Genomic DNA, 55,189 nt, shown 5'->3' with positions numbered 1-55,189 from the left:
AACCTTGGCCGCATCCTCGAAGGTCGTATAGCTTTGCAGATCGACGGTGAGCCCGGGGCAGCCGCTGCTGACGATGATTTCGAGGCGCTCGCAGATCTCGTCCCTCAGCTTCGTCTCGTCCGCCGCGGGGTTGTTCGTCGGCCTGATCTGCCCGGTGCGGTACTGGCGGGCGACGTCGTTGGTCGCGTTCACCAGCACCTGCTGGCCGCCGAAGGAGAGGCAGACCTCGATAATGGCGAGCACCAGCAGGAAGAACGGCAGCGCCAGCATGGCGAATTCGATCGCCGTGGCGCCGCTGGAATTGCCGGCGAAACGCCGCAACGGCGAAAACGCCGGTTTCTTTCTACGACCGCTCGCCTCGGGAGACGTGCTCATGATCCGCCCCATGCCCCACATGTTCGGCGGCAACCTAGACGAAACTTGTTGATCCGCCGTTTTGGCGATCGTTAAAATCGCGATGCCTGCATTCACGTCCCGCTAACGGGGCATGCCTGGCGCGAATTTATGGCCCCGCCGAGATTTCGGCTTCCGAGGTGTACTCGGCAGCCGATTTGTAGGAGCCCTCGCAGAACGGCGCGCAGGAAAGCGTCTGGATGTCGGCACGCCTGTACACGCGCACGGAGTTTGCGGTCTGGCGCGTGACGACGATCTGCTCGTCGACGATCGGGCTGCCGGCCTCGTCGAGAACGACCAGGTTGGTGACGCCGAATCCCTTGCCGGTCAGCACGATGGTGGTGGCGTCCTGGACGGCGGCATCGGCGATCCGCGGGTTGCCGACCACGATCGTGTCGGCGGCCCGCGCCAGCTTGACGATCTTGGCCTGGTTCATCACCACTTCGATTCCGCCCTCGGCATGAGCCGCGGCGGTCGCGGTCAGCACCAGCGCCGCGAGCGCGCCGAGCAGACGGGAACAGGTCTTCGTTACGGCCATCTCGGCTCTCCGGTGGACGGGCACTTTCACGAAGATGAACGATATTGGTGAATCGCCGGTTAAGCCGGCCATGCCGCCCGGACGAGCCCGATGGGCGGTGGCAGCCGCAGAAGCGCGATGCGCAGCCGGAGCCCTTGAAGTTCTTGCCTGATCCGCAGGTAATTTCGACTTTTATTAAAGTTTTCTGTTTTTGGAATGATTAACCACAGGATCGCGGAGACGACGGCAAGGTTTCGGTAAGGGTGTTCGTTAAGCGCATCGAAAGGGCTGCTGCGTAGATTGCCGGTCATCCGATCAACCCCGAGAACAGTTGACGGAAGTGCTGTAACACGTGGAGTTAAGGGTCTCTGTCATGTCGAAGCTGTTTGCACGTTTTGTGAAGGACGAATCCGGCGCGACCGCCATCGAATACGGTCTGATCGCCGCTCTCATCGCGCTAGCCATCATCACCGGTGCGGGCTTGCTCGGTACCAACGTCAACCTCAAGCTCGAAGAAATCGCCAATAAGCTGAAGCCTGCGGCAGCGCCGGCTCCGTGATGCCGAAAGAGGCAGACAGGCGATTGATCTGACTGCAAGCCGACCAACGGAAGGGCCGCTCCCTGCGAGCGGCCTCTTTCATGATTTTTCATGAGTCGTGATCGTCCAATTTATCGGATCGACTTTATTGCCGCTTAACGCGGCAAAACTATCTTGAAATCGGCTGAAATCGGAATGCACGTATGCTGGAAGCTCTGATCTTCGTCGTGTTCCCGTTCTGTATGGTCTTCGCGGCGGTTTCCGACCTGCTTTCCATGACGATTGCCAACCGTGTGTCACTTGTGCTCGTCGCGACCTTCGCCGTCGTCGCGCCGCTGACCGGCATGGACTGGACGACCTATGGCTGGCATTTCTCCGCCGGCCTGACGGTGCTGATTGCCGGGTTCGGTCTTTTCGCCATGGGCGCCATGGGGGGAGGGGACGCCAAGCTGATGGCGGCGACGGCTCTCTACATGGGCATGGGCTTTCCCCTGGCGCAGTATCTGGCGATCTCGGCCGTGGTCGGCGGCGTGCTGACGCTCGGCATACTGAGCTTCCGCGGGTCGGCGCTGTCGGTCTACACCGGCAACAACATGTTCCTGCGCAATATCGCCGACAGCAAGGCCGGCGTGCCTTATGGCATTGCCCTCGGCATCGGCGGCCTGCTCACCTATCCGCACGCGCCGCTGATGGCCTGGGCGGTGACAAGGCTGACCGGCTGAAGGAGCGGGATCGTCAGGCTTGACCCGTCGGTCGCTTGCGCGGACTTTGCCGCACGGTCGAAGCGCAACGGAAAATTAATCACAATTGTTGGTAGAGCGTTAACCGTAATTTGACGATTGGCGCTGCAACCTGCGTCTCGGCTGAATGGGGTGCCGAGCGCGGGGTTTTGGAATATGGCTGCATCGCGGCTTATCATTCTGGGCGTCGCCGCCGTGGCGGCGGGCGGAGCAGGTTGGGTTGCCAAGAACATGACGGCGCCCTTGCCGGCCGTCATCGTCGAATCCGAGACGCCGTCGATCTCCACGACCCAGGTGCTTGTGGTTTCCGGCGACGTACCGATGGGCGCCGGTATCGGCGACCAACTCTCCTGGCAGGACTGGCCCAGCGCCGGCATCAACGAGAATTTCATAACCCGCAATGCCGAGCCCGATGCCATGGAGAAGTTGCGGACGGGCATAGCCCGTGTGCCGATCTATGGCGGCGAGCCGCTGCGCCGCTCCAAGCTGGTCGGCGAAGGCCAGAGCTTCATGTCCTCGGTGCTGCCGTCCGGCCGCCGCGCCATAGCGACGCAGATTTCCGCCGACACCTCCGCCGGCGGCTTCATCCTGCCCAACGACTTTGTCGACGTCATCATGACCCGGCGGTCCGACAAGGCCACCGCCACCGGCTTCGTCACCGAGACCATCCTGAAGAACATCAAGGTTCTGGCCATCGACCAGACCATCCAGGAGGACGAGGACGGCAAGAAGGTGAAGGTCGGCGAAACCGCGACGCTCGAGCTGACGCCGCAGCAGGCGGAGATCATCACCGTCGCCCAGCAGATGGCCGATCGCCTGACGCTGGCCCTGCGTTCCGTCGCCGACGCGCAGGAGGTGCCGGATGGCGAGGCCGACTACCTGGTCTCGGGCAACGGCAAGCGCAGCACCGTGCGGTTGATCAAATCCGGCGAAGTCTCCGAAGTGGGAGCGAGGAAATGAGAGCGGACGCCGTGTCTCGGCCGATGACGGGGCGCCGCGCCTCGCAGCGGGTTCTCAGGAATGCGACAGCGCTTGCCGTGGCGCTTGCGGTGCTGGCGGGTACGGTCATGCCGCCCATGGCGGCGCAGGCGGGATCCGGCCGCGTCGAGGTCGGCCCGTCGCGCAGCAGCAGCGAGCCGATCAAGCTCGGCCTCAACAAGTCGATCGTCATCGACCTGCCGACCGATGCCTACGACATCCTGGTCGCCAATCCGGCGGTCGCCGACGCGGTGACCCGCACGGCGCGCCGCATCTACCTGTTCGGCAAGGCGGTCGGCCAGACCAACATCTTCGTCTTCGGGCCCAACGGCGAGCAGATCGCCAATCTCGACCTGCAGATCGAACGCGATGTCGCGGGGCTGGAAGGCTACATCAAGCGCTTCCTGCCGACGTCCGACGTCACCGTCGAGCTGCTCAACGACAACGTCGTGCTCACCGGCACGGTCGAGACGCCCCTGGACGCCAAGCGCGCGGCGGAGCTCGCGACCATCTTCGTCAGCGGCGGTGAGGCGACGACCGGCCAGTATTCGCAGACGGCCTCGGGCGGGTCGAGCGACAGCGGCGTCGACATCAACAACCCGGATTCTGAACGCCGGGTGAGCCGGATCGTCAACCTGCTGAAGATCATCGGCGAGGACCAGGTCACGCTCAAGGTTACCGTGGCCGAGGTCAGCCGCACGGTCATGAAGCAGCTCGGCGTCAACCTGATCGCCGGCGGCGACAGCAACGGCATCAGCTGGGGCGCCATCGCCGAGAACTCCTTCGGCCTCGGCGCGCCACTCTCTGCCTCCGGCTTCGCGCTCGGGACATCGGCGATCGACGCCTATGTCAATGCGATGGAGCAGGCCGGCGTGATGAAGACGCTGGCCGAGCCGACGCTGACGGCGGTCTCGGGCGAGAAGGCGACTTTCAGGGTCGGCGGCGAGTTCAACCTGGTCACGGGCCGCTCAAGCAACGTGTCTGACGACAACGAGACCGGCCAGGTGACCTACGAGATCGAGAAGCTGGAATACGGCATCGGCCTCGAATTCCTGCCGGTGGTGCTCTCGCCGGGCCGGATCAGCCTGAAGGTGCGCACCTCGGTATCCGAGCCGACCACCGAAGGATCGGTCACCGCCCCCGGTGGCCCGCCCGCCAAGAATCCGGGATTGTTCGGAGGCATCTTCGAGCCGCGCACGAATCTGCCGGGCACCAATCTCATTTCCATCCGCAAGCGGCTTGCCGACACCACCGTCGAGCTGCCGTCCGGCGGCTCGATGATGATCGCCGGCCTGGTGCGCGACGATGTCCGGCAGGCCGTGCAGGGCGTGCCCGGGCTTTCCAAGATACCCGTGCTGGGCACGCTGTTCCGCAGCCGCGACTTCGTGCGCAACGAGACGGAGCTGGTGATCCTGATCACGCCCTATCTGAGCAAGCCGGTGGCGCGTGCCGCGCTCGCCAAGCCGGACGACAATTTCAACCCCGCCAGCGACGGCGCGGGCATGTTCCTCGGCCGCATCAACCGCGTCTACGGGACCATGAAGACGGACAAGCCCGACGGCCGCTACCACGGCATGGTCGGCTACATCTACAAGTGATCGGGGGACGAGCCATGATCGAGAAGACCTCCAGGACGGCTCCCCTCGCGGCGCCGCGACCCGTCCCGATCCGCATCATGCGCAGGCCGGCTACCGTGCTTGCCGCCACGCTCGCCGCTGCCCTGCTGGCCGGTTGCGCCGCCAGGACCGACAGCGTGACGGTGGGCTCCGTGCCCGACGACTACCGGACCAACCACCCGATCGTGATCGCCGAGAAGGAGCAGGTGATCGACCTGCCGGTCGGCGCCAGCGACCGCGGCATGACCAATACGCAGCGGGTGGCGCTCGGCGGCTTCCTCGACAATTACGACCGCAGCGCCGCGCCGCCGCTGACCATCCTGGTTCCGGTGGGCTCGGCCAACCAGGTCGCCGCTTCCGAGGCCGGAAGCGCTTTTGCGCATTACGCTAAGAAGCAGGGCGTGCCGGCCAGCCGGATCATGATCTCGTCCTACCAGGCCGGTGCGGCCGAAGTCTCGGCGCCGGTGCGGGTGAGCTACACGGCGATCACGGCGCAGACCAACAAATGCGGCCGCTGGCCCGCGGATCTCGGCGAGACCAGCGAGAACAAGCACTACGCCAATTTCGGCTGTTCCTACCAGAACAACCTTGCCGCGCAACTCGAGAATCCCGCCGACCTGCTCGGGCCGCGCAAGACGACGGAGGTCGATGCCGAGCGGCGCAGCGTCGTCATCGACGACTACCGCAACGCACCGGTGTGGGCCGACGAGCCGACGCGCGAGATCGAATACTGAGGACGGGGCGATCCATGGGCACTCTGGCTTACGACTCAGAGCTCGATCCGGGCAGCGCGATGGAGCGCGACATTTCCGAGCTGCATGCGCTGCGTCCGGTACCGCGCATCTCGATTCAGGCATTCTGCGAGACGGACGGCATCGCCGTGCCGGTCGAGCGGGCGAGCCTGGACCGGCGGATGGCCAAGGCGCATGTCAAGATCCACATGGGCGGCATACCCACCGCCGTCGACTTCTATCAGAGTGCGCCGACGCCCAACCTGATCATCGTCGAGTCGCGCAGCGAGCCCCGTCCGCTGCTGGAAAGCCTCGGCCAGCTCGCCGAATGCTGCGACCCAAGCACCAAGGTGGTGGTGATCGGCCATTACAACGACGTGTCGCTGTACCGCGACCTGATCAAGTCGGGCATCTCGGAGTATATGGTCGCGCCGATTTCGCTCGCCGATATCCTCGGCGTGATCTCCGGAATCTTCGTCGATCCCTCGGCCGAACCGATCGGCCGGTCGATCGCCTTCATCGGTGCGAAGGGCGGTGTCGGCTCCTCCACCATAGCCCACAATGTCGGATGGGCGATGTCGAACCTGTTCAGTTCCGAGGTTGTCGTCGCCGACCTCGATCTGGCCTTCGGCACCGCCAACATCAATTTCGACCAGGACCCGGCTCAAGGCATGGCCGAGGCCGTGTTCTCGCCGGAGCGCATCGACGAGGTCTATCTGGATCGACTGCTCGCCCAGTGCGCCGAACGGCTGTCGCTGCTGGCTGCGCCGTCGACGCTGGATCGGGTCTACGACTTCGAGGCGGATGCCTTCAAGCAGATCATCGAGACGGCGCAGCGCAGCGCGCCGCTGCTCGTGCTCGACGTGCCGCATGTCTGGACCGGCTGGAGCAAGCAGACGCTGATGCAGGCCGACGACGTGGTGATCACCGCCACGCCTGAGCTCGCCAACCTGCGCAACACCAAGAACCTGGTCGACATGCTGAAGAAGACGCGGCCGAACGACGCCCCGCCGAAGCTGATCATCAACCAGGCCGGGGTGCCGAAGCGCTCGGAGATATCGATCAACGATTTCGCCGATCCGCTCGGCGTGGTGCCGGTGGGCGTCATACCCTTCGATCCGCAGCTCTTCGGCAATGCGGCCAACAACGGCCGCATGCTCGGGGAAATGGACGCCAAGCACCCGATCGTCCAGTCTATCCGCGAGATCGCGCATGTGCTGACAGGCCGCAGCGAGATCAAGCCGCGGGCGAAGCCGGGGCTTTCCGGCATCATCGGCAAGCTCAAGCTGAAGAAGAAGTGATCCTCCGCAGCGTAACGGCAGAAAAGTCATGTTCGGTAGAAGAGGCAACGACGACGGGACGAGGACGACGCCCGAGTTCCGCGCTCCCCCTCCGATGCCGATGGCACCGGCGGCCGGCGCGACGGCGACGCTGACGCCGCGTCAGCCCGATGCAGGCCCGGCGGTGCTCGCACCCAGGCGTCCGGAGGTGTCGACGCCTCCCGCTGAACCGCGGCGGGCGCAGCGCGAACGGAGCGAGACCTACTACGACACCAAAAGCCAGGTCTTCTCCGCGCTGATCGATACGATCGACCTGTCGCAGCTTGCCAAGCTCGACCCCGACAGCGCCCGCGAAGAGATCCGCGACATCGTCAACGACATTATCGCGATCAAGAATTTCGTGATGTCGATCTCCGAGCAGGAGGAATTGCTCGAGGACATCTGCAACGATGTGCTTGGCTTCGGCCCCCTGGAGCCGCTGCTCGCCCGCGACGATATCGCCGACATCATGGTGAACGGCGCCAAGAACGTCTACATCGAGGTCAACGGCAAGGTCGAGCAGACCGGCGTCCGCTTCCGCGACAACCAGCAGCTTCTCAACATCTGCCAGCGCATCGTCAGCCAGGTCGGCCGCCGCGTCGACGAATCTTCGCCGATCTGCGATGCCCGCCTGCCCGACGGCTCGCGCGTCAACGTGATCGCGCCGCCGCTGTCGATCGACGGCACTGCGCTGACCATCCGCAAGTTCAAGAAGGACAAGCTCACGCTCGACCAGATCACGAAATTCGGCGCGATCTCTCCCCACGGCGCCGAGATTCTCAAGATCATCGGCCGGGTTCGCTGCAACATCCTCATCTCCGGCGGCACCGGCTCCGGCAAGACGACGCTGCTCAACTGCCTCACCAATTATATCGACCGTGACGAACGCGTCATCACCTGCGAGGACTCCGCCGAGCTGCAGCTTCAGCAGCCGCATGTGGTGCGTCTCGAAACCCGGCCGCCAAATCTCGAGGGCGAGGGCGAGGTCACCATGCGCGACCTGGTCCGCAACTGCCTGCGCATGCGCCCCGAGCGCATCATCGTCGGCGAGGTGCGCGGGCCGGAAGTGTTCGATCTGCTGCAGGCCATGAACACCGGCCATGACGGCTCGATGGGCACCATTCACTCCAATAGCCCGCGCGAATGCCTCAACCGCATGGAATCGATGATCGCCATGGGCGGCTATTCGCTGCCGCAGAGGACCGTGCGCGAGATCATCGTCGGCTCGATCGACGTCATCATCCAGGCGGCGCGCCTGCGCGACGGCTCTCGCCGCATCACCCACATCACCGAGGTGGTCGGCATGGAGGGTGACGTCATCATCACCCAAGATCTGGTGGTCTATAATCTCAAGGGCGAGGATGCCCAGGGACGGCTGATCGGCGAGCATATGTCGACGGGCATCGGACGCCCGCATTTCTGGGAGCGCGCCCGCTATTTCGGCGAGGAGCATCGCCTCGCCACCGCGCTCGAGGCGATGGAAAAGCGGGCGGAATGATGTTCGGTCTGGACTCCACCCTGCTGGTCTTCATCGCGCTCGCCGGCGTCAGCGCCGGGGCCGTCGCCTATGCCTTCCTGTTCAACCGGATCGCCGACGAGAAGCAGGCCGACCGGCGGCTCGACACGATCAAGCGTGCTGAAACCGACCGCTCGGTCGTCAAGGCGTCTCGCGACCGCGCCGCCGAAGCGGCCCGCCGCCGCAAGTCGGTGCAGGATTCGCTCAAGGAGCTCGACGAAAAGCAGAAGGTGCGGGACAACAACATCCGCCGGCCGCCGCTGCGCATCCAGTTGCGGCAGGCCGGCCTCACCGTCTCCATCGAACGTTTCTATCTCTACTCGGCGCTGTGTGGGCTGGCGCTGACGGCGGCCGGCTTCATCGCCGGGCTGCCGCTTTTGCTGCTGCCCGGCCTGCTCATCGTCGGCGCGCTCGGCCTGCCGCGCTGGTTCGTGTCGTTCAAACGGGCGCGCCGCGTCAAGGCCTTCCTCGCCGAGTTCCCGAATGCGCTCGACGTGATCGTGCGCGCGGTCAAGTCAGGGTTGCCGCTCAACGACGGCATCCGGCTGATCGCCAACGAGGCGGCCGAACCGGTCAGAAGCGAATTCCGCCGCATCGTCGAAGCCCAGCAGCTCGGCATGTCCATTCCCGACGCCGTCATGCGGATGCCCGAAAGCATGCCCTGCCCGGAAGCCGGCTTCTTCGGCATCGTGATCCAGATCCAGAATCAGGCCGGCGGCAATCTCTCCGAGGCGCTCGGCAACCTTTCGCGCGTGCTGCGTGACCGCAAGAAGATGAAGGCCAAGGTTCAGGCGCTGTCGATGGAGGCCAAGGCCTCTGCCGCCATCATCGGGGCGCTGCCCTTCATCGTCGCCGGCCTCGTCTACCTGTCCAGCCCGACCTACATCATGCCGCTGTTCGCCACGTCGACCGGCAATCTCATTCTCGGCGTCTCGGCTGTGTGGATGCTGATCGGCATCCTGGTGATGCGGCAGATGATCAATTTCGAGGTCTAGCTGGATGTCCGAACAGACCGTCCGACTCCTGACAGATCCTTCGCTGCTGATCGCACTTCTGGTCGGCATCGCCGTGTTTGCGACGATCTTCACCGTGATGCCGGCCCTCGGCGGCAATCCCCTCCGGGCGCGGATGAAGAGCGTCGCGCTGGAACGGGACGAGTTGCGCGCCAGGCAGCGGGCCCGCCTGGCGGCCGAGGCCGACCGCCGCCGCAAGGGCCTGCGCGAGCAGCAGTCGATCGGCATACGCAATTTCGTCGAAAGGCTCGACCTCAAGCGTGCGCTGGTCGACGAGGCCACGCTGAACAAGCTCAAGGTCGCCGGCTTCCGCGGCCAGAATCCACTCAACCGGTTCCTGTTCTTCCGCTTCGTCCTGCCTTTCGTCTTCTTTGCTGTCGCCCTGTTCTACCTGTTCTTCCTCGGCGCGATGCCGGAGCAGCCGTTCTTCGTAAAAGTGTTCGTGGCAATTGCCGCCGCCTATGCGGGCTTCTATGCGCCTGTGCTTTACGTCACCAACAAGGCGACAAAGCGCAAGCAGTCCATCCAGCGCGCCTGGCCCGATGCCCTGGACCTGATGCTGATCTGCGTGGAGTCGGGCATGTCGGTCGAGGTCGCCATGCGCCGTGTCGCCGACGAGATCGGCACGCAATCGGGTGAACTCGCCGAGGAGCTGATCCTGACCAATGCGGAGCTCTCCTATCTTCCGGAGCGCCGCCAGGCGTTCGAGAACCTGTCGGGCCGCACCGGTCTCGAATCGGTCAAGTCGGTGATGCAGGCGCTCATCCAGGCGGAACGCTATGGCACGCCCGTCGGGCATGCGTTGCGCGTGCTGGCCAGCGAGAGCCGCGACATGCGCATGAACGAAGCGGAGAAGAAGGCAGCCGCGCTGCCGCCCAAGCTCACCGTGCCGATGATCCTGTTCTTTCTGCCCGTGCTGTTCGCCGTCATTCTCGGCCCCGCCGGCATCCAGGTGAGCGAGCGCGGTATCTGGGGCGAAAGTTCGTCCTCCTCGAGCAGGTGACGCCGGCCGCGCGCAGGTTAGCGCTACCGTTCAGCGCCGCCATCGCGTAGAGGGGAGGAATGTGGTCCTGGGTTCTGCCTCTGGCCCTGGTCGGGCTCTGCATAAACCTGCTGTCGCTGGCGAGCGTGATCGTGCGGCTCATGCGCCTGCAGAAGCCGCGCTCCGAGCGCCGTGCAGCCGTCAGCGTCATCCTGCCGATCACCGGCCCGATGCCTGGGCTCGAGACGCTCATCGGCACGCTCAACGCACAGACCCTGCTTCCCGCCCGCCTGATCGTCTCGGTGGAATCGCATGACGATCCTGCCTACGAACGGGTCCGCCAGGCGGCGCCGATGGCGCGCTTTCCCGTTGAGATCGTGGTGGCGGGCGAAGCCCGCGACCAGGCGCAGAAATGCCGCAACCAGCAGGCCGCTCTCGCGCTGATCGACGAGCGCGACCAGGCCATCGTCATGATGGACGGCGACATCGTTCCGCAACGCTGGTGGCTGAGCGCGCTGGTTTCTCCGCTGATGGACGGCAATTTCGATCTGGTGACCGGCCATCGCTGGCAGCAGGTGCGAAAACATCGCCTGGGCGCGCATCTGGTGGCGGCGATCGACCGCGCCGTCACCCTGCTGCCGCGCACCGGCTGGAACTCGACCAGCGTCGTCTGGGGCGGCAGCATCGGCATCTCGCCGGCGGCTGCCGAGCGCATGCAGCTTTCCGTCAGTCTCGATTCGACCCTTTCCGACGATCTTTCACTCGCCGAGCATGCCTCGGCTGCCGGGCTGCGGGTTCTTACGCGCGGCGCACTGCTGATTCCCTCCCCCACGGATCTTGGCCTCGTTGCAGCCTGGCGCTTCGCCGTGCGCCAGTATCGGATCGGCCACATCTACCGCCCTTGGCTCTGGCGCATGGCTCTGGCGACGGTCGCTGTTCGCCTCGCCGCCTGGATCGCGGTGCTCTGGCAGGTCCGCGCGACGGGCGACTACCTGTGGGCGGCGATTGGCCTTGCCGCGCTGGCGGTGCTGAAGCAGGCGCTGGTCGGCGACGTCGCCAGACGGCTCGACATGCCCGACTCCGTCCCGGTCCGGCTGATCCAGCTGCTGCTCGGCCTGCTCCAGCCGCTGGTCGATCTGTTCCATCTCAGCGTGATCGTCGCGGCCGCCTGGACACGGCGGATCAGGTGGGGCCATGTGGTCTACGAGATTTCCGGTCCGTATTCGATCGCGGTCAAGGAGCGACTGCCATTCCCCGCCTCCTGAGCATGCTCTCCTGGTCGCTGGGACGGGTGCCGTTCGCCACCCGGCTGGCCGGCCGGATATTTTCCGACCCGATGCGCTACGCCACGGGAAAGCCGCTCGAGCGGTGGCTCATGCTGATCGATCTGGCCAGCCGCAAGCTCGTCTTCGCCAATGATCCGAAGGTCGTCGAGACGGTGATGCTCGACCGCGCCGGCCAGTTCCCGAAAAGCGCGGTGGTGCATGACCTGCTGAAGCCGTTGATCGGCGGCGGCGTCTTCGGCCAGCCGGGCGGCGCGTCGGTCAAGGAGACACGCCGCATCTTCTCGCGCTCGCTGGCGACGATCCCCGATGAAGAGGTGCGGCGGGTGACGGAGGCGATCACGGCGGACTATCTCGACCGCTGGCTGGCTGCCCCGGGTGGCCAGGTCGCGATCAGCGAGGAACTGTCGCGGCTCACCGTTGATATCGTCTCGCACTGCACGCTCGGCGATCGGTTCGACGCGGACCAGTCGCTTCGTTTCACGCGGCTGTTCTTCGCCTTCCACAGGAAGGCGGCACCGCTGGTGCTGATGCTTGCCGGGCAGGACGAACGGGCACGTGCCCGCGTGATGCGGGACATGGGGATCGAGGAGATCGGCGGGGAGATGCGGGCGCTGATGCGGGAGCGCTTCGTCACGCCCCTGATCAATGGGGACCGGCCGCTCGAGACCGCGCCCTTCGCGCTCGCGCTCGCCGAGGCCGGCCGGCTGGAGCCGGGATTGGCCGGAGAAGAGGCGCTGCTCGACGAGATCGCCGTCATGCTGCTTGCCGGCCACGAGACCACCGCCTCGACGCTGTCCTGGCTCTCCTACGAGCTTGCCGGACGTCCGGAACTGCAGGACGCGACCGCCGCGGCACTCGCAGGCAGGACCGAGGGGGAGGGATTCTGGGGAGCGGCGGACCCGGACTCGATCGCCGACGCGCTGGCGAGAGAGGCTCTCAGGATCTATCCGCCGATCGGTTTCTTCCTGCGCGAGGCGCAGGAGGACATCGTCTTCCGCACCAAGCCGGTGCCGGCCGGCAGCTTCGTGCTGGTGGCGCCCTGGACCTTGCATCGTCACCAAAAACTCTGGTGGCGGCCGGACGACTTTTCTCCGCGCCGCTGGCTGGAGGGCGGCCCCGCGCCGGCGCGTACGAGCTACATGCCGTTCGGCATGGGCGCACGGGGTTGCCCAGGCGCTCGTTTCGCCGATATCGAGATGGCTGCCATCCTGCGTGGACTTCTGGCTCGGGCTCGGTTAACGCTGGTGCCCGGGACCCGGCCGAAGCCGCTCGGCAATCTCACCTCGCGGCCGGACAAGGAAATCATGCTGCGCCTGTCCGAACGGTCAAGGACCTGACGGTCGCCTGCAACCGAGAGGAATGCGAATGGCAGGACCGACGCGCCCCGCCGGCGACGAAAAGGTGTTGCCGCCGTGCCCGATCACCGGCAAGCCGGCTGCGCGCCGCATCCACGGCGTCTCGGCAAGGGTGATCGAGGACATCTGGCGCATCGGCCAGGGTGTCGACGTGAAGCACCTGTTCAAGGGCATCGACCGCGTCACGCTCTACGAATCGCCGACCGGCCTGGTGTTCTTCGAGCCGCGCGTCGTCGGCGACGGCGCCTTCTACCAGACCTACTACGACGAATGGGACGTTCACGAGCGGCTGAACGACGTCGCCGACACGCGTGTCGACTACAAGCGCGCGGCCAGCTTCATCCCGGACGGCGCCGAGGTCGTCGATGTCGGCTGCGGCCCCGGCGTGTTCCGGCGGCATCTCTCGCATGCCCGGTATACCGGGCTCGACCCCTATGCGGGCCCGGACGCCGACGAAGTGGTCATCCGCGAGACGCTCGAAGCCTATGCCGAACAGCGGCCGGAATCCTTCGACGTGGCAACCGCCTTCCACGTCATCGAGCACGTTCCCGATCCGCGCCGGCATGCGGAGCTGATGGTCCGGCTGCTGAAGCCGGGCGGCCTGCTGATCCTCGCAGCGCCGCTGCATCCATCGCCGCTGACCGAAATTCCGAATCTGCCCATCAACATCCCGCCGCACCATGTGACGTGGTGGAATCCGGGAGCCTATCGGGCACTCGCCGCGGAACTCGGGCTGGAGGTCGTGGAGGCGGGTACGCTGCAGCCGTCGCCGCATCAGGGGCTGATCTATTGGCTGCATCGCCTGCTGTTCAAGCGCACCGACAAGGCGCCGCACGAGCGCTACATCGCGCATCGCTGGTCATGGCACGCGGCCATCGCGCTTGCCTATCCGCTCGCCAAGATCGCCAACCGCATCAAGACTTTGCCAAACGGCGCCCGGCCCGTGGATGCGTTTCTGGTGGCGAGGAAGCCGGATAGGCAGTAGGCAGTAGGGTTGGTCCCAGAAAATACCTGCCGAAGCCGACCGCAGGTTGAGTTCCGCTATTCGGCAGTATGATTTTCTACTGCCTACTGCCTACTGCCTACTGCCTACTGCCTACTGCCTCAATTCGACGCAACCTTCTTCTTGTCTTCGGCCTTGATCTGGCTCCAGGAGTTCTGCTGCGCCAGCATCCTGCGCAGGTACTCCATGTTGGCCTGGGCCTGCGCCGGTGCCAGTTCCTGGCCGGCTATGCGCTCGGCCTCTTCGAAGCGGCCCTGCAGGCCGACGACCAGGGCGAGATTCTGACGTACGCGGCTGTCGGAACCGGGCTGCTCCACGGCGTTGCGCAGATAGGTCTCGGCGGTTCGGAGGTCGCCGTCGAGCAGGTAGGACATGCCGAGATTGGACAGCACCGACGGCTCGTTCGGGCGAATGTCCAGCGCCTTGCGGTAGAGTTCGCGCGCCTGCGCCTTCTCGCCGACCTGATCGAGGATCGCACCTTCGGCCGAAAACAGCTTCCAGTCCGGATATTCCGGGGTCTGCGCGCGACGGATGGCGTCGAGCGCCGGTTCAAACTGGCCGGTCCCGGCCAGCGCCTTGCCGTAGGCGGCCAGCACGACGCGATCCTTCGGGTGGTCGATGACGAGCTTGCGCATGACGGCAAGCGCCTGGTCAGCCTGGCCGCGCATCTGCAGCACGGTGGCGTAGCGCAGCCCCACGTCCTTGTTGGTGGTGTCCTTGGCATAGGCGCGGCCGAGCGCCGCCGCCGCGCCGGGAAGCTCGCTGGCCGACATCTGGTCGACGGGCTTGCCCGCGCCCCGCGATATCGAGCCGGTCGTTTCCCGCGATACGCCGCCGCAGCCGGCCACCCCGATCGCGAGGATCATCGCCAGAAGAGGACCTGCCACGCGGCCAAGCGCGGCCCGCGAAGGGGCCATAGGCCTGTCGTTCGAGACTTTGCTGCGCATCGGTCGTGCCCCCCATGGCCCGCGTCTTTCCAGCCAGAAATATTCCGTTAACCCTAATGGAAGGTTAAGGCTCGCCGTCGGTCGAGCGCGCACGGTCAACGTTCCGCGGCGGCCCACACAAAAAGACCCGCAGCCTTTTGGGCTGCGGGGTCACGGGAGGAGGGGCACCGGTCTGGTATCGGCAAAACTTGGCGAGCCTGCAAAGGTTCCACCACCTCCGGTCGCCCGAAGAGTATGGCTTACGGAAATTTAATGCCCAGGCTCGATTGACGGGAGCCGCAACATCGATGAGGGACTGCGCATGCCTGTCGAGCTGATCGAACGTCCGACCGAACATTCTCGTCCAATAATGCTGATCGGTCCCGCCGGCATCCAGGATGCGGGACTGACGCCCGAGGCCATTGCCTGGGCCGAGGCGAATGGATTTTCGGGGCAGTCCGGCCGATTGCTGGTGGTGCCGTCGGCTGATGGGAATGTCGCGGCTGCGCTGTTCGGCATCGGTGACGGCAAGGATGGGACGCTCTCCCTCGGCAAGCTCGCCACGACGCTGCCCGCGGGCGAATGGCATTTTTCCACCGTCCCCTCCGATCCCACGCTGGCGGCGCTGGCGCTGCGGCTGGGCGGCTATGTCTTCACCCGCTACGGCAAGAAGCCGGGCAGGACGGTGCGTTTTGCGCTGCCTGAGGGCGCCGATGCGGATGCAGTCGGGCGCGTCGCCGACGGCGTCTTCCTGGCGCGCGACCTGATCAACACGCCGACCAACGACCTCGGTCCGGACGCGCTGGAGGAGGCGGTTCGCAAGGTCGCCGCCGCCCACAAGGCGAAGATTTCCGTCGTCCTCGGCGATGCGCTGCTCGCCGAAAATTTTCCGATGATCCATGCGGTGGGACGTGCGTCGGCGCAGGCGCCGCGGCTGATCGATCTCGTCTGGGGCCGCAAGGGTGCACCGAAGCTGACGCTGGTCGGCAAGGGTGTCTGCTTCGACACCGGCGGCCTCGACATCAAGCCGGCGAGCGGCATGCTGCTGATGAAGAAGGACATGGGCGGCGCCGCCAATGTGCTCGCGCTCGCTACCATGATCATGGCCGCCAAGCTGGATGTGCGGCTGCGCGTCCTCATCCCGGCGGTCGAAAATGCCATCGCCGGCAACGCCTTCCGGCCGGGCGACGTGCTCCCGAGCCGCAAGGGCATCACGGTCGAGATCGGCAACACCGACGCCGAGGGACGGCTCATCCTTGCCGATGCGCTCTCGCTGGCCGATGAAGAGGCGCCGGACCTCCTGATCGACATGGCGACGCTCACCGGCGCAGCCCGCGTCGCGCTAGGCCCGGACCTGCCGCCCTTCTATACCGACGACGAGAGCCTTGCCGACGGGATCGCGGCCGCGGCGGCGCAGGTGGAAGATCCGGTGTGGCGGATGCCGCTGTGGAAGCCCTACGAAGCGAAACTCGCTTCGAAGATCGCCGACATCAACAACGTCACCACCGACGGTTTCGCCGGCTCCATCACCGCGGCGTTGTTCCTGCAGCGTTTCGTCGAGAAGGCGCGAAGCTGGGCACATTTCGACATTTTCGGCTGGAACCCGTCGGATCGGCCGCAGGGCCCGACCGGCGGCGAGGCCCAGGCGATCCGGGCACTGGAGCGGGTGATCGCCGCGCGCTACGCGAAATAGCTTCCGCTTAGCGGTTCGGCCGCAAGCGGACCCTGTAGTGGCTGCCCGGTGTAGAAGGGGTGCTTGGGTTCACCGTAACGGCTCCGAAACAGTTTGCGACCACAATGGTGGGATGTCTGTTACCCTGCGTCCGACCCAGGCCCTTCGGCTGTGGCAACAGGTTGCCCTCTCCGAGGTCGAGGCCGGCCGGCCGGACCTGTCGATGCGGCAGATGGCGATCCTGCTTACCGTCTATCTCGATCCGCCGCCGCATACGGTGCGCGGCCTGGCGGCACGTCTCGGGGTGACCAAGCCGGTGATCACGCGGGCGCTCGACACGATGGGGGCGATGAAGCTCCTCACCCGCCGGCGCGACGAGACGGACCGCCGCAACGTGCTGGTCGGCCGCACGGTCGAGGGCGCGCTCTATGTCGAGCGCTTCGGCGATGTTATCATCGCAGCCGCCAGGGAGCTTCCGCTTTGACCGCCAGGGACCCGCGCCTGCACGCCTATCGCCCCGACCTTGCCGACGTCAGCCTGAAGGGGCAGGTCGAGGCGGAGCGCTTCGTCGCGGGCCGCCCGGCGCGCATAGCCGCTTCGGTCGCCGACATGCGGGCGGCGCCGCGGCCCGACTCTGGGCTGAACACGCAACTCCTCAAGGGCGCTTCGCTGCATGTGTTCGAGGAAGCCGAAGGTTTTGCCTGGGTCCAGGCGTCGGACGACGGCTATGTCGGCTATGTCGCCGCCGCCGATCTCGGCCAGGCCGATCCGGCGCCGACCCATAAGGTCGCCGTGCCGCGGACCTTCCTCTATCCGGCTCCTGACCTGAAGGTGCCCAGCAGCTGCGTGCTATCGATGGGTGCCGAGATCACCGTCATCGGCCACGCCGAGACCCGCGGCACGCGTTACGCGCTGCTGGTGTCGGGTGAGGCGATCGTCGATGCGCATCTCCGCTCGGTCGATGCATATGCGGACGATTATGTCGCCGTCGCCGAGACGCTGATCCACACGCCTTATCTGTGGGGCGGAGCGTCCGGCTTCGGCATCGACTGTTCGGGGCTGGTGCAGCTTTCCATGCGTATGGCCGGCCGCCATGTGCTGCGCGACTCCGACATGCAGGCGGCCGGCCTCGGCGTGCCGGTCGACCCTGGGTCGGGTTATGCAAACCTGCGGCGCGGCGACCTCGTGTTCTGGAAGGGCCATGTCGCGATCATGACCGACGGCACGTCGCTGATCCACGCCAACGGCCACACCATGACGGTCGCCCGAGAGGGCCTTGAGGAGGCGATCGACCGTATCGGCTATCTCTACGGCGGCCCGACCGGGTTCAGGAGGCCGTGACCTTCATGGGGCCTCGGCGACACCCTATTGGCGTGCTCACGCGTCCGGTGCCGGCCCGTTCGGTGGTCCCGAACCGCGCCTGAAGCTCCGGCGGATCATGCCGACGTCGGCGCCGCCGATGGCGAAGACGACCGCGAAATAAAGCAGCATCGCCCCCGCAATGATCGAACCGAGTACGGCCGCCTGCTCCCAGAACGGCGCCGTTGGCCCGAGGCTGCCGGCGAACCAGCGCGCTGCCCAGTAGAGCGCGCCCGCCATCACCGCCGAGGCTAACAGCAATCGCGGGATACGCTTCAACAGCCCGGCGTCGCGGCCCCAATGGCCGCGCCGGATCAGCACCGCGAGCAGCATCGTAGCGTTGACCCAGCCGGCGATGGCCGAGGCGGTGGCGATGCCGGCGCCGCCCATGGACGGGAAGAGCGTCAGCGCTACGCCGATGTTGACCGCCACCGAGATCGCCGCGAAGATCATCGGCGTGCGCGTGTCCTCGCGGGCGAAATAGCCGGGCGTGAACGCCTTGATCAGCACGAATGCCGGCAGGCCGAGCCCGAAAATGGCGAGGATGGCCGACACCGCCGGCGTGCCGTTGGTGGCGGCGAAGGCGCCGCGCTCGTAAAGCAGCCGCACGATCGGTTCCGAGATGACGAGCAGCGCCGCCGCCGCCGGCAGCGTCAGGAACAGGGTGAATTCGACGGAACGGTTCTGCAGGTTGGACGCCTCCTGCAGATTGCCAGCCTTCAGCGCGCGCGCCAGTTCCGGCAGGAGCACGATGGCGACGGCGATGCCGACCACGCCGAGCGGAAGCTGGTAGACGCGGTCGGCATAGGCGAGCGACGACACCGCGCTGTCCTTGGCCGAGGCGATCGCCGTGCCGATCAACTGGTTGATCTGGGTGATGCCGCCGGTGATCGCCGCCGGAAAGGCCAGCACCAGCAGGCGCTTGACGTTGGGCGTCAGCCGCGGTCGGCGGAAGCCGATCCGCACCCCGGCATGGCGCACCGCCACCCAGACGATGGCGAGCTGCACCAGGCCGGCGGCGAGCACGCCCCAGGCCAGCGCATGGCCGATCTCCAGCCCGCCGAGCCCTTCATGCCAGCAATAGGCGAGCACGGCGATGAGGATGACGTTGAGGAAGACCGGTGCCACAGCCGCGGCGAAATAGCGCCGGAGCGAGTTGAGCATGCCGGCCATCATGGCGGCCAGCGACATGCACATAAGATAGGGGAACATGATCGTCGCCAGCGACACTGCGAGATCGTGCTTCTGCGGGTTGTCGGAAAAGCCGGGTGCGACGATGGTCGACACCAGCAGCGGCATCGACAGCTCCATCAGGATGGTCAGCGCGATCAGCGCCGTGAACAGCACGCCGAATACCTCTTCGGAGAAGCGCTTGGCGCCAGCTATGCCGCCCGCCTCGATCTCCTTGGCGAACAACGGTACGAAGGCTGCGTTGAAGGCCCCTTCGGCGAACAGCCGGCGGAAGGTGTTGGGGAACTGGAAGGCGGCGTTGAAAGCGTCGGCCACCGGTCCGGTGCCGAGCGCCGCCGCCATCATCATCTCGCGGGCGAAGCCGAGCAGCCGGCTCATCAGCGTGCCGGAGGCGACGGTGGCGAATTTCCGGACGAGGCTCATGCGCGGGTCCCCCTCCCCCTTGAGGGGAGGGTGGCCGCGAAGCGGCCGGGAGGGGTCGCCGCGGCAGTGCCCGGCCTGATGGCGGTGCCTCCTGCGGCCGCCACCTCAGTGGCCTTCAACGACATATCCCCCGCGAGGACAGGGCTATCGCATATTGAGCTACCCCCACCCCTAACCCCTCCCCTCAAGGGGGAGGGGGATATTGCCGCTGTTCCGCAAAACATGAATCGGTGACGATTTCGCTCGGCATGGCAAAGTCCCCCTCCCCCTTGAGGGGAGGGGTCAGGGGTGGGGGTAGCCGACCGGGCGACAACTCCAGAACTTCCATATGCGATCGCCCTGCCCTCGAGGGGGGAGAATATCAGCGCGATACTCATTCCGCCGCGGCCTGCTCGGCCACCTTGCCGTTGCGCGCCGGCTCGCCTTCCAGCGTTGCCGTGAGCGCCGTGCGGATCGCCTGCACCCGCATCGGGTTCTCGATCTTGGCCCCGGTCAGATCGGTGACGTAGAAGGTGTCGATCACCTTCTCGCCGAATGTGGTGATGTGGGCCGAGGCGATGTCGAGCGACAGGTCCGACAGCTTTCCCGTGATCTCCGACAGCAGGCCCGGCCGGTCGAGCCCCGAGACGTCGATCACGGTGAAGCGATTGGACAGCGTGTTGCGGATGTCGACGCGCGGCTCGATCGGGAACGTCCTAGCCCGCCGCTTCGACTTCGCCCGCTTGGCGATGATCTCCGGCAGCCAGCTCTTGCCCGACAGCACGTCCTCGATCAGCCGGCCGACCCGCTCGGCACGGCGCTGCTCGTCCTCGTCGCGGTCGAACTCGCGCGAGATCAGGATGGTGTCGAGCGCCCGTCCGTCCGAGGTGGTGAACACCTGGGCGTCGACGATGTTGGCGCCGGCGGCCGCGCAGGCGCCGGCGATGACGGACAGCAGGCGCGGATGGTCCTGCGCCAGCACCGTGATCTCGGTCACCGCCTCGAAGGCATGCGGGCGCGCCATGGTGGCGAGCTTCCTGTCGGCGTCGTCGGCGGCGCGGATGAACTCGGCGTGGCGCACCTGGTCCTCGACGTCGACGGCCAGCAGGTAGTTCTCGTAATGCAGCTTGATGACGCGGCGTCGGGCTTTCTCCGGCCATGCGGCCAGGGCGGCCGCGAGTTCTTCGCGCGCCTTCTCGGCCCGGAGTGAGCGCGACACCTCGGAGAAGCCGCCAGTGAGCAGCAGTTCGGTTTCGTAATAGAGATTGCGCAGCAACTGACCCTTCCAGCCGTTCCACACGCCCGGGCCGACGCCCCTGATGTCGCAGACGGTCAGGACGAGCAGCAGCTTCAGCCGCTCGACCGACTGCACGATGTCGGCGAAATCGCTGATCGTCTTGCGGTCGTTGAGGTCGCGGGTCTGCGCCGTCATCGACATCAGCAGATGGTGCTCCACCAGCCAGGCCACCGTCGCGGTGTCCTCGGCCGACAGGCCCATATGCGGGCAGATGCGGCGGGCGATCCGCGCCCCGACCTCCGAATGGTCCTCCGGCCGGCCCTTGGCGATGTCGTGCAGCAGCACCGCCACGTAGAGCACCTCGCGCTGGCTGGTGAGCCCGGGCATCAGCGTGTGCGACAGCGGGTGCAGCCGCTCGCCGTCGCCATGCTCGATCTCCGACAGGATGCCGATGCAGCGCAGCAGGTGCTCGTCGACCGTATAGTGATGATACATGTTGAACTGCATCATCGCGACGATCTTGCCGAAATCGGGGATGAGCTTGCCGAGCAGCCCCGCCTCGTTCATGCGTCTCAGGTTGAGTTCGGGATTGCGGTCGGAGGTGAGAATGTCGAGGAACAGGCGGTTGGCCTCGGCGTTCCGGCGCAGGTCCCTGTCGACCAGCCGCAGCGAGCGCCTGAGCAGCTTGAGCGCGTCGGGATGGTATTCGAGGCCGTGCCGGTCGGCGAACCAGAACAGCCTGAGCAAATTGACGGGGTCGCGCGAAAAGACCTTGTCGTCGGCGACGTTGATGCGGTGGTTGTCGACGATGAAGTCGGCGGTGCCGGCGAGCTTGCGGCGGCGGCGCGAGAAGGTCAGGAAGATGCGGTTGAAGCCGGGAACATGCTTGGCCTGCTCCTCCTCCAGCGCCGCGCAGAAGATGCGGGTCAGGTCGCCGACGTCCTTGGCGATCAGGAAGTAGTGCTTCATGAAGCGCTCGACCGCCGACATGCCGGGATGGCTGGTGTAGCCGAGCCGTTCGGCGATATCGCGCTGGATGTCGAAATGCAGCCGCTCCTCGGCCTTGCCGGTGAGGAAATGCATGTGGCAGCGTACTGCCCAGAGGAAATCCTCGGCCTTGAGGAACTGGTTGTATTCGGTACGGGTGAACACGCCGGCCTTCACCAGCTCCTCTCCCGAGCGGACCCGATAGAAATACTTGGCGATCCAGAACAGCGTCTGCAGGTCGCGCAGGCCGCCCTTGCCGTCCTTGACGTTGGGCTCGACCAGATAGCGGCTCTCGCCGGCCTTGCCGTGGCGGGTATCGCGCTCGGCGAGCTTGGCCTGCACATATTCCGAGCCCGTACCCTTCACCACCTCGCGGTCGAAGCGGGCGAGCATCTCGTCGAACAGCGGCTGCTCGCCCCAGATGAAGCGCGCCTCGAGGATCGCCGTGCGGATCGTCATGTCCGAGCGCGACAGCCGCACGCAGTCGTCGATGTTGCGGGTGGCGTGGCCGACCTTCAGGCCGAGGTCCCACAACATGTAGAGCATGTACTCGACGACCTGCTCGCCCCAGGGCGTCTGCTTGTAGGGCAGCAGGAACAGCAGGTCGATGTCGGAGCCGGGGGCGAGCGTACCGCGTCCGTAGCCGCCGACCGCGACGACCGCCATGCGCTCGGCGGCGGACGGATTTTTCGCGCGGTAGACGTGAGTCGCGGCAAAATCGTAGAGCACCCGGATGATCTCGTCCATCAGGTGCGACAGGCGGCGCGCGCAGGCGGTGCCGCTGCCGTCCTCCGCCAGCATCCGCTCGGCTGCACGCTTGCCGGCGGCGATGCTCTCCTTCAGAGCCGCGAGCACCTTGGCGCGGACCGCCATGCCCGAACCGTCACCCGACGTGTCGGCCGTAAATGCCGTCAGCTCGCGCCGCAGCGCGTCGCCGTCGACCAGTTCTTCGAGCCTGAGTGGTGTTTTCGTCATGGGGCGAAGCGACTCTTCCTGCGGTCGCGCGCGTCTATAAACTGTTTTGCGCAATGTGGATACGAGCGGCAGGCGTTGCAATCGGCTCCTCGCGTCGGAAATCGCACCGGTGATCGAGAAGAGCTCCCTACAAAAAAAGTAACAGAACGTTTCAATTTTGGCCGGTCTGTAATATTCTTCTGTAGATATCCCGGGAGGCAATGATGCCAGCAGCCGTGATAGTGCCTGGAGACGGGCCTGATCAGAAGAATTTCGAGCGCGTCGGCGAAGATTTGGTGAAAAATGTCTACGGCGGCAACGGGATCGTTTACAAATGCGTATTCGCCAATCAGTCGAGGGACTTCCACTACATCGATATGCTTCCTGTCTCAGCGGCTCCGAATGGAGGCTCGGGATCATTCCTGGAATTCTTGTTCGTCGCCACCTGCGTGCTGACCGTTTCGCATGTCGGCGAACTGGACGGCCCTATCATGTCCTACCTCACCCCGATCGACAAAGCGAGCCGCGAGACTGAAAACGCCGACTGGCGCTACCGGCAGCCTTGGCACACCAATGGAACAGGGCGTCAGTTATGCCCTTATGGCGACTTGTTCTGGAAATTCATCGGCAGAGCCCCCAGGACGACCAAGATCATCCTTCTCGGCTGTGAATCGGGCAACCGCTATGCGCAATGCGTGGCGAATTCGGCGACGATCCCCGTCTGGGGCTTCGATCACAGCTGCGCCGCGGCCGACATAGCAACGATGCGTCCGATCGTGAGCGGTATCGAGGGCGGCAAAAGCCAGAATGGCATAAGCGTATCCTGGCCGTCCTAGCTCCAGCAGATGCACCGTTCACCGCTCGGGGGCTGGCGGGAAAGCTCGCGGACAACTACTTGTCGGTGAATTTGTCCGACCGTGCGAGCCGCAGAATCATGGAAATCGGCCTCTACACCTTCGCCGACCTCGATCCCGATCCGGAGAGCCGTACCATCTCGCCGCATCAGCGCATGCGCAACCTGATCGAGGAGATCGAGCTGGCCGACCAGGTCGGTCTCGACGTGTTCGGCCTCGGCGAGCATCACCGGCCGGACTATCTCGCCTCGGCGCCCGCCGTCGCGCTCGCAGCCGCGGCGGAACGCACCAGGCGGATCCGGCTCACCAGCGCGGTCAGCGTGCTGTCGTCCGACGATCCTGTCCGGGTCTTCCAGCAATTCGCCACGCTCGACCTGATTTCAGGCGGACGCGCCGAGATCATGGCGGGTCGCGGTTCCTTCATCGAATCCTTCCCGCTGTTCGGCTACGACCTCGGCGACTACGACGAGCTGTTCGCCGAGAAGCTCGACCTTCTGCTGAAGCTGCGCGACAGCGAGCGAATCACCTGGTCGGGCCGGCTGAGGGCGCCCATCCATGACCGCGGAGTCTATCCGCGGCCGCATCAGGACAGGCTGCCGATCTGGATCGCCGTCGGCGGCACGCCGAATTCGGTCGCCCGGGCCGGCAAACTCGGCCTTCCGCTGGCGCTCGCCATCATAGGCGGCGAGCCGGCGCGCTTCGCGCCGCTGTTCGAGCTCTACCGGCGAGCCGCCGCGCAGGGCGGACACGACCCGAGCACGCTCGCCACCAGCCTAAACGTCCATGGTTTCGTCGGCGAGACCACCGCGCAGGCGGCCGACGACTTCTACCTGCCGCAAGCCGAGGTGATGAACCGCATCGGCCGCGAGCGCGGCTGGGGTCCGACCAGCCGCGCCCATTTCGACCAGGCGCGCGGCCCGCGCGGCGCGTTGTTCGTCGGCGACCCGGAGACCGTCGCCGAGAAGATCGTCGCCATGCACAGGATCTTCCGCAACGACCGCTTTCTGCTGCAGATGGCGATCGGCCTGATGCCGCACGACAAACTGATGAAGGCGATAGAGCTGTTCGGCACCAGGGTGGCTCCGCTGGTGCGCAAGGAGATCGGGACGGCCCCCGCCGCCGGCTAACGGAACTTCCCGAGCCTCCGCCGCGTTCTGGACGGTGATCGTCCCCGAGGCCATCGCCCGGGGACATGTGAGGGCCTTCACCATGTCAGTTCAGGATGAGGTGTCCGGCGAGGACCTGCCGTCGCGCACCCAGGCGGATACGCGGCTGATGCGCTCGCTGCTGATCGGCATCTTCCTGATCGCTCTCGTCGGCGCCCTCTATCTCGCCCGCGACTTCTTCCTTCCGGTGGTGCTGGCATTCCTGCTTGCGCTGATGCTGACGCCGATCGTGCGGCTTCTGCGCAAGCACGGCGTGCCGGCCTATGTCTCGGCCACCTTGCTAGTGCTGCTCTCGGTCATGGTCTTGGCGGTCATCGGCTTCGTCCTCAGCGGACCGGTGGTCGCGCTGATCAACGACGCGCCGGCGATCGGCCGGCGGCTCAGCGAGCGGCTGGCGGAGCTGCGCAGTCCGTTCGAGCAGATTCTCCGGTTCTTCAGCCAGGTCGAGCAGGCGACCGACACCGCACACGAGCCCGGCGTGCAGAAGGTGGTGGTGGCGCAGGCCGGACTCGTCTCGCAGGCGGCAGGCAACCTGATGGCGGCCGGCACGACGATCGCGCTCACCTTCGTGCTGTCGCTGTTCCTGCTCGCCTCGGGCACGCTGTTTTACGAGAAGATCGTCCAGTCCTTCGCCCGCATGAGCGAAAAGAAGCGGGCGCTGCGGGTGGTCTACGATGTCGAACGCGAAATCTCGCACTACCTGCTTACCGTCACCATCATCAACATCGGGCTGGGCGCGGCGGTCGGCCTCGGCATGTGGTGGGTCGGCATGCCGACCCCGCTGGTATGGGGGGTGGCGGCGATGCTCCTCAACTTCCTCCCCTATATCGGCGCGGCCGCCACCGTCCTGCTCGTGGCCGCGATCTCCATCATCACCTTCGACAGCCTGCCCTACGCGCTGCTGGCACCTGCGTTCGTGCTGCTCTGCAATATCGTCGAGGGCCAGCTGGTCAGTCCCCTCGTGCTCGGGCGGCGCCTCGAGATCAACGCCGTGTCGATCCTGATCGCGGTCGCCTTCTGGTCCTGGCTGTGGGGATTCGTCGGCGCGCTGATCGCCGTGCCCATCCTGGTCGTCGTCAAGGTCTTCTGCGACAATTTCGACAGCCTGCGGCATGTCGGGAATTTTCTGTCGGCGCAACAGTCGGTCGACGACACGGCACCGGCGGACGCTGAAAGTTCCGCAAAAGCGGTGCCGGAAGCCTTTCCCCGCTGATCGGCGGGCGTGTCGCCGGACCATTGATCCAGCCTTTGCGCGGCGCCCGCTGCGCTCCTATATCGAGGCGGCAACCGGGAACCGACATGATGACAGACCTCTCCGTCCTCGATCTCGCACCCGTGCCGGAGGGCAGTGGCGTCTCGCAGTCGCTCGCCAACACGCTCGACCTGGCGCGTCACGCCGAAGGTCTGGGCTACAGGCGCTACTGGCTGGCCGAACATCACAACATGCCTGGCATCGCCAGCGCCGCGACCGCGGTGGTGATCGGTCACGTGGCGGCCGGCACGAAGACGATCCGCGTCGGCTCCGGCGGCATCATGCTGCCCAACCATGCGCCGCTGGTGATCGCCGAGCAGTTCGGGACGCTGTCGGCGCTTTTTCCCGGCCGCGTCGACCTCGGCCTGGGGCGGGCTCCGGGCACCGACATGGCGACGGCGCGGGCGCTGCGCCGCAACCTGGAAGCGGGCGTCGATGGCTTTCCCAACGACGTGGTCGAGCTGATGGCCTATTTCGCGCCTGCCGGACCGAACCAGCGGGTACGCGCGGTGCCGGGCGAGGGTGAGACCGTCGAGGTGTGGATGCTGGGGTCGAGCACCTATGGCGCGCAGCTCGCGGCCATACTCGGCCTGCCCTACGCCTTCGCCTCGCATTTCGCGCCGGCCGAGATGGAGCATGCCATCGACATCTACCGCTCGCGCTTCCAGCCCTCCGAGAGCCTCGACAAGCCGCATCTCATGCTCGGGCTCAACGTCTTCGCCGCCGAAACCGACGCGGAGGCCACGTTGCTGTTCTCTTCGCTGCAGCAGGCTTTCGTCAATCTGCGCACCGGCCGTCCCGGAAAGCTGCCGCCGCCGATCGAGAATTATGTCGAGACGCTCGACCCCGCGGCGCGCGCCATGCTCGACAGTGCCCTTTCCTGTGCCGTCGTCGGCGGGCCTGAGACCGTGCGGGCGGGGTTGGACGCCTTCATCCGCCGCACCGGCGCGGACGAACTGATGGTGACGGCGCAGATATTCGACCACGCGGCGCGCAAGCGCTCTTTCGAGATCCTTGCCGAGGCGCACCGGGAGCTGGCAAAGGCGGCCTGAGCAGCGCCGGTTTTGCAGCCGTTCATCCCTCCCACGGCACGCGCACCATGCCGGCGCGTTCGTAGAGCCTCAACCCTGCCGCGTTGTCGAGCTCGACCTTGAGGTCGAGACGAGCGGCGCCGCGCGCTCGGAACACGGCGAAGCAGTGGTCGAGCAGCGCCGCGCCGATCCCGCGGCGGCGCATGTCCGGCCGCACCGCCAGATCCTTGAGAAAGGCGCTGGTCCAGCAATGCGCCAAACCGGCGAGCCGGCCCGTCGTGTCGGATGCCAGGAAGCACAGCTCGGCGGAGAACTCCGGGTCGCCCGATACCCGTCCCCACCAGTCCTCGAAAGAGGGAAAGACGTCCGCGTCATCCTCGCCATAGATGCGGATGAGCAGGCCGTGCATGGCCTTGGCGTCGGCGGTGTCGCGCAAGGTCCGCACCGAGACGCCCGCCGGCCAGCGAGGCGGCCTTTCGGAACCGTCGAGCAGGCGCCGCAGCCTTGCCGCATGCCTGTTCACCATGACATGATCCCTGCGAATGATGCCAAAAGGTGCACGCATGGTCCCGAAAAGTGCGGCATTCCCGGAGAAAAACCATGCGATCAAACACGAAAGTCAGGGCCGGATGAACGATTTCATCAGGCATTCGCTCCGCGCTACCGCAGCGCCTCCACGATCGGCCGGTCGGGAAAGCAGGTGGCGGCGTTGCCGTTCTTCTCCTGCCAAGCCCCGATCGAGCGCCGCGTCTTGAAGCCGGGCAGGCCGTCGGCGCCGCCTACGTCGTAGCCCTCCGCCTCCAGCGCCCGCTGCAGCGAGGCGATGTCCGAGCGGTAGAGGCCGCCGACCCTGCCCCAGCTCCCGGCGAAGGTCCGGTCGCCATGCGCGATGCGATCGGCGCCGTGGCCGATGAACAACGCATAGAGGTCACTTTCGTTGTACTTCTTCAGCACATAAAAATTCGGCGTGACGATGAAGGCCGGGCCGCTGCGGCCGGCCGGCATCAGCAGAAAACCTTCCGCTTTTGCCTCTCGGGCGGGGAACGGCTTTCCGGTGACCCGGACAATCCCCATTGCCGCCCATTGGGCGATGCCGCGGCCCTGGTCGGGACCTTCCAGCGCGCAGGAGACGCTCGCCGGCACCGTCACCTCGAATCCCCAGTCGCGACCAGGCACCCATCCGTAATGGACGAGATAGTTGGCGATCGACGCGAGCGTGTCCGGCACCGAGTTCCAGATGTCGGCGCGGCCGTCGCCGTCGAAATCGACGGCGTGGTCGAGGAAGGAGGAAGGCAGGAACTGCGGCTGGCCGAGCGCGCCGGCCCAGGAGGATTTCATCTGGTCGCGCGCCACCAGGCCGCGCTCGACCATGACGAGGGCGGCGAGCACCTCCTTGCGAAACATCTCCTTGCGCGTCGCCAGGAAGGCCTTCGTGCCCAGCACCTCGAAAGCGTCATAGGGCATCTTCGCCGCGCCGAAGCCGGATTCGCGACCCCAGATCGCCAGCACGACCTCGCCCGGCACGCCGTAGCGCTTCTCCACGGCGGCGAGCGTCCTGGCATGGCGGCCTGCCCGCGCCCGGCCGCCGGAGGTGACGGCGCCGATCGTCTTCTCGGCGAAATAGCTGCCGGGTGAGCCGAACTCGGCCTGATGCTGCTTCTTCGGCGTGGTCGGCTTCTGGCCGGGCAGGACAAGATCCGGCAGCTTGAGGTTCGGGGAGACGCCGGCAAAGGCGGCGTCGAAGGTCTGTTTCGAGACGCCGCTGGCCTGTGCGGCCGGCCACAGATCCTGCGCCAGCCAGGCGCGGAACTGGTCGTCGATCTTGGCGGCGGAGGCAGGGGCTGAAAGCAGGGCAATCGGCAAGACTAGAAGCATTGCCATCGCGGCGAAGATTCGCGCTCTACGCTGCCCCCCTCTGTCCTGCCGGACATCTCCCCCACAAGGGGGGAGATTGGAAGCTTCGGCCTCGCCGCACTTCCTGCAACGTCGACGATTTGCGAAAGCAAGGCGGCCGGCCGATCTCCCCCCTTGTGGGGGAGATGTCCGGCAGGACAAAGGGGGGCAACGTAGAGCGCGAATCATTGCTGCCGTCTACAAAGCCTTTGCGTCAAAACGCGGTCCGAGATTTGAGCGCCGCCGCCAGCGTGCCCTCGTCGAGATAGTCGAGCTCGCCGCCGACCGGCACGCCATGCGCCAGCCGGGTGACCTTGACGCCGAAGCCGGAAAGCTGGTCGGTGAGATAGTGCGCGGTGGTCTGCCCCTCGACCGTGGCGTTGACCGCCAGGATGATCTCGGAGACGCCGCCCTCGGCGACGCGGGCGACCAGCCCCTTGATGTTGAGCTGGTCGGGGCCGATGCCGTCGAGCGGCGACAGCGTGCCGCCGAGCACGTGATAACGCGCATTGAGGGCGGCGGCGCGCTCCAGCGCCCACAGGTCGGAGACGTCCTCGACCACGACGATGGTGGCGCCGTCGCGGCGCGGGTCGGTGCAGATCATGCACGGGTCGACGGTGTCGACATTGCCGCAGGTCGAGCAGACGCGGACCTTGTCCACCGCGTCGGCCATGGCGCCGGCGAGCGGCGCCAGCAGCTGCTCCTTCTTCTTGATCAGATGCAGCGCGGCACGGCGGGCCGAACGCGGGCCGAGCCCCGGCACCTTGGCCAGGAGCTGGATCAGGCGTTCGATCTCGGGACCGGCGATTCGCTTGGACATGGAGGAGGATTTAGAGCAAAGCCCGTCGCCGGAAAACCCGGACAGCTCAATGGGCCGGCGGGATGACCCGGCAAGTCACACCGCAGGCGTCGCCGGGTGCCCTATCGCAAGGAGTCCGCGCGGCCCTCAGTTGTATCCCATCGCCGGCCGCTCCTGACCGGCTATGATCGCGCCGATGGCGTCGGCGTCGTTGGGATCGACGTCGAAGGACATAGCCGGCCCGGATGCCGGCGCCGGGGCGGATGCCGGCGCCGGGGCGCTCGCCGGCAGGGCCGGTGCGCCGGTTGTCCAGCCGTCGGCGCGTGCCGTCGCCATCACGACGTTCGGCGTCGGCTTCGCCTCCGTCGTCGCCGGCAAGGCGGCTTGCGCCGGCGCCTCCGGGAACGGCGCGGCATTGGGCGACGGCCCGGACGGCGACGGGCCGTCCATCGCCATTGCGACGGCGGTGGTCTCTTCCGTCGGCGCCGCGCGATCGGCCGGCTTGCGGATCGCAGCGGCCTGAGCGCCGTCCGCCCGTCCGCTGATTGCCGGACGGGCCATGGCGACCATGGTCGGCTTGTCGTCGGCGCGGCCGCTGATGGCAGGCCGGGCCTGCAGGCGCGGCTTGGTGTCCGCGCTTGCCATCATCACCACCGGCTGGGCCATACGCTTCTCCGGCGGCAGCACCACCGGGTCGCCGTTGCGGTTGCGCTTCTCGTAGAAGGCGTTGCCGCCGGCGACCACGGTATAGTGCATGTTCTTGTAGGGGAACTTCAGGCCCGCGGTGTGGAAGAACATGGAGTTCTTCACCTTGGGATTACGCTCGCCCTTGAGCACGGCGTCGGCGGCGGCCTCGACGTCCGGCAGAGCCTTGGAGTTCATCTTGCGCGTCAGCACGCCTGGCGCGAACTGCCTCGGCGCGCCGACCACGCCGCATATCGTGTCGCCCCATTTGCCGGAGCGGACACGGTTCATCACCACCGTGCCGACGGCGATCAGGCCGTCGCGGCTCGACCGGTTCGATTCGAAGAACATCGCCCGCATCAGGCATTCCTTCTCGCGGGCTGAGTAGCCGTGGTGGCCGGCCGGCATGACCATGGACCGCACGCCGTCCGTCAGGTCGGCGGTCTGGCTGCATGCGGAAACCATCAGGGGAAGAAGCGCAACCGTTACAACGGCCGCCACGCGCCTGCGCGCGCTCACGGATATGCCCTCATCATCGCTCCGGCGGCTGTGTGTACTAATGACAACACTGTGCAGGTTTTCGGCGAAATGATGACTTTTGCGTTACCAAATCGCGGCAGGCGGCTCCGTGCAATGTCGCCGGGCCTGTTCAACTGTCGATTTTGTCCTTAAATTCCATGTGTTTAAATAAAATTAACCGCAAACGCCGGAAAGCCGTTGCGAAGCCGCCGCCAGGCGCGACGGTAACATCTGCACGAATCAGCGGACGATTCGGGGCGGCACGCGATCACGCACGGCCGGAGGACGGCCGCGGGGCTATCGCGCTGCGCGACAACGGCGGGCCGAACCACTGTCGACCCCGTCGGTCTACCGTTCAGAACGGCATCTTGAAACCGGGAGGCAGCGGCAGGCCGGCGGTCAGCGCGGCCGTCTTGTCCTTCATCGCCGCCTCGACCTTTGTCTTGGCGTCGTTGTGGGCGGCGAGAATGAGGTCCTCGAGAATCTCGACGTCGTCCTCCTTGAACAGAGAGGGATCGATCTTCAGCGTCTTCATCTCGAACTTGCCGGTGATGGTGACCTGGACGAGGCCGCCGCCGGCCTGGCCGGTCGCCTCCATCAGGGCGATCTCCTCCTGCATGGCCTGGAATTTCGCCTGCATCTCCTTCGCCTTGCCCATCAGGCCGAGCAGATCCTTCATGACTGGGTCCTCTTCAGTTGTCGTCGTCGTCGAGCGACGGATCGGGGGAAATCTCGTCCGCCTCGGCATCGGCGCCGGGCAGCTCGGCCGCGTCGGGAATGCGGACATCGATCACCTTCGCGCCGGGAAAGCGTGCGAGGATCGCCGCGACTGCCGGGTCCTGGCTGGCGTCGAGGATAGCGGTCTCGCGGCGCGACGCTTCCTGCTGTGCCAGCGTCGGGCCGCCCTCCTCGCGCGACAGCGACACCAGCCAGTTGCGCCCGGTCCAGCTCTTCAGCCTGGTGCTGAGATCGGTCGGCAGCGTCTTCGGCGCCTCGGGCGTCAGCGCGATCTCCAGCCGGCCCGGCTCGATGCGCACAGGCCGCACGCAACGCTTCAGCAGCACCTTGAAGGCCATGTCGCGATTGGCATCGGCAAGCCCCGCTATGTCGGCCAGCGAGCGCACCGGCACGGCGTCGGCAACCGGCTCCGGCTTCGCTTCGGGGATCGGGGCAGGCTGCATCTCCACTGCGGGCATTTCGCGCTCGACCAGCCGCGCCACCGGGCCGCCGTTGGCGGATTGCGCCATGCGGGCCGGGGCGGGAGCGGGAGCCTGGTAGGCCAGCGGCGCTCCTGCAGAAGCCGACGCTATCGGCGCCGTTGAAGCAGGCGCCCGCGGCGCTGCGGCGCCATTCCCGCCAGACGGAACGCCGGCGCCGTCAAGTGTCTTCATCGCCTCGTCGAGCGTCGGCAGGTCGGCCGCATGCGCCAGCCGGATCAGCACCATCTCGGCGGCCGCGACGGGACGGCTGGAGGACTGCACCTCGGAAATGCCCTTGAGCAGCATCTGCCAGGCGCGCGACAGCACCTTGATCGACAGCGTCTCGGCGAAGGTGGAGCCGCGCGTGCGTTCGTCCTCCGTCAGCGAGGCGTCGCCGGCCGCCGCCGGCACGTAGCGCAGCCGCGTGACGAAATGGGTGAAGTCGGCGAGGTCGGTCAGCACCGTGGCCGGGTCGGCGCCGGTGTCGTACTGCGCCCGGAACTCGGCCAGCGCCGCCGCCATGTCGCCCTTCATAACCTGCTCGAACAGGTCGATGACGCGGGCACGGTCGGCCAGCCCCAGCATGCCGCGCACGGTCTCGGCCGTTACCGGGCCGGCGCTGTGGGCGATCGCCTGGTCGAAGATCGACAGCGAATCGCGCACCGAGCCCTCGGCGGCGCGCGCGATCATGGCGAGCGCCGCATCCTCGACCTCGATCGCTTCGAGCCCGGCGATCTTTCCGAGATGCGAGACGAGCGTTTCGGCCCCGACGCGGCGCAGGTCGAAACGCTGGCAGCGCGACAGCACCGTGATCGGCACCTTGCGGATTTCTGTTGTGGCGAAGATGAACTTGACGTGCGGCGGCGGCTCTTCAAGCGTCTTCAGCAGGCCGTTGAAGGCCTGCGTCGACAGCATGTGCACCTCGTCGATGATGTAGACCTTGTAGCGGGCCGAGACCGGCGCGTAGCGCACCTGCTCGATGATCTCGCGGATGTCGTCGATGCCGGTGTGGGAGGCGGCGTCCATCTCGATCACGTCGACATGCCGGCCCTCCATGATCGCCTGGCAGTGCTGGCCGGGCGTGGTCAGGTCGACGGACGGCTGGTCGATCGAATCGGTCTTGTAGTTGAGGGCGCGTGCGAGGATGCGGGCAGTAGTCGTCTTGCCGACGCCGCGCACGCCGGTCAGCATCCAGGCCTGGGCGATGCGGCCGCTCGAGAACGCGTTGGTGAGCGTGCGCACCATCGGCTCCTGGCCGATCAGCGCGGAAAAGTCGGCCGGACGGTATTTTCTGGCCAGCACGCGATAGGCGCCGGCTTTTCCCGTCTGCTGATTTCCTGCGTCGCTCATCCGGGGGTTGGCCTCCGCTGGCCGCCGGGGCGGCCGGTTCGAATGCTAGCGAGTTTCGCCCGCGCGGCAATGCTCCGTCAACGCCGTGACGGCCGAGGCGCAGGCTTTGCGGAGGTGGGAGGCTGGAACAATGACCCGTTCCGTGCTCGTTAGGGCTGCTTCCTTCCGGACCTGACCCGGTTGGCGAGTGGCGCGTCCACCACCAACCTCCCGACGCTCATATCGGGGATTTGGGGCTGGATTGCAAGGGTGGACGAGTCGGAGGCAAAGGTCTCGGTGATTAACGAGACCGAAGAGTCTGCGAGAGATATTCGGAGAGTCCCGGACGGCGCCAATCCCGGTCGTCCGGCCAACGACTGACCGGCAGCCCGCCGCCGCCATCGAAGGAGCACCGATGACTGCCCTGTTTCCCGCCGAACTCGCCTGGTACGCCACCGGCCGCTTCTACCAGGCGGGGGACGGTACGCTCGCCGACTACGGCTATTTCCTGCACCTGCCGTTCCCGGACGTGCCTCTGTTCGACGGCGATCCCGGCGAGAAGACAGCGCATTTCACCTTCGCCGCCAGGCCGTTCAAGGCCCGGGAAATCAGGAATGGCGCACTGTCGCTCGGCCTCGATCCGATCGGGGAGTTCTCGCTCTACCTGCAGCGCCAGCCGGCCGGAACCTTCGACGATCCGGCCTCCTTTGCGCAGGGCGAGTGCATCGCCACCTTCCGCCGCACCAGCCTGGCGGTCGGCACGACGGTCGCCGTGTCCATAGGTGCAGTGTCGGCTCCGCTGATCGGCACCAACGTGTTCTCGGCCCGTCTGGTCGCCAGTACCTCGTTCGATTTCGGCGGCGGCCGCCACGACCTCGGGCAGCATGTCGGCCGGGGCGTCACGCAGTTCGGCACAGCCGCGGCCACTCCGATCGCGCCGCCGCCGGCTTATAAGCTGGTGCTGCCGTTCACGGGGTCGGCCGTAGCGCTTGGCCGCGCCGGATAGCCCGAAACGGCCCTGGGCCGTTTCGTCGCGGCAACAGTGCCGACTTTCATGGCTGGCATACCGATTTGGCGCTTGATCTCGCGGCGATCGTGCGTATGTACGGCGCGTATCGACTGATCATACCGAAGGCGAAACTTGGCACTCTACAGGGAAAAAGACATCTTCGAACGCCGCAGCGCGGCGAACGAGGCGAAGAGAGCATTGCTCGAACGGTTCAAGACACGGCCGGCGGAGGACGATCCGCAGGTGCTCGCCCGCAGGGCGGAGAGACAAGCGATCATCGAGGCGCGCGAGAAGCGGGCCGCCGAGAAGGAAAAGCAGCGCAAGGAGCGCGAGGCGATCGAGGCCGCCGAGCGGAACCGCCGCGAGGCCGAAGAGGCCGAACGGCGCAGGATCGAGGAAGAGCGGCTGGCCGTCGAGGCGAAAATCCGCGAGCAGGAAGAGAACGAGCGCATCGCGCAAGAACTCTCCGAGGAAGCGGAGCGCAAGGCCAAGCGCGATGCCCGCTATGCGGCTCGCAAGGCGCGCAAGCGCGGCGGCCGCGGCTGATCGATCCTACCTCTCGAAATCAGGCCGGGATGCCTATGCACCCCGGCCTTTTTGGCGTTGCTGTCGGCGACCCGAAGGGCGGTGAGATGCTTCGCCGGTCGAGGGGAGTGAGGTGGCCCGGGCGGACTCAGGCGACCAGCTTGAGCCCGACGATGCCGGAGACGATCAGGCCGATGCAGACCAGGCGCAGCACCGTCGCCGGCTCGCCGAGCAGCCAGATGCCGAGCAGCGCGGTGCCGACCGTGCCGATGCCGGTCCAGACCGCATAGGCGGTGCCGACCGGCAATTCCTTCAGCGCCAGCCCGAGCAGGCCGAGGCTGACCACCATGCTGGCGCCGGTGAGGAGCGTGGGCACGAGCCTGGTGAACCCGTCGGTGTATTTGAGGCCGATCGCCCAGCCGACTTCGAACAGGCCGGCGACGAACAACAGGAACCATGCCATCGGTAGTCCTTTTGGCGGCCGTCCCGGCCATGTCTCGAGGGCGCGACGGCGATCCCGCGCGAGACCGACTATACAGTCCCGGATCGGAGCGGCAACCGCGGCCGATTAGGCCACGATCGCCGCTACACGGAACGCGTGATGCCGCCGTCGATGCGGATGTTCTGCCCGGTGATGTAGCTCGACTTGTCGCCGGCGAGGAAGGCGATCAGGTCCGACACCTCCTCGACCCGGCCATAGCGACCCATCGGGATGCGCTCGCGCCGCTCGCCGGTTTCCGGCAGGCTGTCGATGAAACCCGGCAGCACGTTGTTCATCCGCACGTTGTCGGCGGCATATTTGTCGGCGAACAGCTTGGTGAAGGCGGCGAGCCCGGAACGGAAAACGCCGGAGGTGGGAAACAGCGCCTCCGGTTCGAAGGCGGCATAGGTCGAGATGTTGACGATCGAGCCGGACTTCTGCGCCTGCATGATCGGCGTCACCAGGCGGGCGACACGAACGGCATTGAGGAAGTAGGTCTCCATGCCCGTATGCCAGTCCTCGTCGGTGAGCTCCAGCACCGGCGCGCGCGGCCCGTGCGCGGCGCTGTTGACCGCCGCGTCGATGCGCCCCCAGCGGTCGAAGGCGGCATCGACCAGGCGCTTCAGGTCGTCGTTGGAGCGGTTGGAGCCGGTGACGCCGACGCCGCCGAGCCTCTCGGCGAGCGCCGCGCCTTTCCCGGAGGAGGAAAGGATCGCCACCTTGAAGCCATCCTGGGCAAGCTTGCGCGCCGCGTCCGCGCCCATGCCGCTGCCGCCCGCCGTGATGATCGCCACCTTCGTTTCCGCCATGCCGGCCTCCTGTCGCGTTTCCTCCTGTCTTAACGCCGCATGGAGGCGGAGCAAAGCGGGGCGTCATGGCGAGCCTCTGGCCCAGTGAAGCGGGTCCCGCCGGTCCCTTGACGCGGCAGGAGGCATGTCCGAGAGATCGCACGATCCCGCGGCCGTGGTGCTCCGGGACAACGGGGATTGACCAGGTGACCTTGTCCGGATTCTTGCAGCTCGCCGCTTCGACGGCGGTCTTCCTTGTTGCCGCCACCGTGGCGAAATCCTGGGCGCTGGCGCCCGGTCTCGGCAAGCTGGTGCTGACGCTGCTGCTCTATTCGGCCGGCAACCTGATCATGCTGCGGCTGGTGCGGGAGTTCGGCATGGCTTCCGCATTCAGCCTGTCGGCGGTGATCCAGCTCGTCGCCGTCAACGTGATCGCACTGGCCTGGTTCGGCGAGCATCTGACGATGCTGCAGAGTGCCGGCATCGTGCTCGCCATCGTCGCGGTGGCCCTGATCACGCTCGGACCCGCCTTCGGAAAATAGGTCGGGCGCCGGATCGGCCGGCGCCCGCGGGAGGATGCGTCAGGCAGGTTCAGACGCCGATCTTGCCGCCGCCCTGCCTGGTGATGGCGACGACCGCCGGACGCACCGGCATGTCCGGCTTGAAGTCGGGCCAGCGGGTCGACAGGTCCTCATAATAGGAGGGGCGGCCGAAGCCTTCCCAGTCGTCGCCGCCGTCGCCCGGGTGCTGCACGGCGACGAACGCGGTCTGGTCGTCCGGCGTGAACAGCGGGCCGCACATCTCGGCGCCCACCGGCACGCGGTAGAACAGCTTCGAGGTGGCGCGCGCCTCGCCTTCGGTGTCGACGGCCCACAGGCCGTCGGTGCGGCCGGTGGCCTTCGGGCTGTTGCCGTCGGTCGACACCCACAGGCGCCCGGCCGCGTCGACGGCGCAATTGTCGGGCATGCCGAACCAGCCGTTTGCCGTCGTCGCGGTCGAGAAGGAGGCGCCGACCTCGGCGACCGAGGGGTCGCCGCATTTCAGCAGGATTTCCCAGCGGCCCTTGGTCGCGGCGAAGTCATTGCCGTCCTCGATCAGCTCGACGATATGGCCGAAGGCGTTCTTGGCGCGCGGATTGACGCCGTCGACGCCTTCTTCCTCGCGCTTGGTGTTGTTGGTCAGCATGACGTAGACCTTGCCGTTGGTCCCGTTCGGTTGGATATCCTCCGGCCGGTCCATCGGCGTGGCCTCGAGCAGGTCGCCGGCGCGGCGCGTCTCGATCAGCACGTCGGCCTGGCTGGCGAAGCCGTTCTCCGCGGTCAGCGGACCCTGGCCGTGCACCAGCGGCAGCCATTCGAAGCTGCCGTCCTCGGCGAATTTCGCGACATAGAGCGTGCCCTGGTCGAGCAGGTCGAGATTGGCGGCACGGTCATCCGGATTGTAGGTGCCCGCGGTGACGAACTTGTAGACGTAGTCGAAGCGCTCGTCGTCGCCGAGATAGAAGACGACGCGGCCATCCTTTGCCACGATCGACTCGGCGCCTTCGTGCTTGAAGCGGCCGAGCGCCGTGCGCTTCTTCGGCACCGAGTTCGGATCGTTCACGTCGACCTCGACGATCCAGCCGAAGCGGTTGGGCTCGTTGGGCTCCTTGGAGATGTCGAAGCGGCTGTCGAAGGCAGCCCATTCATAGGCGCCTTCCGGCACGCCCATGCGCTTGTGGTTGTCGGCCTCGCGGTGACCCTCCGGCAGTTCGCCGGAGAAGTAGCCGTGGATATTCTCCTCGGCCATGATGTAGGTGCCCCACGGGGTCACGCCGCCGGCGCAGTTGTTGACGGTGCCGAACACCTTGATGCCGCTCTGGTCGGCGCTGGTCTTCAGGCGGTCATGGCCGGCGGCCGGGCCGGTGAGCTGCATCTCGGTGGTCGCGGTGATGCGGCGGTTGAGCTTGCCGTCGCGCACGACCTGCCACTTTCCGCCCTCCTTGCGAATCTCGACGACAGTACCGCCATGCGCGGCCATCTCGATGTCGATCTGCTCCTTGCTGAGCGGCGCGACCTCGATCGTCTTCTTGCCGTCCTTCTCCACGATCTGGACGACGCCGGGGAACATCAGGTGCGGATTGGTGTATTCGTGGTTGACTACCAGCAGCCCGTGCTCCGCCGAGCCGTCGATCGGGATGTAGCCGACATAGTCGTTGTTGTAGCCGAACTGCCTGGCCTGGGCGGCCGCCGTCTGGGCTGCGGGGTCGAACTCCGGCGAATCGGCGAAGAGCGCGTCGCCCCAGCGCAGCAGCACGTCGGCATCGTAGCCGGCCGCCACGTGATGGGTTTCGTCGACGCCCGCCTCGACCTCGTCGAAGTTGAACGCGGAGGCGCCGGCGGCGCGTGCGTTGTCGGCGGTGATCAGCGCGATCGGGCTGACCGTCGCGGCGATCGCCGTGACGGCGAGCGAGCCGCGCAGGAAGCCGCGGCGCGAGAAGCGCGCGGCGATGATGTCGCCCATCGTACGGTTGTCGGTCGGGTTGCGCCCCGGCCCGTCGTTCTCTTCGAGCCGGCTGGTGACGAATCCGGATTGTGGGGGAAGATGACTGTTCATCCTGGCGACCTCTGGCTGTAGGGATGGCTTGGGATCTCTCGTCGGGACAGCTAGGCATCTTGGCTGACAGTTTGATGACACGATGCGCCAAAGCGCTTGCAGCGGCGAGGCCGGCATCCTAGGTGAGCGAGGGCCGTCTTCAGCTCGGCAGCACAGGTCGAAGGATGTCGTTCGTAGAGGCGATCGCCAAGAGGATCGAGTTTCCGCTGTTGCTTGCGGCGATCGTCATCGCCGGCGGCCTGTTCGGCTTCATCGAGATGATGGACGTGGCACGCGACAACGAGCCGCATGCCCTCGACAGCACGATCCTGCTCGCCTTCCGTCAGGCCGGGAATCCCTCGATCCCGATCGGCCCGTCCTGGTTCGCGGAGGCCGTCCGGGACCTGACGGCGCTCGGCAGCGCCAGCGTGCTGATCTTCATCACCGCCGCCACGATCATCTATCTGCTGATCACCGCTCGCCGCGGGCCGGCGCTGTTCGTCTTCCTGGCGGTCGCCGGCGGACAGGTGCTCAGCAGCCTGCTGAAGCTCGGCGTCGACCGACCGCGCCCGGATCTCGTGACGCATCTCGCCGAGGTCCATACGCTGAGCTTCCCCAGCGGCCATGCCATGCTGTCGGCCGTGACCTACCTGACCCTCGGCGCGCTCGCCGCGCGCGTGGCGCCGCGCCGCGCGGTGAAGGTCTACCTGCTCGGGATCGCCCTGCTGGCCACGTTCCTGGTTGGCGCCAGCCGCGTCTATCTCGGCGTCCATTGGCCTTCGGACGTGCTCGCCGGCTGGTGCGCCGGTGCCTCCTGGGCGATGTTGTGCTGGCTGGTTGCGCAATGGTTTCTGCGCCGCCGCCGCGCCGATGACGCCGGCCAGACCTGACGGCATGCGGCGGGCTGCGGCAGCAGCCAGGCTCGGTAAGGCAATGTTAACCCTGCCGGGCGGAAAATCGCTGACAGTCAAGCTGGCCAGGCGATGCGGCAACAGGAAAAGAGCGAACCGCTGACGTCCCGGATCACCGTTCCGGTGATCATCGGCGCGGCTCTGTCATTGGCGTTGGTCGTCGCCTTTGGAGTCTACGCAGTGCTGCGCGTGGATGGACTGGCGATCGAGCGTCAGCGCAACTTCGCTCGCAGCGGCATCGCCGAGCAGGTCGATGGACTGGCGCGCGAGCAGCGCAGCGTCACGCTGTGGAACGATTCCGTGCTGAAAGCCAAGGCCGGCGACCAGCAGTGGATGCGCGAGAATCTCGGCGAATGGCTGCATTCCTATTATGGCCAGGACCGGGTCTACGTCCTCGACGAACGGAACCGGCCGGTCCATGCGATGCGGGACGGAATGACGGTCGACCCTGCCAGCTTTGGCGGCGAGGCCGGGGCGATCATGCCGCTGGTGGCGCGGCTGAGAACGCAGATGCGGGGACGCCCGGCGGAGCCGGGCGTCACCGACCTCGTGCGGCTCGGTTCCGTGCCGGCGATCGTCAGCGTGCAACCGATCATGCCGGATACGGAACTGGTGCGCCAGGAGGCTGGCACCGAATATGTGCACGTCGCCTCGCAGATCGTTGATGCCGAGTTGGTCGGCCGGGTCGCAGCGCACTATCTGATCGAAGGGGCAAGGCTGACCTCGATCGATCCGCAAACCACCGCAAGCGTCCCGCTCGTCAATTCCGGCAATGCGACCCTCGGTTTTCTGACATGGAAGCCCGACCGGCCCGGGCTGGCGGTGGTGACGCAGACCGCACCGGCGCTGCTTGCCGGCGTGGTCTTCGCCGGCGCCCTCCTCAGCTTCATTCTGCGCCGGCTTCGCCGCGCCTCCCGCGAGTTGCAGTCGAGCGAGGAAGACGCGCGCTACCTGGCATTCCACGACACGCTGACCGAGTTGCCGAACCGGGCGCTATTCGAGGACCGGCTCGGCCAGGCTTTGGCGACGGTGAAGCGCGGCCGCGGCCGGATGGCATTGCTCTGTGTCGATCTCGATCGTTTCAAGCATGTCAACGATACGCTCGGCCATGATGCGGGCGACCAGTTGGTGAAGCAGGTGGCGCAGCGCTTAGGCGAAGGCGTGCGTGAGATCGACACGGTGGCGCGCGTCGGCGGCGACGAGTTCGCCATCGTGCTGGTCGACATCCGCGACCAGCGGACTGCCGAGAAGGTCAGCGAGCGGATCCTTGCTGACCTCGGCGAGCCGTTCGACGTCAAGGGCGACCAGATCTTCATCAGTGCCAGCATCGGCATCGCCCTGTCGCCCGAAGACGGCATCGACGTGAGGGAACTGTTCCGCAAGGCCGACATCGCGCTTTATGCCGCCAAGCGCAGCGGCCGCTCCTGCTTCCGGATATTCGCCGACGGCATGGACGACATGCTGAAACACAAGCATCGCATAGAACGCGACTTGCGCCAGGCGCTCGAGGGCGACAGGCCGGTCGAACTCGCCTATCAGCCCGTCTTCGCCATCGACGGGTTGACGCTGCTCGGCGCCGAGGCGACGCTGGACTGGGACCATTTCGCCCATGGAGGCCTCCCTGTCTCGCAGCTGATCGCCATCGCCGAGGAACGCGGCGTGATCGGCCTGCTCACGGGACGGATGCTGGCAGCCGCCTGCGCCTTCGCCCGGGACAGCGAGGTCCCGTGGCTGTCGATCGCCCTGTCCCCGGTCTTCCTGCGCCAGGAGGGCGCGGCACAACTGGTCCAGTCGGTCCTGGCCGAGGCGGGCGTTACCCCCGACCGCCTGCAGGTCGAAATCGGCGAGGGCCTCCTGCTCGACGGCAACCCCGCCGCTTTGGCGGCAGTTCGAGCGTTGCGAGAGGCTGGGGTCCGCATCGCGCTCGACGATTTCGGCACCGGACCTTCGTCGCTCACCCTGCTGCGGCTGCATCGCGTCGACAAGCTGAAGATCGATCGTTCCTTCGTGCGGCTGCTCGGCGGGACCGATCCTGGCGAGGCCATCGTCAGGGCCATCGCGCAGTTGGCCACAGCGCTCGGCATACGCGTGGCGGCCGAAGGCGTGGAAACCCCGGAGCAGCGGACTACCCTTGCCGCCCTGGGATGCCAGGAGATCCAGGGATCGCTGCTGTCACCGCCCATGCCGGCGGCCCAGTTCGCCCGTATGGTGCGCCACCGTCCGGCACTGCAGACCGTGCGCAGCGCCGGCTGAGCTTCGTCACCGCTCGATGGCCGGCTCTCCGGTCGTGCCGGCCAGGCGGTCGGACCAGGTGATCGTCTTGTAGTCGAAGCCGTACTCCAACGTCGGCTTGACGATCTGGAAGTAGGGCGAAAGGTCAAAATCGCGTGGCGTGTAGAGGGAGTGGTGCCTGATGTGCAGAATCTCCTGGCGCGAGAAGGTCGACTGTGCCGAAGCGCGGCCCGGTGCCCGTGTGATCTCGGGCAGGATCGGGTAGCGGATCTGCTCGTAGGCTTCGGCGATCATGGTCGAGCAGATGGCGCGGGTCGGGTCGCCGGACCCGAAGGCGAGCATCCGCCGCCGCCAGCGCACCGGCACCGGCGGTGCCGGCATGAAGTAGCGCAGCATGTCGAGGATGTTCTTGGTGTCGTATTTCAACCCGATCCGCTCGATCATGAAGTTCACCACCACCGCGCGGTCGTCGGGCGTCAGGCCGCGCGGCCTGCAGATGCGTGTATTGTAGGTCCGGTATTTGCTGAGCGGCACGGCGACGCAGCCCTCGCCGAGATTGACCTCGATCAGCCGCGGCCGTTCCGACCCGTCCTCCGGCTGCGGCAGCGCGTCGCCGACATAGAGCGCTGAATGCGACCAGGTCGATTGAGTCAGGTATTTGATGACCGCGGAGATGCGCTGGTTGCCTTCGATCAGCAGGACGTCGCCGGGTTCCAGCGAACGACGCAACGTCTCGGCGTCGGAAGGCGTGTAGGGTTCATAGCCGGATGAGGTTTCCTGCAGACGTCCGGCAAGCCATTTGCCGAACCGGTCCAGCAACGTGTCTTTCGCCTGGCTCATTCCGACCTCTCCGTTCCTGACTATGGACCGGGCAGCCTGAAAGGTGAAGGCGCCGGACAACGCCAGCAGGCTCGTGGGTTGACTTTAATCAATCGATTGATTAAAGAATGTGAATGATCAATACACCCACGCCCCAGCTCTCGCCCGCCGAGCAAACCCGCAGAGCCCTCGTGCTCGCAGCGCTCAGGCTGTTCGGTCGGAAAGGCTTCGACGGGACCTCGACGCGCGAGATCGCCGCGGTGGCAAACGCCAATATCGGCTCGATCGCCTATCACTTCGGCGGCAAGGACGGCCTGCGCATGGCGGCCGCGGACCACATCGTCGAGACCATCCAGGCGATTGCCGGGCCGGTGCTCGGCCGGGTGGATCAGTCGATCGAGGCGGGACTTGACCGCGAGGCGGCGCATCGGCAGTTGGCTGCGGCGGTGGAGCGTATGGTCGGCTTCGTCGTGGCGCGGCCGGAGGCCGGCGAGATCGTGCAGTTCCTGCTGCGTGAGCTGCAGCATCCGACCGAGGCGCTCGACCGCATCTATGCCGGCGTGTTCGAGCCGACGCACAAGCGGCTCTGCCGTATCTGGGAGGAGGCGACCGGTGAGCCGGCCGAGAGCGAGCGGACAAAGATCACTGTCTTCACCCTGATCGGGCAGGTCATCTACTTCCGCATCGGCCGCGAGGCGGTGATGCGTCGCATGGGCTGGAGCGAGATCGGCGAGCGCGAGGCGGGTGCGGTCGTCGACGTCGTCAGGGCCAATCTCGACGCGATCCTGGCTGCCCGGAAAGGCGGGCCGTCATGAGCCTGCTCTGCGCCATTCCGCTGCTGTCCTCGCTGCTTGCCTCCTGCGGTGCGCCGCCGCCGCTGGCCGTCGGCTATGTCGAGGGCGAATTCGTCCTCCTGGCGCCGATCGAGGTCGCCGAGGTCGAGGAGGTCCTGGTCCGCCGCGGCGACCGGGTGAGCCCCGGCAATCCCGTCGCCACGCTGGAGAAGGGCGACGCCAAGATCGCCGTCGCGCAGGCGGATGCCGCGCTCGACCAGGCTCGCGCCCAGCTCGCCAACCTTCGGCTGGGCAGGCGCCAGGAAGAGATCGACGTGCTGCAGGCGGCCATCGTTTCGGCCGAAGCGCAGGCGACCGAGGCCAAGCGCGTGCTCGCGCGGCTCGCCGACCTTCTGGAGCGCGGCATCGCCACCAAGGCCGATTACGACCGGGCCGCGACCAATGTCGAGACCGCCGACGCCGAGGTCGGACAGGCGAAGGCGAACCTGTCCGTCGCCCGGCTGCCGGCCCGCCCTGAGGAGATCGAGGCGGCCGAGCACCAGGTCAAGCAGGCGGAAGCGGCGCTCGACCAGGCCAACTGGCGGCTCGGCAAGCGCGACATCCGCGCGCCGTCGCCCGGCCGCGTCGACGACATCATCCGCACGCCGGGCGACGTCGCCGGCCCATCCGCACCCGTCATCTCCATGCTGCCGGACGGCGCGGTGAAGCTGAAGGTCTACATTCCCGAGGCGTCCTTCTCCTCGGTGGCGATCGGCTCGCGGCTGTCCGTGCGCTGCGACGGCTGCCCGGACGATCTTACGGCGCGCGTCAGCTACGTCTCGCCCGACCCGGAATTCACCCCGCCGGTCATCTACTCGCTCGAGACGCGCCAGAAGCTCGTCTACCTCGTCGAGGCGCGCCCCGAGGACGGGGCGACGATGCTGCAACCGGGGCAGATCGTCGATGTGGATCTAGCGAATAGCGAATAGCGAATAGCGAATAGCGAATAGCGAGGGTTACGCGCCTGGAGATCAAGTCAATGAAATTGTTCCCTATTCGCTACTCCCTATTCGCTGTTCGCTCCTCTCCGAGGCGAAAACAGTGAACACGTCCCCCGCCATCTCCGTCCGCAACCTGGTCAAGCGTTTTGGCACCAAGACCGTCGTCGACCATGTCTCGATGGATGTCGCGACCGGCGAGATCGTCGGCTTCCTCGGCCCCAATGGCTCGGGCAAGACAACCACCATCCGCATCATCTGCGGCCTGCTCACGCCCGACGAGGGCGAGGGTTCCGTGCTCGGCCACGATCTGAGGACCGAGGCGCTGCGGATCAAGCGCGAGGTCGGCTACATGACCCAGCGATTCTCCTTCTACGAAGACCTGACGATCGCCGAAAACCTCGAATTCGTGGCGCGGCTCTACCGGCTGAAGCCGGTCGAGGAGCATGTGGGCCGCACGCTGGAGGAGCTCGGACTGACCTCGCGGCGCGACCAGCTCGCCGGCACGCTGTCGGGCGGCTGGAAGCAGCGGCTGGCGCTTGCCGCCTGCATCATGCACAAGCCCAAGCTGCTCCTGCTCGACGAGCCGACCGCCGGCGTCGACCCGAAGGCGCGGCGCGAGTTCTGGGACGAGATCCACCGGCTCGCCCGCGACGGCCTCACCGTGCTGGTCTCCACCCACTACATGGACGAGGCCGAGCGCTGCCATCGCATCAGCTACATCTCCTACGGCAGGATGCTGGCCAGCGGCGCGGTCGACGAGGTCGTCGCCAATGCCGGCCTCACGACGTTCGTCGTCGAGGGCGAGCATCTGAACGAGGTCGCGGCCGAGTTGGAGGGGCGGCCGGGCGTCGAGCAGATCGCGCCCTTCGGTGCCACGCTGCATGTGGTCGGCTCCGACGCCAAGCTTTTGAAGAAGTCGCTTGCCGATATCGCCCGGCGCGACGGCGTGACGGTGCGCCCTGGCGAGACCAGCCTGGAGGACGTCTTCATCCAGTTCATGGCGGGATCGAAGGACAACATGCAATGAACGCGGTGTTCTCCTTCGGCCGGCTCGGCGCGCTTCTGATCAAGGAGTTCATCCAGATGCGACGCGACCGCATCACCTTCGCCATGATGCTCGGCGTTCCGCTGGTGCAATTGGTGCTGTTCGGCTACGCCATCAACAATGACCCGAAGGCGCTGCCGGCCGCCCTTGTCGTCACCAGCCAGGACCAGTACACCCGCGCCATGGTCTCGGCGCTGGAGACCACAGGCTACTACCGCTTCGTCCGCGTCGCCGCCAGCGAGGCCGAGGCCGAATCGCTGATGGCCAGGGGCGAGGTGTCCTTCGTCGTCACCATCCCGTCCGACTTCCGCCGGCGCGTCGATCGCGGCGACAACCCGCGGATCCTGATCGAGGCCGACGCCACCGATCCGTCGGCGGCCGGCAACGCCATCGCCACGCTCGGCACGGTCGCCAGCCAGGCGCTGCTGCGCGAGCAGGGCATGGAGGCCGTCGCCGCCGAGAACGCCGCTGGCCAGCTACAGGTGGTCGTCCACCGCCGCTACAATCCGGAAGGCATCTCCCAATACAACATCGTGCCCGGTCTGCTCGGGGTCATCCTGCAGATGACGCTGGTGATGATGACTTCGATCGCGCTTACCCGCGAGACCGAGCGCGGCACGATGGAGAACCTGCTCGCCATGCCGGCCTCGCCCACCGAGATCATGCTGGGCAAGGTGCTGCCTTATCTCGTCGTGGGCGGCGTGCAGGTCGCGGTCGTGCTTGCGGCGGCAAGGCTCCTGTTCTCGGTGCCGTTCGTCGGCTCGCTCTGGCTGCTGGTCGGAGCTATCTTCGTCTTCGTCATGGCGCTGGTGCTGCTCGGCTACACCATCTCGACGGTGGCGCGCACGCAGATGCAGGCGCTGCAGCTCACCTTCTTCTTCTTCCTGCCGTCGATCCTGCTCTCCGGCTTCATGTTCCCCTATCGCGGCATGCCCGGCTGGGCGCAGGCGCTCGGCGAGATCCTGCCGCTGACGCATTTCCTGCGCGTCACCCGCGCGGTGATGCTGAAAGGCGCCGACTTTGCCGAGATCGCAGCCGAGATCGCCGCGCTGTCGGTATTCGCCGTCGTCTTCGCCGGGCTGGCGCTGATGCGGTTCCGCCGCACGCTGGATTGAGCCGACGTTCTTATTTCGCCGCGTTGTGCTCCGCGTCGAGCATCATGATCTTCTGCCAGATTTTGCGCGACAAATTGGAGCCGAGATCTTCGATGTCGTTGACCGCGTCGATCACCACCTCGTCGTTGACCGACTGCGCGAACAGGGCCGCGAGCTTGCCGGTGATCGACAGCATCTCCGAGCAGTAGTCGAGATAACGCAGCAGGTCGCCACGCTTCATCGGCCGGTCGGGCGAGTGCGCGGCGGGCGTGAAATGCGGCGACAGCGCCGCCGGGTCCTTGGTGAGCTGGTGCATGTCGATGACATGGATCAGCGAACGCAGCTCGTGCAGTTGCCGGAACACCCGCTTGCGTTTGATCCGGTCCTCGGCATGCACCAGCGCCAGGATGCCGAGCACGGCGAGGATGACGGTGTTGAGCGACGCCTCGATGCCTTCCACCGATTCCATCACCGTGTCGCCGGCGAAGCGCTCGAGCGGCAGGATGGTGCCTACGAACAGGAAGACGCCAACACCCGCGGTGAAGACCGAGCCGACGAGGATTCGCAGCCACAGGATCGGCTTCTCCAGCTCGACCGCCGCGCGACTGACGTCGCCGGCCAGCGCGACCAGATCCCGCGCCACCCTGCGGAGGCCGGCATCGGGAAAACGGTCGGCGATGCGCTGCTCGAGCCGTTCTGTCGTCTGGATGATCAGGCGGGGATCGAGCGAACGGTAGGATATGGCCCGGTCCTCGCCCATGGCGATTATTTCGGCTCGTTGGCGGCCTGGCCGTAGCGGTTCGGCCCCTTGTCGCCCGGAATGAAGCAGAGCGGCAGGTACATCAGGACATCCAGGAAGATCGCCAGGAACGCCAGCGCCGCCGGCTTGCCGAAGTCATGAAGGCGTTTCGCCGCCAGCGGCACCAGCACGACGAAGGAGCCGAGAGCGGTCAGCATGAAGATGCTGCTCCAATAGGCAACCGTTGCCTCGTCCGTCGCTATGACGATCCTGTAGACCGGGAACATTCTTGCCAGATAGCACAGCATGCCGGCGAGCGCGTAGGGGTACCGACCAAGCCGACCCGAGAAGCTGAAGCACAGCCATATGAATTTCGCTGTTTCTGACAAGGGTACGGGAACTTTGCGGTTTGTCCCGGCGGCGTCCGCCGGGAACGGATTGGTCGAATGCGATGCGAGGCCTGCAGCCTCACGGTCGAGCGGGCAGGACCTCGCGTCAGTCCCTGAGCAGATCGTTGATCGAGGTCTTGGAGCGCGTCTGCGCGTCCACCCGCTTGACGATCACGGCGCAGTAGAGGCTCGGCCCCGGTTCGCCGTTGGGGAGCGGCTTTCCGGGCAGCGAGCCGGCGACCACCACCGAATTGGCCGGCACCTCGCCATAGCTGATCTCGCCGGTCGTGCGGTCGACGATCTTGGTCGACTTGCCGATGAACACGCCCATGCCGAGCACCGAGCCCTCGCGCACGATGCAGCCCTCGACCACTTCGGAACGGGCGCCGATGAAGCAGTTGTCCTCGATGATGGTCGGGCCGGCCTGCATCGGCTCCAGCACGCCGCCGATGCCGACGCCGCCGGAGAGATGCACGTTCTTGCCGATCTGCGCGCAGGAGCCGACCGAGGCCCAGGTGTCGACCATCGTGCCGGTATCGACATAGGCCCCGAGATTGACGAAAGAGGGCATCAGGATGGCGCCGGGCGCCACATAGGCCGAGCGCCGCACCACCGCCGACGGCACCGCGCGGAAGCCGGCCTTCTCGAAGTCGAGCGCGCTCCAGCCGGAGAATTTCGACGGCACCTTGTCCCACCAGGCCGAGCCGCCCGGACCGCCCTCGATGATCTCCATCGGGTTGAGCCGGAACGACAGCAGCACCGCCTTCTTCAGCCACTGATTGACCGTCCAGGCGCCGTCCGCCTGCCGCTCCGCCACCCGCACCTCGCCGCGGTCGAGCAGGTCGAGCGCCGTCTCGATCGCCTCACGAACCGCGCCGCGCGTAGCGGTGGAAATGCCCTCGCGGGCCTCGAAAGCGGCTTCGATCGTCGTTTCGAGGCTCGTCAGGTCTGGTCTTGGCATCGCATGCTCCGCTATACGCGCTCTTAAGGTTGAAGGCTTCTACTGTGTCGGAAGGGCGGGCGGACCCTATTTCACGACAGGAATCGGGTCAATCGCGCTTGCGCCATGCGATGGCGCGGGCCGGCAGGAAACGGACAGAAACGCAATGAATCCGAACGAAAAGACGGGATGGACACCTTTGTCGCATGCCGACGAAGACCTCGAGCGGGTGAGGAGCGTTCCCGATACGCCGCAGACGCGCGCGGCCACCTACAAGCTCGCCTGGACCGACGAGGACTTCATGACGCGGCGCGAACTGCGTCCCGTGCGGCTTCAACTCGAACTGCTCAAGCCCGAGATGACGCTGGCCGAGCGCGGCATCCGCTCGACCGTCATCCTGTTCGGCGGCGCCCGCCTGCCGGAACCGGGCGGCGAGGCCTGGGCCGCCAAGAACGAGACGCAGAAGAGGAATCTGCTGAAGAACAGCGTCTACTACGACGAGGCGCGCAAGTTCGCGCGGCTGTGCTCGCAGCATTCGGCGCTCTCCTACTATCGTGAGTTCGTGGTCGTCACCGGCGGCGGGCCGGGCGTCATGGAGGCGGGCAACCGCGGCGCCGACGACGTCGGCGCGCCGTCGATCGGGCTCAACATCGTGCTGCCGCACGAGCAGGCGCCGAATCCCTACGTCACCCCCGAGCTCTGCTTCAACTTCCACTATTTCGCCATCCGCAAGATGCATTTCGTCATGCGCGCCAAGGCGGTGGCGGTGTTTCCCGGCGGTTTCGGCACGCTCGACGAATTCTTCGAGACGCTGACGCTGATCCAGACCGGCCGCATGGAGCGGGTCCCGATCATCCTGTTCGGCAAGGAGTTCTGGAGCCGGGCGATGGACCTCGACTACCTCGCCGAGCAGGGCACGATCTCGCCGGGCGACCAGGACATCATCGATTTCGTCGACACCGCCGACGACGCCTGGGAGATCATCAGCCGGTTCTACGATCTTCAGTGACGGCGTCCGCGGGCAGGCCATCCGACGCCCGTTGATCCCGCTCGGCAGCCTCGACCGCCTTGGGCCGATGCACCAGTGTCACCAGCACGAAGGAAATGATCATCAGCAGATACCAGGCGCCGAGCTTGTGGATCGACACAGGCGCCCAGCCGTCGCGCTGCCCAGGGTAGAGCCATGCACGTGACCATGTGCCGATGTTCTCAGCCAACCAGATGAACAGCGCCACCAGCAGGAAGCCGACGAGCAGCGGCATGCGGTGGCGGAAGCGGAAGACACGATAATGGACGGTGGTGCGCAGGAAGAGCAGCACCGTTACGGCGAACAGCACGTAGCGCAGGTCGGCTACGAAATGATGCGCGAAGAAGTTCACGTAGATCGCCGCCGCCAGGCAGACCGTCGCCCATGGTGGCGGATAGGATGCGTAGCGCATGTCGAAGATGCGCGAGATGCGGGCGATGTAGGAACCGACGGCGGCATACATGAAGCCGGAAAACAGCGGCACGCCGCCGATGCGGAAGACGCTCTCCTCCGGATAGATCCACGACCCTGCCGACGTCTTGAAGATTTCCATTGCGGTGCCGACCACGTGAAAGATCAGAATGACCTTGGCCTCGGACGGCGTCTCCAGCCTGAACGCCAGCATGGCGACCTGAACGGTCAAGGCCGCGAGGAAGAGGAAATCGTAGCGCGCCAGCCCGATCGCGTCGGGCGGCAGATATTTCGTGGCTAGGATCAGCGCCAGCATCAGGCCGCCGAACAGGCAGGCCCATGCCTGTTTCAGCCCGAACACCACGAACTCGACCAGGGCGCCCGACAGTCCCTGTCCCGGCAGCCGATCGAGTACGGCATGCGCGGCGCCGTCGATCCGCGCCTCGACCGAGGTGAAGCGGTTCATGCGCGGCTGCCGGCCAGCCCGCCCAGAAAGCCCGCCAGGTCGTCGGTGACGAAATCGACAGCGTCGTCGAACGCCGGGTCGCGCTCCCAGATCTCGGAGAAGGTCGGCTCGAAATTGCGCGGCACGATCAGCACCGTCGTCATGCCGAGCGCCTTCGGGACGACCAGGTTGCGCGCCAGGTCCTCGAACATCACCGCGTCCGGCCCGGCGATCCGATGCAGTGCCAGGAAGCGGTCGTAGGTTTCCGGCGCCGGCTTCGGTGTCAAGCCGGCGGCGACGATGTCGAAGATGTCGTCGAAGTCGTCGAGGATGCCGAGTTGGCGGGCGGTGCGCTCGGCATGGCCGCGGTTGCCGTTGGTGAAGATGAATTTGCGGCCCGGCAAGGCCCGGATGGCGCTGCCGAGCGCCGGGTCCGGCGTGAGCCACGAATAATCGATGTCGTGGACCTTCTCCAGGAAGTCGTCGGAATCGATCTTGTGGCGCTGCATCAGGCCCGCCAGCGTCGTCCCGTATTTCAGATAGAGTTCCTTCTGCAGCGTGCGCGCCTCCTCGCGCGGCAGCGTGAGCAGCTCGGAGACGTAGGCGGTCATCTTCACGTCGATCTGCGAGAACAGGTTGGTGTGGTGCGGATAGAGCGTGTTGTCGAGGTCGAACACCCAGTCCTTGACATGGGCGAAGCGAGCGGCGTCGGGGCGGTCGATCATTGGCGTCCTTCGTCTGGCGCGGCCTTTCTTGCCGATTCTCCGCCGTCTGTCACAGCAAGACCCGCGAAAACCGACTGTCCGCGCCTGGCGTGGCAGAAATCCGGCGGAAGCGAAAGGGTTGCGTGCGCCGGCGATCCGTCATGTCGGCCGGTTCTGGCCAAGCGGCGGCGTCCGATGCATCATGCGGCTCCACATCCGTCGCTTGGAAGGGAGCGTTCGATGCGGTTTGCGTGCCTGGTCGCCATCTTGATCGCCGCCGTCCCGGCGTCCGCGCAGGAGCTCGGCCTGCCGGCCGACTGCACGCCCGGCAAGGACTGCTTCGTGCAGCAGTTCATGGACATGCAGGAGGGCGGCGGGATCGCCGACCCCTTTTGCGGCAACGCCGCCTATGACGGCCACGAGGGCACCGATCTGCGCGTTCTGTCGATGGCCGACGTCGAGCGGGGCGTGCCGGTCGTCGCCATGGCCGACGGAACCGTGCTGCGCGGCCGCGACGGCGAGCCCGATCACCTGGTGGTCACCGATCAGGATCGCGCCGCCGTGGCCGACAAGGAGTGCGGCAACGGCATGGTCGTCGATCATGGCGGCGGGCTGGAAGTCCAGTACTGCCACATGCGGCGGGGCAGCCTGGTGGTGGCGCCCGGCGACACGGTGAACCGCGGCCAGAAGCTCGGCGAGATCGGCGCGTCGGGCATGGCGGCCTTTCCGCATGTCCACGTCACCGTGCGCCGCGACGGCACGGTGGTCGAGCCGATGACGGGCCGCCGGCCGGGGCAGGGTTGCCTGAAGGAGCCCGGCCAGGCCGCGCCGCTGTTCGCGGCCGATGTCGCCGCGGCGCTTGGCGGCGGGCGGCCGCAGCTTCTGGCGATGGGCTTGGCGGGCGAGCCGCTCGATCACGCGGCTCTGCCGGTCTCCGGTCCGCCGCCGGCGGCGACGGCCGCTTCGCCCAACCTCGTCGGCTGGGGCTGGCTCATCAATCTGCGCGCCGGCGACCGCATTCGCCTGGTCGTGACCGGACCGGACGGAGCCACGTTCGCCGAGACCATGACCGAGCGCATGGACCGGCCGAAGGCGGCCTATTCGTCCTTTGCCGGCAAGCGCGGCGCACCCGCGCCCGGACGTTACGACCTCAAGGTCGAGGTGTGGGGCAACGCCGGCGCCATCCTGCGCAAGTCGGGTAGTTTCACCGTCGAGTGACGGAGCAGGACGGACGGGCTAAGCGCGCCTCGCGCACCTAGTAGCCACGGACAGCGTCGAAACGAGCGGCTGCTCGGGCCTATTCGGCGGCGACCGCCGGATGCAGCACCTTGAGCTTGCTGGTGTCGATTCTGCGTTCCGCATGCCAGAGGTCGTGGGCTTGCTGCATGCGCACCCAGATGCCCGGCCCGTTGCCGAGCACATGGCCCAGCCGCACGGCCATCTCCACGGTGATCGGATGCTTTTCGGTCAAGATGCCGTGCAGCATCTGCCGCGAAATTCCGAGCGCAGCGGCAAACTCGGATTTGGACGGCACGCCGCCTTCCAGGACGATATCGCGCAAGATGGCCCCCGGATGAACCGGGGGCCGGTTGGGATCCCGAAGGCTTCGCTTGCTGCTGCTCATCAGTGATAGTCTTCGTAGTCGACCGCCACAACGTCTTCGCCGTCGAACGCGAAGGTGATGCACCAGTTGCCATTTATATGAACTGACCAGCGCGGTGGATTCTCGCCCGTCAGCTTGTGAAAATCGAGCTTGGCGAGGTTCATATCTTCCGGTGCCCGGGCATGGTCTAACATATCGAGGATCAACTCGATCTTGGCCACGTGTTGTGGATTTAGCCCACGTGGATCACCCTTCACATGAAGCCTTTTCAAGCCGCGGCTGCGAAAGGACAATATCATCTACGACCGTCTTTCCACGCAACACCACGAGGTTGTTGAGCGTCATTGCTCGGGTCTCTATGGTGCATGATTGCGGGTTGGGCGAGCGCAGCCACAGACTATCAAAACAGCGCCGGACGTCAAGCAGTGTTTTACACTAAGCCGCTTCCCGCACCTGATAGTCCTTCACCGCCTCGAAGCGGATCGCCTTCCAGCGCTCGGCCTCGTAGTTGAGCGAGAAACCGTGCTGGGCCAAAAACACCGGGTCGCCGTCGAGGTCGCGGGCTATGTCGCCGCGATGCGCGTCGATGAAGCGCTGCAGCTCGGCGCGCTCGTCCGCCGAGATCCAGCGGCAGATGGAAAAGCGCGACATCTCGAAGTCGACGGGCAGCGTGTACTCGACGTTGAGCCGCTCCTTGAGCACGTCGAGCTGCAGCGCGCCGACCACGCCGACGATCGCCGGCGATCCGTCTTCGGGCGAGAACAGCTGGACCACGCCCTCCTCGGCCATCTGCTGCAGCGCTTCCTTCAGCTTCTTCGCCTTCATGGCGTCGCCTAGGCGCACGCGGCGAAGAATCTCCGGCGCGAAGTTGGGCACGCCGCGGAACAGGATGTCCTCGCCCTCGGTCAAGGTGTCGCCGATGCGCAGGGTCCCGTGATTGGGAATGCCGACCACGTCGCCGGCATAGGCCTCGTCGGCGGTGATGCGCGAGCGGGCGAAGAAGAACTGCGGCGCCGTCAGCGACATCTGCTTGCCGGTGCGCACCAGCTTGGCCTTCATGCCGCGCTCCAGCGCACCCGAGCAGACGCGCACGAAGGCGATGCGGTCGCGGTGGTTGGGGTCCATGTTGGCCTGGATCTTGAAGACGAAGGAGGTCATCTTGGCCTCCGTCGCCTCGACCGTGCGGATGTCGGCCTCCTGGTCGCGCGGGCTGGGGGCGAAGGCGCCGAGCCCCTCGATCAGGTCGCGCACGCCGAAATTGCGCAGCGCCGAGCCGAAATAGACCGGTGTCATGTGGCCCTCGCGGAAGGCCCCCAGCTCGAACGGCCGGCAGGCTTCGCGCGCCAGCTCCAGCTCCTCGATGAAGGTCTCGCGCTCGTTGTCCGGCAGCAGGCCGGCGACGCGGTTGGAATCGGGGCCGTTCACCTTCTGCCGCTCGACCTCGGCGTCGCTCCTGCGCACGGCGTTCTCGGCCAGATGGTAGGTGCCCGAAAAGGTCTTGCCCTGGCCGATCGGCCAGGTGATGGGCGCTGTGTCGAGCGCCAGCTTCTGCTCGATCTCGTCGAGGATCTCGAAGGTGTTGCGCGCGTCGCGGTCCATCTTGTTGACGAAGGTGACGATCGGGATGTCGCGCAGCCGGCAGACCTCGAACAGCTTCAGCGTGCGCGGCTCGATGCCCTTTGCGGCATCGATGACCATGACCGCGCTGTCAACGGCCGACAGCGTGCGATACGTGTCGTCGGCGAAATCCTCGTGGCCGGGCGTGTCCAGCAGGTTGAAGACGTGGTCGCCATATTCGAAGGTCATCACCGAGGTGACCACCGAGATGCCGCGCTCGCGCTCGATCTTCATCCAGTCGGAGCGCGTGTTCATGCGGTCCTTCTTGGCCTTGACCTCGCCGGCGAGCTGGATGGCGCCGCCGAACAGCAGCAGCTTCTCCGTCAGCGTGGTCTTGCCGGCGTCGGGGTGCGCGATGATCGCAAAGGTGCGGCGGCGTGCCACCGCCTGTCTGATGTCTTCGGCCATGTCTGGAATCCGTGGAGTGCGCGGGCTTCTAGCAGGCGCGTTCGCCGCTGTCGAGGAATGCCGGCCTACCCAGTGCGGCGGCCCGCCTAGAGCGGTTCACGGCCTGACTGAATCGGAACGGATTCCCGTTCGGTCGGAATTGTGATTCAAGATGCTGGCTGGATTGGAGGCCAGCATCTGATGACCCGACCTCTTTCCAATGATCTTCGAGAG

Annotated in this window: 54 protein-coding genes and 1 other RNA gene (1 of these 55 cut by a window edge); 30 read left to right on the top strand and 25 right to left on the bottom strand. The window is 66.3% G+C overall.

The annotated features are described in order from the left end of the window. From C7I84_RS13740 to C7I84_RS30020, 3 genes are all read right to left on the bottom strand, one after another. Positions 1 to 375: the 5' portion of a TadE/TadG family type IV pilus assembly protein gene (locus C7I84_RS13740; RefSeq protein WP_106772881.1), read on the bottom strand. 186 nt of this gene lie to the left of the window's left edge; the window shows 375 of its 561 coding nt (coding positions 1-375); the start codon lies at positions 373 to 375; its stop codon lies beyond the left edge, outside the window. A gap of 127 nt (positions 376 to 502) precedes the next feature. Next, on the bottom strand, positions 503 to 931 hold the full coding sequence (locus tag C7I84_RS13735; protein WP_106772767.1) for a pilus assembly protein N-terminal domain-containing protein: 429 nt from the start codon (positions 929 to 931) through the stop codon (positions 503 to 505). A gap of 59 nt (positions 932 to 990) precedes the next feature. Further along, entirely contained in the window at positions 991 to 1,221 is a 231-nt protein-coding gene (locus C7I84_RS30020) for a hypothetical protein (protein WP_165816071.1), read from the bottom strand. Positions 1,222 to 1,283: 62 nt separating this feature from the next. Between C7I84_RS30020 and C7I84_RS13730 the strand changes: the two genes are divergently transcribed. The 12 genes from C7I84_RS13730 to C7I84_RS13675 all read left to right on the top strand — a co-directional run bounded on the left by C7I84_RS13730 (position 1,284) and on the right by C7I84_RS13675 (position 13,969). Then, entirely contained in the window at positions 1,284 to 1,469 is a 186-nt protein-coding gene (locus C7I84_RS13730; protein ID WP_106772766.1) for a Flp family type IVb pilin, read from the top strand. A 182-nt stretch (positions 1,470 to 1,651) separates the two neighbouring features. Next, positions 1,652 to 2,170 carry an A24 family peptidase gene (locus tag C7I84_RS13725; RefSeq protein ID WP_106772765.1) on the top strand — a complete coding sequence of 173 codons (519 nt, stop codon included), beginning with the start codon at positions 1,652 to 1,654 and terminating at the stop codon, positions 2,168 to 2,170. Between the two features lie 174 nt (positions 2,171 to 2,344). Next, positions 2,345 to 3,148 carry a Flp pilus assembly protein CpaB gene (gene cpaB / locus C7I84_RS13720; RefSeq protein ID WP_106772764.1) on the top strand — a complete coding sequence of 268 codons (804 nt, stop codon included), beginning with the start codon at positions 2,345 to 2,347 and terminating at the stop codon, positions 3,146 to 3,148. Between the two features lie 116 nt (positions 3,149 to 3,264). Next, positions 3,265 to 4,764, top strand: coding sequence for a type II and III secretion system protein family protein (locus C7I84_RS13715; protein WP_425351342.1), 1,500 nt, complete (start codon positions 3,265 to 3,267; stop codon positions 4,762 to 4,764). 14 nt (positions 4,765 to 4,778) lie between these two features. After that, positions 4,779 to 5,516, top strand: a complete 738-nt coding sequence (locus tag C7I84_RS13710) for a CpaD family pilus assembly protein (RefSeq protein WP_106772763.1) — start codon at positions 4,779 to 4,781, stop codon at positions 5,514 to 5,516. A 14-nt stretch (positions 5,517 to 5,530) separates the two neighbouring features. Beyond that, positions 5,531 to 6,814, top strand: coding sequence for a CpaE/TadZ family protein (locus C7I84_RS13705; protein ID WP_106772762.1), 1,284 nt, complete (start codon positions 5,531 to 5,533; stop codon positions 6,812 to 6,814). Positions 6,815 to 6,842: 28 nt separating this feature from the next. Beyond that, positions 6,843 to 8,330, top strand: coding sequence for a TadA family conjugal transfer-associated ATPase (locus tag C7I84_RS13700; RefSeq protein ID WP_106772761.1), 1,488 nt, complete (start codon positions 6,843 to 6,845; stop codon positions 8,328 to 8,330). Beyond that, positions 8,330 to 9,343: a type II secretion system F family protein gene (locus C7I84_RS13695; RefSeq protein ID WP_106772879.1), complete on the top strand. Its 1,014-nt coding sequence runs from the start codon at positions 8,330 to 8,332 to the stop codon at positions 9,341 to 9,343. The genes C7I84_RS13700 and C7I84_RS13695 overlap by 1 nt, the downstream gene beginning before the upstream one ends. Positions 9,344 to 9,347: 4 nt before the next feature. Next, positions 9,348 to 10,364, top strand: coding sequence for a type II secretion system F family protein (locus tag C7I84_RS13690; RefSeq protein ID WP_106772760.1), 1,017 nt, complete (start codon positions 9,348 to 9,350; stop codon positions 10,362 to 10,364). A 59-nt stretch (positions 10,365 to 10,423) separates the two neighbouring features. After that, complete coding sequence (locus tag C7I84_RS13685; RefSeq protein WP_106772759.1) at positions 10,424 to 11,608, top strand: glycosyltransferase family 2 protein; 1,185 nt, start codon at positions 10,424 to 10,426, stop codon at positions 11,606 to 11,608. Positions 11,609 to 11,610: 2 nt separating this feature from the next. Beyond that, complete coding sequence (locus tag C7I84_RS13680; protein WP_106772758.1) at positions 11,611 to 12,966, top strand: cytochrome P450; 1,356 nt, start codon at positions 11,611 to 11,613, stop codon at positions 12,964 to 12,966. Positions 12,967 to 12,994: 28 nt separating this feature from the next. After that, positions 12,995 to 13,969: a class I SAM-dependent methyltransferase gene (locus C7I84_RS13675; protein WP_165816070.1), complete on the top strand. Its 975-nt coding sequence runs from the start codon at positions 12,995 to 12,997 to the stop codon at positions 13,967 to 13,969. Positions 13,970 to 14,088: 119 nt separating this feature from the next. On the opposite strand, the gene C7I84_RS13670 is transcribed toward C7I84_RS13675, so the two are convergent. After that, complete coding sequence (locus C7I84_RS13670) at positions 14,089 to 14,904, bottom strand: tetratricopeptide repeat protein (RefSeq protein WP_106772878.1); 816 nt, start codon at positions 14,902 to 14,904, stop codon at positions 14,089 to 14,091. 331 nt (positions 14,905 to 15,235) lie between these two features. Here C7I84_RS13670 and C7I84_RS13665 point away from each other — a divergent pair, with 331 nt between their 5' ends. From C7I84_RS13665 to C7I84_RS13655, 3 genes are all read left to right on the top strand, one after another. Further along, positions 15,236 to 16,606: a leucyl aminopeptidase family protein gene (locus C7I84_RS13665; protein WP_106772756.1), complete on the top strand. Its 1,371-nt coding sequence runs from the start codon at positions 15,236 to 15,238 to the stop codon at positions 16,604 to 16,606. 112 nt (positions 16,607 to 16,718) lie between these two features. Continuing rightward, entirely contained in the window at positions 16,719 to 17,069 is a 351-nt protein-coding gene (locus C7I84_RS13660; protein WP_106772755.1) for a MarR family transcriptional regulator, read from the top strand. Continuing rightward, entirely contained in the window at positions 17,066 to 17,926 is an 861-nt protein-coding gene (locus C7I84_RS13655; RefSeq protein ID WP_106772754.1) for a C40 family peptidase, read from the top strand. Before C7I84_RS13660 ends, C7I84_RS13655 begins: the two co-directional genes overlap by 4 nt. Before the next feature lie 36 nt (positions 17,927 to 17,962). Here C7I84_RS13655 and murJ read toward each other — a convergent pair whose 3' ends face one another. Next, positions 17,963 to 19,558 carry a murein biosynthesis integral membrane protein MurJ gene (gene murJ, locus C7I84_RS13650; RefSeq protein WP_106772753.1) on the bottom strand — a complete coding sequence of 532 codons (1,596 nt, stop codon included), beginning with the start codon at positions 19,556 to 19,558 and terminating at the stop codon, positions 17,963 to 17,965. 373 nt (positions 19,559 to 19,931) lie between these two features. After that, on the bottom strand, positions 19,932 to 22,736 hold the full coding sequence (locus C7I84_RS13640) for a [protein-PII] uridylyltransferase (protein WP_106772752.1): 2,805 nt from the start codon (positions 22,734 to 22,736) through the stop codon (positions 19,932 to 19,934). 203 nt (positions 22,737 to 22,939) lie between these two features. Between C7I84_RS13640 and C7I84_RS13635 the strand changes: the two genes are divergently transcribed. From C7I84_RS13635 to C7I84_RS13620, 4 genes are all read left to right on the top strand, one after another. After that, entirely contained in the window at positions 22,940 to 23,551 is a 612-nt protein-coding gene (locus C7I84_RS13635) for a hypothetical protein (RefSeq protein ID WP_133170093.1), read from the top strand. Positions 23,552 to 23,649: 98 nt separating this feature from the next. Then, complete coding sequence (locus C7I84_RS13630; RefSeq protein ID WP_106772750.1) at positions 23,650 to 24,696, top strand: LLM class flavin-dependent oxidoreductase; 1,047 nt, start codon at positions 23,650 to 23,652, stop codon at positions 24,694 to 24,696. An 82-nt stretch (positions 24,697 to 24,778) separates the two neighbouring features. Further along, positions 24,779 to 25,948: an AI-2E family transporter gene (locus C7I84_RS13625; RefSeq protein WP_106772749.1), complete on the top strand. Its 1,170-nt coding sequence runs from the start codon at positions 24,779 to 24,781 to the stop codon at positions 25,946 to 25,948. Positions 25,949 to 26,037: 89 nt separating this feature from the next. Then, on the top strand, positions 26,038 to 27,039 hold the full coding sequence (locus tag C7I84_RS13620) for an LLM class flavin-dependent oxidoreductase (protein ID WP_106772877.1): 1,002 nt from the start codon (positions 26,038 to 26,040) through the stop codon (positions 27,037 to 27,039). Positions 27,040 to 27,061: 22 nt separating this feature from the next. Here C7I84_RS13620 and C7I84_RS13615 read toward each other — a convergent pair whose 3' ends face one another. From C7I84_RS13615 to ffs, 7 genes are all read right to left on the bottom strand, one after another. Continuing rightward, positions 27,062 to 27,544, bottom strand: coding sequence for a GNAT family N-acetyltransferase (locus tag C7I84_RS13615; RefSeq protein ID WP_106772748.1), 483 nt, complete (start codon positions 27,542 to 27,544; stop codon positions 27,062 to 27,064). Between the two features lie 134 nt (positions 27,545 to 27,678). Then, positions 27,679 to 28,893 (bottom strand): lytic murein transglycosylase, encoded by a 1,215-nt coding sequence (locus tag C7I84_RS13610; RefSeq protein ID WP_245428434.1) that lies wholly within the window; start codon positions 28,891 to 28,893, stop codon positions 27,679 to 27,681. A gap of 232 nt (positions 28,894 to 29,125) precedes the next feature. Next, positions 29,126 to 29,731: a recombination mediator RecR gene (gene recR, locus C7I84_RS13605; protein ID WP_106772746.1), complete on the bottom strand. Its 606-nt coding sequence runs from the start codon at positions 29,729 to 29,731 to the stop codon at positions 29,126 to 29,128. 126 nt (positions 29,732 to 29,857) lie between these two features. Further along, positions 29,858 to 30,913: a cell wall hydrolase gene (locus tag C7I84_RS13600; protein WP_245428433.1), complete on the bottom strand. Its 1,056-nt coding sequence runs from the start codon at positions 30,911 to 30,913 to the stop codon at positions 29,858 to 29,860. A 355-nt stretch (positions 30,914 to 31,268) separates the two neighbouring features. Next, the gene (locus C7I84_RS13595) at positions 31,269 to 31,592 is read right to left on the bottom strand and encodes a YbaB/EbfC family nucleoid-associated protein (RefSeq protein ID WP_106772744.1); all 324 of its coding nucleotides are present in this window, start codon (positions 31,590 to 31,592) and stop codon (positions 31,269 to 31,271) included. A gap of 13 nt (positions 31,593 to 31,605) precedes the next feature. Then, positions 31,606 to 33,462, bottom strand: a complete 1,857-nt coding sequence (locus tag C7I84_RS13590) for a DNA polymerase III subunit gamma/tau (RefSeq protein ID WP_106772743.1) — start codon at positions 33,460 to 33,462, stop codon at positions 31,606 to 31,608. Positions 33,463 to 33,576: 114 nt separating this feature from the next. Next, positions 33,577 to 33,673: signal recognition particle sRNA small type (gene ffs / locus C7I84_RS13585), an RNA gene on the bottom strand. Between the two features lie 183 nt (positions 33,674 to 33,856). On the opposite strand from ffs, the gene C7I84_RS13580 reads away from it, so the two are divergent. Further along, positions 33,857 to 34,447: a hypothetical protein gene (locus C7I84_RS13580; RefSeq protein WP_106772742.1), complete on the top strand. Its 591-nt coding sequence runs from the start codon at positions 33,857 to 33,859 to the stop codon at positions 34,445 to 34,447. Between the two features lie 135 nt (positions 34,448 to 34,582). Beyond that, entirely contained in the window at positions 34,583 to 34,996 is a 414-nt protein-coding gene (locus C7I84_RS13575; protein ID WP_106772741.1) for a DUF6481 family protein, read from the top strand. 127 nt (positions 34,997 to 35,123) lie between these two features. Here the strand turns inward: C7I84_RS13575 and sugE are convergent, their stop codons facing one another. Both sugE and C7I84_RS13565 read right to left on the bottom strand, forming a co-directional pair. After that, positions 35,124 to 35,438, bottom strand: coding sequence for a quaternary ammonium compound efflux SMR transporter SugE (sugE, locus tag C7I84_RS13570; protein ID WP_106772740.1), 315 nt, complete (start codon positions 35,436 to 35,438; stop codon positions 35,124 to 35,126). A gap of 122 nt (positions 35,439 to 35,560) precedes the next feature. Further along, positions 35,561 to 36,265: an SDR family oxidoreductase gene (locus C7I84_RS13565; protein WP_106772739.1), complete on the bottom strand. Its 705-nt coding sequence runs from the start codon at positions 36,263 to 36,265 to the stop codon at positions 35,561 to 35,563. Positions 36,266 to 36,450: 185 nt separating this feature from the next. Here C7I84_RS13565 and C7I84_RS13560 point away from each other — a divergent pair, with 185 nt between their 5' ends. Then, positions 36,451 to 36,786, top strand: coding sequence for a hypothetical protein (locus C7I84_RS13560; RefSeq protein ID WP_106772738.1), 336 nt, complete (start codon positions 36,451 to 36,453; stop codon positions 36,784 to 36,786). Between the two features lie 49 nt (positions 36,787 to 36,835). Here the strand turns inward: C7I84_RS13560 and C7I84_RS13555 are convergent, their stop codons facing one another. Beyond that, the gene (locus C7I84_RS13555) at positions 36,836 to 38,839 is read right to left on the bottom strand and encodes a PhoX family protein (protein ID WP_106772737.1); all 2,004 of its coding nucleotides are present in this window, start codon (positions 38,837 to 38,839) and stop codon (positions 36,836 to 36,838) included. Between the two features lie 164 nt (positions 38,840 to 39,003). Between C7I84_RS13555 and C7I84_RS13550 the strand changes: the two genes are divergently transcribed. Both C7I84_RS13550 and C7I84_RS13545 read left to right on the top strand, forming a co-directional pair. Next, the gene (locus C7I84_RS13550) at positions 39,004 to 39,708 is read left to right on the top strand and encodes a phosphatase PAP2 family protein (protein ID WP_106772736.1); all 705 of its coding nucleotides are present in this window, start codon (positions 39,004 to 39,006) and stop codon (positions 39,706 to 39,708) included. A gap of 93 nt (positions 39,709 to 39,801) precedes the next feature. Next, the gene (locus C7I84_RS13545; RefSeq protein ID WP_106772735.1) at positions 39,802 to 41,982 is read left to right on the top strand and encodes a putative bifunctional diguanylate cyclase/phosphodiesterase; all 2,181 of its coding nucleotides are present in this window, start codon (positions 39,802 to 39,804) and stop codon (positions 41,980 to 41,982) included. Positions 41,983 to 41,988: 6 nt separating this feature from the next. Here the strand turns inward: C7I84_RS13545 and C7I84_RS13540 are convergent, their stop codons facing one another. Beyond that, entirely contained in the window at positions 41,989 to 42,801 is an 813-nt protein-coding gene (locus C7I84_RS13540) for a C40 family peptidase (protein WP_106772734.1), read from the bottom strand. Positions 42,802 to 42,914: 113 nt separating this feature from the next. Here C7I84_RS13540 and C7I84_RS13535 point away from each other — a divergent pair, with 113 nt between their 5' ends. The 4 genes from C7I84_RS13535 (at position 42,915) to C7I84_RS13520 (ending at position 46,714) form a co-directional block, all read left to right on the top strand. Next, positions 42,915 to 43,595 carry a CerR family C-terminal domain-containing protein gene (locus tag C7I84_RS13535; protein WP_106772733.1) on the top strand — a complete coding sequence of 227 codons (681 nt, stop codon included), beginning with the start codon at positions 42,915 to 42,917 and terminating at the stop codon, positions 43,593 to 43,595. After that, on the top strand, positions 43,592 to 44,542 hold the full coding sequence (locus C7I84_RS13530) for an HlyD family secretion protein (RefSeq protein WP_106772732.1): 951 nt from the start codon (positions 43,592 to 43,594) through the stop codon (positions 44,540 to 44,542). The genes C7I84_RS13535 and C7I84_RS13530 overlap by 4 nt, the downstream gene beginning before the upstream one ends. 112 nt (positions 44,543 to 44,654) lie before the next feature. Further along, positions 44,655 to 45,581 carry an ABC transporter ATP-binding protein gene (locus tag C7I84_RS13525; protein ID WP_207771000.1) on the top strand — a complete coding sequence of 309 codons (927 nt, stop codon included), beginning with the start codon at positions 44,655 to 44,657 and terminating at the stop codon, positions 45,579 to 45,581. Continuing rightward, positions 45,578 to 46,714, top strand: coding sequence for an ABC transporter permease (locus tag C7I84_RS13520; protein WP_106772731.1), 1,137 nt, complete (start codon positions 45,578 to 45,580; stop codon positions 46,712 to 46,714). Before C7I84_RS13525 ends, C7I84_RS13520 begins: the two co-directional genes overlap by 4 nt. A 10-nt stretch (positions 46,715 to 46,724) precedes the next feature. On the opposite strand, the gene C7I84_RS13515 is transcribed toward C7I84_RS13520, so the two are convergent. The 3 genes from C7I84_RS13515 to dapD form a co-directional block, all read right to left on the bottom strand. Then, positions 46,725 to 47,435 carry a hypothetical protein gene (locus C7I84_RS13515; protein ID WP_106772875.1) on the bottom strand — a complete coding sequence of 237 codons (711 nt, stop codon included), beginning with the start codon at positions 47,433 to 47,435 and terminating at the stop codon, positions 46,725 to 46,727. A 23-nt stretch (positions 47,436 to 47,458) separates the two neighbouring features. Beyond that, positions 47,459 to 47,821: a DUF805 domain-containing protein gene (locus C7I84_RS13510; RefSeq protein WP_165816069.1), complete on the bottom strand. Its 363-nt coding sequence runs from the start codon at positions 47,819 to 47,821 to the stop codon at positions 47,459 to 47,461. A 106-nt stretch (positions 47,822 to 47,927) separates the two neighbouring features. Beyond that, positions 47,928 to 48,782 carry a 2,3,4,5-tetrahydropyridine-2,6-dicarboxylate N-succinyltransferase gene (gene dapD / locus C7I84_RS13505; RefSeq protein WP_106772729.1) on the bottom strand — a complete coding sequence of 285 codons (855 nt, stop codon included), beginning with the start codon at positions 48,780 to 48,782 and terminating at the stop codon, positions 47,928 to 47,930. Between the two features lie 145 nt (positions 48,783 to 48,927). Between dapD and C7I84_RS13500 the strand changes: the two genes are divergently transcribed. Next, positions 48,928 to 49,770 (top strand): LOG family protein, encoded by an 843-nt coding sequence (locus tag C7I84_RS13500; protein ID WP_106772728.1) that lies wholly within the window; start codon positions 48,928 to 48,930, stop codon positions 49,768 to 49,770. On the opposite strand, the gene C7I84_RS13495 is transcribed toward C7I84_RS13500, so the two are convergent. Together C7I84_RS13495 and C7I84_RS13490 are read right to left on the bottom strand one after the other, a co-directional pair. Beyond that, positions 49,745 to 50,665: a DUF817 domain-containing protein gene (locus C7I84_RS13495; RefSeq protein WP_106772727.1), complete on the bottom strand. Its 921-nt coding sequence runs from the start codon at positions 50,663 to 50,665 to the stop codon at positions 49,745 to 49,747. The genes C7I84_RS13500 and C7I84_RS13495 overlap by 26 nt on opposite strands. Then, positions 50,662 to 51,369, bottom strand: coding sequence for a pyrimidine 5'-nucleotidase (locus C7I84_RS13490; RefSeq protein ID WP_106772726.1), 708 nt, complete (start codon positions 51,367 to 51,369; stop codon positions 50,662 to 50,664). Before C7I84_RS13490 ends, C7I84_RS13495 begins: the two co-directional genes overlap by 4 nt. A gap of 219 nt (positions 51,370 to 51,588) precedes the next feature. Between C7I84_RS13490 and C7I84_RS13485 the strand changes: the two genes are divergently transcribed. Beyond that, on the top strand, positions 51,589 to 52,566 hold the full coding sequence (locus C7I84_RS13485; protein WP_165816068.1) for a M23 family metallopeptidase: 978 nt from the start codon (positions 51,589 to 51,591) through the stop codon (positions 52,564 to 52,566). Between the two features lie 79 nt (positions 52,567 to 52,645). Here the strand turns inward: C7I84_RS13485 and C7I84_RS13480 are convergent, their stop codons facing one another. The 3 genes from C7I84_RS13480 to C7I84_RS13470 all read right to left on the bottom strand — a co-directional run bounded on the left by C7I84_RS13480 (position 52,646) and on the right by C7I84_RS13470 (position 54,976). Further along, the gene (locus C7I84_RS13480; protein WP_106772724.1) at positions 52,646 to 52,972 is read right to left on the bottom strand and encodes a HigA family addiction module antitoxin; all 327 of its coding nucleotides are present in this window, start codon (positions 52,970 to 52,972) and stop codon (positions 52,646 to 52,648) included. Further along, entirely contained in the window at positions 52,972 to 53,250 is a 279-nt protein-coding gene (locus C7I84_RS13475; RefSeq protein ID WP_106772723.1) for a type II toxin-antitoxin system RelE/ParE family toxin, read from the bottom strand. The genes C7I84_RS13480 and C7I84_RS13475 overlap by 1 nt, the downstream gene beginning before the upstream one ends. 136 nt (positions 53,251 to 53,386) lie before the next feature. Then, a complete protein-coding gene (locus C7I84_RS13470) occupies positions 53,387 to 54,976 on the bottom strand; it encodes a peptide chain release factor 3 (protein WP_106772722.1) in 1,590 nt (529 codons plus the stop codon). Positions 54,977 to 55,189: the final 213 nt, after the last annotated feature.

This window comes from Kumtagia ephedrae, assembly GCF_003012745.1.
GTDB classification, from domain to species: domain Bacteria; phylum Pseudomonadota; class Alphaproteobacteria; order Rhizobiales; family Rhizobiaceae; genus Kumtagia; species Kumtagia ephedrae.
The sequence above is the reverse complement of the archived record's forward strand: the minus strand, read 5'-3'. Positions and strand labels throughout refer to the sequence as shown.

What these genes read in the sequence shown, in the direction of transcription:
- C7I84_RS30020 (WP_165816071.1), bottom strand. Translation starts at nt 1,221, where the DNA reads ATGACCGGCAATCTACGCAGCAGCCCTTTCGATGCGCTTAACGAACAC.
- C7I84_RS13555 (WP_106772737.1), bottom strand. Translation starts at nt 38,839, where the DNA reads ATGAACAGTCATCTTCCCCCACAATCCGGATTCGTCACCAGCCGGCTC.
- C7I84_RS13680 (WP_106772758.1), top strand. Translation starts at nt 11,611, where the DNA reads ATGCTCTCCTGGTCGCTGGGACGGGTGCCGTTCGCCACCCGGCTGGCC.
- C7I84_RS13730 (WP_106772766.1), top strand. Translation starts at nt 1,284, where the DNA reads ATGTCGAAGCTGTTTGCACGTTTTGTGAAGGACGAATCCGGCGCGACC.
- C7I84_RS13490 (WP_106772726.1), bottom strand. Translation starts at nt 51,369, where the DNA reads ATGATCGACCGCCCCGACGCCGCTCGCTTCGCCCATGTCAAGGACTGG.
- C7I84_RS13705 (WP_106772762.1), top strand. Translation starts at nt 5,531, where the DNA reads ATGGGCACTCTGGCTTACGACTCAGAGCTCGATCCGGGCAGCGCGATG.
- C7I84_RS13695 (WP_106772879.1), top strand. Translation starts at nt 8,330, where the DNA reads ATGTTCGGTCTGGACTCCACCCTGCTGGTCTTCATCGCGCTCGCCGGC.
- C7I84_RS13670 (WP_106772878.1), bottom strand. Translation starts at nt 14,904, where the DNA reads ATGGCCCCTTCGCGGGCCGCGCTTGGCCGCGTGGCAGGTCCTCTTCTG.
- C7I84_RS13625 (WP_106772749.1), top strand. Translation starts at nt 24,779, where the DNA reads ATGTCAGTTCAGGATGAGGTGTCCGGCGAGGACCTGCCGTCGCGCACC.
- C7I84_RS13735 (WP_106772767.1), bottom strand. Translation starts at nt 931, where the DNA reads ATGGCCGTAACGAAGACCTGTTCCCGTCTGCTCGGCGCGCTCGCGGCG.
- C7I84_RS13550 (WP_106772736.1), top strand. Translation starts at nt 39,004, where the DNA reads ATGTCGTTCGTAGAGGCGATCGCCAAGAGGATCGAGTTTCCGCTGTTG.
- C7I84_RS13540 (WP_106772734.1), bottom strand. Translation starts at nt 42,801, where the DNA reads ATGAGCCAGGCGAAAGACACGTTGCTGGACCGGTTCGGCAAATGGCTT.
- C7I84_RS13565 (WP_106772739.1), bottom strand. Translation starts at nt 36,265, where the DNA reads ATGGCGGAAACGAAGGTGGCGATCATCACGGCGGGCGGCAGCGGCATG.
- C7I84_RS13630 (WP_106772750.1), top strand. Translation starts at nt 23,650, where the DNA reads ATGGAAATCGGCCTCTACACCTTCGCCGACCTCGATCCCGATCCGGAG.
- C7I84_RS13610 (WP_245428434.1), bottom strand. Translation starts at nt 28,893, where the DNA reads ATGCTTCTAGTCTTGCCGATTGCCCTGCTTTCAGCCCCTGCCTCCGCC.
- recR (WP_106772746.1), bottom strand. Translation starts at nt 29,731, where the DNA reads ATGTCCAAGCGAATCGCCGGTCCCGAGATCGAACGCCTGATCCAGCTC.
- C7I84_RS13580 (WP_106772742.1), top strand. Translation starts at nt 33,857, where the DNA reads ATGACTGCCCTGTTTCCCGCCGAACTCGCCTGGTACGCCACCGGCCGC.
- C7I84_RS13690 (WP_106772760.1), top strand. Translation starts at nt 9,348, where the DNA reads ATGTCCGAACAGACCGTCCGACTCCTGACAGATCCTTCGCTGCTGATC.
- C7I84_RS13500 (WP_106772728.1), top strand. Translation starts at nt 48,928, where the DNA reads ATGAATCCGAACGAAAAGACGGGATGGACACCTTTGTCGCATGCCGAC.
- cpaB (WP_106772764.1), top strand. Translation starts at nt 2,345, where the DNA reads ATGGCTGCATCGCGGCTTATCATTCTGGGCGTCGCCGCCGTGGCGGCG.
- C7I84_RS13725 (WP_106772765.1), top strand. Translation starts at nt 1,652, where the DNA reads ATGCTGGAAGCTCTGATCTTCGTCGTGTTCCCGTTCTGTATGGTCTTC.
- C7I84_RS13470 (WP_106772722.1), bottom strand. Translation starts at nt 54,976, where the DNA reads ATGGCCGAAGACATCAGACAGGCGGTGGCACGCCGCCGCACCTTTGCG.
- C7I84_RS13665 (WP_106772756.1), top strand. Translation starts at nt 15,236, where the DNA reads ATGCCTGTCGAGCTGATCGAACGTCCGACCGAACATTCTCGTCCAATA.
- C7I84_RS13640 (WP_106772752.1), bottom strand. Translation starts at nt 22,736, where the DNA reads ATGACGAAAACACCACTCAGGCTCGAAGAACTGGTCGACGGCGACGCG.
- C7I84_RS13495 (WP_106772727.1), bottom strand. Translation starts at nt 50,665, where the DNA reads ATGAACCGCTTCACCTCGGTCGAGGCGCGGATCGACGGCGCCGCGCAT.
- C7I84_RS13475 (WP_106772723.1), bottom strand. Translation starts at nt 53,250, where the DNA reads ATGATATTGTCCTTTCGCAGCCGCGGCTTGAAAAGGCTTCATGTGAAG.
- C7I84_RS13535 (WP_106772733.1), top strand. Translation starts at nt 42,915, where the DNA reads ATGATCAATACACCCACGCCCCAGCTCTCGCCCGCCGAGCAAACCCGC.
- C7I84_RS13480 (WP_106772724.1), bottom strand. Translation starts at nt 52,972, where the DNA reads ATGAGCAGCAGCAAGCGAAGCCTTCGGGATCCCAACCGGCCCCCGGTT.
- C7I84_RS13520 (WP_106772731.1), top strand. Translation starts at nt 45,578, where the DNA reads ATGAACGCGGTGTTCTCCTTCGGCCGGCTCGGCGCGCTTCTGATCAAG.
- C7I84_RS13595 (WP_106772744.1), bottom strand. Translation starts at nt 31,592, where the DNA reads ATGAAGGATCTGCTCGGCCTGATGGGCAAGGCGAAGGAGATGCAGGCG.
- C7I84_RS13700 (WP_106772761.1), top strand. Translation starts at nt 6,843, where the DNA reads ATGTTCGGTAGAAGAGGCAACGACGACGGGACGAGGACGACGCCCGAG.
- C7I84_RS13675 (WP_165816070.1), top strand. Translation starts at nt 12,995, where the DNA reads ATGGCAGGACCGACGCGCCCCGCCGGCGACGAAAAGGTGTTGCCGCCG.
- murJ (WP_106772753.1), bottom strand. Translation starts at nt 19,558, where the DNA reads ATGAGCCTCGTCCGGAAATTCGCCACCGTCGCCTCCGGCACGCTGATG.
- dapD (WP_106772729.1), bottom strand. Translation starts at nt 48,782, where the DNA reads ATGCCAAGACCAGACCTGACGAGCCTCGAAACGACGATCGAAGCCGCT.
- C7I84_RS13715 (WP_425351342.1), top strand. Translation starts at nt 3,265, where the DNA reads ATGGCGGCGCAGGCGGGATCCGGCCGCGTCGAGGTCGGCCCGTCGCGC.
- C7I84_RS13485 (WP_165816068.1), top strand. Translation starts at nt 51,589, where the DNA reads ATGCGGTTTGCGTGCCTGGTCGCCATCTTGATCGCCGCCGTCCCGGCG.
- C7I84_RS13590 (WP_106772743.1), bottom strand. Translation starts at nt 33,462, where the DNA reads ATGAGCGACGCAGGAAATCAGCAGACGGGAAAAGCCGGCGCCTATCGC.
- C7I84_RS13635 (WP_133170093.1), top strand. Translation starts at nt 22,940, where the DNA reads ATGCCAGCAGCCGTGATAGTGCCTGGAGACGGGCCTGATCAGAAGAAT.
- C7I84_RS13660 (WP_106772755.1), top strand. Translation starts at nt 16,719, where the DNA reads ATGTCTGTTACCCTGCGTCCGACCCAGGCCCTTCGGCTGTGGCAACAG.
- C7I84_RS13615 (WP_106772748.1), bottom strand. Translation starts at nt 27,544, where the DNA reads ATGGTGAACAGGCATGCGGCAAGGCTGCGGCGCCTGCTCGACGGTTCC.
- sugE (WP_106772740.1), bottom strand. Translation starts at nt 35,438, where the DNA reads ATGGCATGGTTCCTGTTGTTCGTCGCCGGCCTGTTCGAAGTCGGCTGG.
- C7I84_RS13530 (WP_106772732.1), top strand. Translation starts at nt 43,592, where the DNA reads ATGAGCCTGCTCTGCGCCATTCCGCTGCTGTCCTCGCTGCTTGCCTCC.
- C7I84_RS13545 (WP_106772735.1), top strand. Translation starts at nt 39,802, where the DNA reads ATGCGGCAACAGGAAAAGAGCGAACCGCTGACGTCCCGGATCACCGTT.
- C7I84_RS13620 (WP_106772877.1), top strand. Translation starts at nt 26,038, where the DNA reads ATGACAGACCTCTCCGTCCTCGATCTCGCACCCGTGCCGGAGGGCAGT.
- C7I84_RS13685 (WP_106772759.1), top strand. Translation starts at nt 10,424, where the DNA reads ATGTGGTCCTGGGTTCTGCCTCTGGCCCTGGTCGGGCTCTGCATAAAC.
- C7I84_RS13710 (WP_106772763.1), top strand. Translation starts at nt 4,779, where the DNA reads ATGATCGAGAAGACCTCCAGGACGGCTCCCCTCGCGGCGCCGCGACCC.